The sequence below is a fragment of the Streptomyces sp. NPDC107546 genome (assembly GCF_055639175.1).
The window spans coordinates 138,065-193,725 of sequence record NZ_JBVKBA010000009.1 but is presented as its reverse complement, the minus strand read 5'-3'; the positions used below and the strand labels follow the sequence as shown (position 1 = coordinate 193,725).

Annotated in this window: 55 protein-coding genes, 1 tRNA gene and 6 pseudogenes (1 of these 62 cut by a window edge); 28 read left to right on the top strand and 34 right to left on the bottom strand. The window is 69.2% G+C overall.

The window, feature by feature from the left end:
* From ACZ7L1_RS16055 to ACZ7L1_RS16025, 7 genes are all read left to right on the top strand, one after another.
* Positions 1–623: the end of an epoxide hydrolase family protein gene (locus tag ACZ7L1_RS16055; RefSeq protein WP_471437783.1), read on the top strand. Its footprint begins 628 nt before the window's first position; 623 of the gene's 1,251 nt are visible here — the last part of the coding sequence; its start codon lies beyond the left edge, outside the window; the stop codon is at positions 621–623.
* A 286-nt stretch (positions 624–909) separates the two neighbouring features.
* The gene (locus tag ACZ7L1_RS16050; protein WP_471437670.1) at positions 910–1,212 is read left to right on the top strand and encodes an SDR family NAD(P)-dependent oxidoreductase; all 303 of its coding nucleotides are present in this window, start codon (positions 910–912) and stop codon (positions 1,210–1,212) included.
* 85 nt (positions 1,213–1,297) lie between these two features.
* A complete protein-coding gene (locus ACZ7L1_RS16045) occupies positions 1,298–1,438 on the top strand; it encodes a hypothetical protein (protein ID WP_471437668.1) in 141 nt (46 codons plus the stop codon).
* Positions 1,439–1,635: 197 nt separating this feature from the next.
* Positions 1,636–1,815 (top strand): hypothetical protein, encoded by a 180-nt coding sequence (locus ACZ7L1_RS16040; RefSeq protein ID WP_471437667.1) that lies wholly within the window; start codon positions 1,636–1,638, stop codon positions 1,813–1,815.
* A gap of 143 nt (positions 1,816–1,958) precedes the next feature.
* The gene (locus tag ACZ7L1_RS16035) at positions 1,959–3,461 is read left to right on the top strand and encodes an MFS transporter (protein WP_471437665.1); all 1,503 of its coding nucleotides are present in this window, start codon (positions 1,959–1,961) and stop codon (positions 3,459–3,461) included.
* A 406-nt stretch (positions 3,462–3,867) separates the two neighbouring features.
* Positions 3,868–6,762, top strand: coding sequence for a helix-turn-helix transcriptional regulator (locus tag ACZ7L1_RS16030; protein ID WP_471437663.1), 2,895 nt, complete (start codon positions 3,868–3,870; stop codon positions 6,760–6,762).
* Between the two features lie 121 nt (positions 6,763–6,883).
* A complete protein-coding gene (locus ACZ7L1_RS16025; protein ID WP_471437661.1) occupies positions 6,884–8,515 on the top strand; it encodes a S53 family peptidase in 1,632 nt (543 codons plus the stop codon).
* A gap of 190 nt (positions 8,516–8,705) precedes the next feature.
* Here the strand turns inward: ACZ7L1_RS16025 and ACZ7L1_RS16020 are convergent, their stop codons facing one another.
* The 3 genes from ACZ7L1_RS16020 to ACZ7L1_RS16010 are packed head-to-tail and all read right to left on the bottom strand — an operon-like array spanning position 8,706 to position 9,608.
* Positions 8,706–8,933 (bottom strand): hypothetical protein, encoded by a 228-nt coding sequence (locus ACZ7L1_RS16020; RefSeq protein ID WP_471437659.1) that lies wholly within the window; start codon positions 8,931–8,933, stop codon positions 8,706–8,708.
* Complete coding sequence (locus ACZ7L1_RS16015) at positions 8,933–9,190, bottom strand: MFS transporter (RefSeq protein WP_471437782.1); 258 nt, start codon at positions 9,188–9,190, stop codon at positions 8,933–8,935. Before ACZ7L1_RS16015 ends, ACZ7L1_RS16020 begins: the two co-directional genes overlap by 1 nt.
* A 7-nt stretch (positions 9,191–9,197) precedes the next feature.
* Entirely contained in the window at positions 9,198–9,608 is a 411-nt protein-coding gene (locus ACZ7L1_RS16010) for a winged helix-turn-helix transcriptional regulator (protein WP_471437658.1), read from the bottom strand.
* A gap of 102 nt (positions 9,609–9,710) precedes the next feature.
* Between ACZ7L1_RS16010 and ACZ7L1_RS16005 the strand changes: the two genes are divergently transcribed.
* Positions 9,711–10,562 carry an alpha/beta fold hydrolase gene (locus tag ACZ7L1_RS16005; RefSeq protein ID WP_471437656.1) on the top strand — a complete coding sequence of 284 codons (852 nt, stop codon included), beginning with the start codon at positions 9,711–9,713 and terminating at the stop codon, positions 10,560–10,562.
* Positions 10,563–11,094: 532 nt separating this feature from the next.
* Here the strand turns inward: ACZ7L1_RS16005 and ACZ7L1_RS16000 are convergent.
* Entirely contained in the window at positions 11,095–11,313 is a 219-nt protein-coding gene (locus ACZ7L1_RS16000) for a 2-oxoglutarate and iron-dependent oxygenase domain-containing protein (RefSeq protein ID WP_471437655.1), read from the bottom strand.
* 540 nt (positions 11,314–11,853) lie between these two features.
* Here ACZ7L1_RS16000 and ACZ7L1_RS15995 point away from each other — a divergent pair.
* Both ACZ7L1_RS15995 and metX read left to right on the top strand, forming a co-directional pair.
* Positions 11,854–13,215, top strand: coding sequence for a bifunctional o-acetylhomoserine/o-acetylserine sulfhydrylase (locus ACZ7L1_RS15995; protein ID WP_471437653.1), 1,362 nt, complete (start codon positions 11,854–11,856; stop codon positions 13,213–13,215).
* Entirely contained in the window at positions 13,212–14,357 is a 1,146-nt protein-coding gene (gene metX / locus ACZ7L1_RS15990; RefSeq protein ID WP_471437780.1) for a homoserine O-acetyltransferase MetX, read from the top strand. Before ACZ7L1_RS15995 ends, metX begins: the two co-directional genes overlap by 4 nt.
* 33 nt (positions 14,358–14,390) lie before the next feature.
* Here metX and ACZ7L1_RS15985 read toward each other — a convergent pair whose 3' ends face one another.
* Entirely contained in the window at positions 14,391–14,732 is a 342-nt protein-coding gene (locus ACZ7L1_RS15985) for a sulfurtransferase (protein ID WP_471437651.1), read from the bottom strand.
* A gap of 99 nt (positions 14,733–14,831) precedes the next feature.
* On the opposite strand from ACZ7L1_RS15985, the pseudogene ACZ7L1_RS15980 reads away from it, so the two are divergent.
* Positions 14,832–15,925, top strand: a pseudogene (locus tag ACZ7L1_RS15980) (integrase core domain-containing protein).
* A gap of 5 nt (positions 15,926–15,930) precedes the next feature.
* Positions 15,931–16,308, top strand: coding sequence for a hypothetical protein (locus tag ACZ7L1_RS15975; protein WP_471437650.1), 378 nt, complete (start codon positions 15,931–15,933; stop codon positions 16,306–16,308).
* Between the two features lie 26 nt (positions 16,309–16,334).
* Here the strand turns inward: ACZ7L1_RS15975 and ACZ7L1_RS15970 are convergent.
* The 3 genes and pseudogenes from ACZ7L1_RS15970 to ACZ7L1_RS15960 all read right to left on the bottom strand — a co-directional run.
* Positions 16,335–16,767: pseudogene (locus ACZ7L1_RS15970) on the bottom strand (ADP-ribosylglycohydrolase family protein); the annotation flags it as partial.
* Positions 16,768–16,977: 210 nt separating this feature from the next.
* Complete coding sequence (locus tag ACZ7L1_RS15965) at positions 16,978–17,688, bottom strand: WD40 repeat domain-containing protein (RefSeq protein ID WP_471437649.1); 711 nt, start codon at positions 17,686–17,688, stop codon at positions 16,978–16,980.
* A 245-nt stretch (positions 17,689–17,933) separates the two neighbouring features.
* A pseudogene (locus tag ACZ7L1_RS15960) lies at positions 17,934–19,457 on the bottom strand (DNRLRE domain-containing protein); the annotation flags it as partial.
* Between ACZ7L1_RS15960 and murJ the strand changes: the two are divergent.
* Positions 19,438–20,226: a murein biosynthesis integral membrane protein MurJ gene (gene murJ, locus ACZ7L1_RS15955; RefSeq protein WP_471437648.1), complete on the top strand. Its 789-nt coding sequence runs from the start codon at positions 19,438–19,440 to the stop codon at positions 20,224–20,226. The pseudogene ACZ7L1_RS15960 and the gene murJ overlap by 20 nt on opposite strands.
* A gap of 93 nt (positions 20,227–20,319) precedes the next feature.
* Entirely contained in the window at positions 20,320–20,565 is a 246-nt protein-coding gene (locus ACZ7L1_RS15950; protein WP_471437646.1) for a hypothetical protein, read from the top strand.
* A gap of 115 nt (positions 20,566–20,680) precedes the next feature.
* Here the strand turns inward: ACZ7L1_RS15950 and ACZ7L1_RS15945 are convergent, their stop codons facing one another.
* Entirely contained in the window at positions 20,681–20,899 is a 219-nt protein-coding gene (locus ACZ7L1_RS15945; RefSeq protein ID WP_471437644.1) for a BTAD domain-containing putative transcriptional regulator, read from the bottom strand.
* Between ACZ7L1_RS15945 and ACZ7L1_RS15940 the strand changes: the two genes are divergently transcribed.
* The 3 genes from ACZ7L1_RS15940 to ACZ7L1_RS15930 all read left to right on the top strand — a co-directional run bounded on the left by ACZ7L1_RS15940 (position 20,886) and on the right by ACZ7L1_RS15930 (position 22,056).
* Entirely contained in the window at positions 20,886–21,032 is a 147-nt protein-coding gene (locus ACZ7L1_RS15940; protein WP_471437643.1) for a hypothetical protein, read from the top strand. The two genes, ACZ7L1_RS15945 and ACZ7L1_RS15940, sit on opposite strands and share 14 nt — an antisense overlap.
* Positions 21,033–21,210: 178 nt before the next feature.
* The gene (locus ACZ7L1_RS15935) at positions 21,211–21,786 is read left to right on the top strand and encodes a hypothetical protein (RefSeq protein ID WP_471437641.1); all 576 of its coding nucleotides are present in this window, start codon (positions 21,211–21,213) and stop codon (positions 21,784–21,786) included.
* Positions 21,787–21,912: 126 nt separating this feature from the next.
* Positions 21,913–22,056: a hypothetical protein gene (locus tag ACZ7L1_RS15930; protein ID WP_471437640.1), complete on the top strand. Its 144-nt coding sequence runs from the start codon at positions 21,913–21,915 to the stop codon at positions 22,054–22,056.
* Positions 22,057–22,417: 361 nt separating this feature from the next.
* Here ACZ7L1_RS15930 and ACZ7L1_RS15925 read toward each other — a convergent pair whose 3' ends face one another.
* The 3 genes from ACZ7L1_RS15925 to ACZ7L1_RS15915 all read right to left on the bottom strand — a co-directional run bounded on the left by ACZ7L1_RS15925 (position 22,418) and on the right by ACZ7L1_RS15915 (position 24,611).
* Positions 22,418–23,116: a hypothetical protein gene (locus tag ACZ7L1_RS15925; RefSeq protein ID WP_471437639.1), complete on the bottom strand. Its 699-nt coding sequence runs from the start codon at positions 23,114–23,116 to the stop codon at positions 22,418–22,420.
* Between the two features lie 139 nt (positions 23,117–23,255).
* Positions 23,256–24,002: a hypothetical protein gene (locus tag ACZ7L1_RS15920; protein WP_471437638.1), complete on the bottom strand. Its 747-nt coding sequence runs from the start codon at positions 24,000–24,002 to the stop codon at positions 23,256–23,258.
* A gap of 63 nt (positions 24,003–24,065) precedes the next feature.
* Entirely contained in the window at positions 24,066–24,611 is a 546-nt protein-coding gene (locus tag ACZ7L1_RS15915) for an RNA polymerase sigma factor (protein ID WP_471437636.1), read from the bottom strand.
* Positions 24,612–24,699: 88 nt separating this feature from the next.
* Between ACZ7L1_RS15915 and ACZ7L1_RS15910 the strand changes: the two genes are divergently transcribed.
* The gene (locus tag ACZ7L1_RS15910; RefSeq protein WP_471437635.1) at positions 24,700–25,608 is read left to right on the top strand and encodes a serine/threonine-protein kinase; all 909 of its coding nucleotides are present in this window, start codon (positions 24,700–24,702) and stop codon (positions 25,606–25,608) included.
* 109 nt (positions 25,609–25,717) lie between these two features.
* Here ACZ7L1_RS15910 and ACZ7L1_RS15905 read toward each other — a convergent pair.
* From ACZ7L1_RS15905 to ACZ7L1_RS15890, 4 genes and pseudogenes are all read right to left on the bottom strand, one after another.
* Positions 25,718–26,097: pseudogene (locus ACZ7L1_RS15905) on the bottom strand (IS30 family transposase); the annotation flags it as partial.
* A 362-nt stretch (positions 26,098–26,459) separates the two neighbouring features.
* Positions 26,460–26,900 (bottom strand): AfsR/SARP family transcriptional regulator, encoded by a 441-nt coding sequence (locus tag ACZ7L1_RS15900; RefSeq protein ID WP_471437779.1) that lies wholly within the window; start codon positions 26,898–26,900, stop codon positions 26,460–26,462.
* Positions 26,897–27,880 (bottom strand): hypothetical protein, encoded by a 984-nt coding sequence (locus ACZ7L1_RS15895; RefSeq protein WP_471437633.1) that lies wholly within the window; start codon positions 27,878–27,880, stop codon positions 26,897–26,899. Before ACZ7L1_RS15895 ends, ACZ7L1_RS15900 begins: the two co-directional genes overlap by 4 nt.
* Before the next feature lie 208 nt (positions 27,881–28,088).
* Positions 28,089–28,439, bottom strand: a complete 351-nt coding sequence (locus ACZ7L1_RS15890; protein WP_471437632.1) for a hypothetical protein — start codon at positions 28,437–28,439, stop codon at positions 28,089–28,091.
* 10 nt (positions 28,440–28,449) lie between these two features.
* Between ACZ7L1_RS15890 and ACZ7L1_RS15885 the strand changes: the two genes are divergently transcribed.
* The 3 genes and pseudogenes from ACZ7L1_RS15885 (at position 28,450) to ACZ7L1_RS15875 (ending at position 29,232) form a co-directional block, all read left to right on the top strand.
* Entirely contained in the window at positions 28,450–28,626 is a 177-nt protein-coding gene (locus tag ACZ7L1_RS15885; RefSeq protein ID WP_471437631.1) for a hypothetical protein, read from the top strand.
* A 17-nt stretch (positions 28,627–28,643) separates the two neighbouring features.
* Positions 28,644–28,859: pseudogene (locus ACZ7L1_RS15880) on the top strand (HD domain-containing protein); the annotation flags it as partial.
* 61 nt (positions 28,860–28,920) lie between these two features.
* Positions 28,921–29,232, top strand: a complete 312-nt coding sequence (locus ACZ7L1_RS15875; protein ID WP_471437777.1) for an HD domain-containing protein — start codon at positions 28,921–28,923, stop codon at positions 29,230–29,232.
* On the opposite strand, the gene ACZ7L1_RS15870 is transcribed toward ACZ7L1_RS15875, so the two are convergent.
* From ACZ7L1_RS15870 to ACZ7L1_RS15820, 11 genes are all read right to left on the bottom strand, one after another.
* Positions 29,233–29,382: a hypothetical protein gene (locus tag ACZ7L1_RS15870; protein WP_471437800.1), complete on the bottom strand. Its 150-nt coding sequence runs from the start codon at positions 29,380–29,382 to the stop codon at positions 29,233–29,235.
* 94 nt (positions 29,383–29,476) lie between these two features.
* Positions 29,477–35,125: a DUF4011 domain-containing protein gene (locus tag ACZ7L1_RS15865; RefSeq protein ID WP_471437630.1), complete on the bottom strand. Its 5,649-nt coding sequence runs from the start codon at positions 35,123–35,125 to the stop codon at positions 29,477–29,479.
* A gap of 122 nt (positions 35,126–35,247) precedes the next feature.
* Complete coding sequence (locus tag ACZ7L1_RS15860) at positions 35,248–35,976, bottom strand: hypothetical protein (protein ID WP_471437628.1); 729 nt, start codon at positions 35,974–35,976, stop codon at positions 35,248–35,250.
* Positions 35,967–36,302 (bottom strand): hypothetical protein, encoded by a 336-nt coding sequence (locus tag ACZ7L1_RS15855; protein ID WP_471437626.1) that lies wholly within the window; start codon positions 36,300–36,302, stop codon positions 35,967–35,969. The genes ACZ7L1_RS15860 and ACZ7L1_RS15855 overlap by 10 nt, the downstream gene beginning before the upstream one ends.
* A gap of 222 nt (positions 36,303–36,524) precedes the next feature.
* The gene (locus tag ACZ7L1_RS15850) at positions 36,525–36,983 is read right to left on the bottom strand and encodes a major capsid protein (RefSeq protein ID WP_471437624.1); all 459 of its coding nucleotides are present in this window, start codon (positions 36,981–36,983) and stop codon (positions 36,525–36,527) included.
* Positions 36,875–37,576, bottom strand: a complete 702-nt coding sequence (locus tag ACZ7L1_RS15845) for a major capsid protein (RefSeq protein ID WP_471437623.1) — start codon at positions 37,574–37,576, stop codon at positions 36,875–36,877. The genes ACZ7L1_RS15850 and ACZ7L1_RS15845 overlap by 109 nt, the downstream gene beginning before the upstream one ends.
* 13 nt (positions 37,577–37,589) lie before the next feature.
* The gene (locus tag ACZ7L1_RS15840) at positions 37,590–38,000 is read right to left on the bottom strand and encodes a head decoration protein (RefSeq protein ID WP_471437621.1); all 411 of its coding nucleotides are present in this window, start codon (positions 37,998–38,000) and stop codon (positions 37,590–37,592) included.
* Between the two features lie 126 nt (positions 38,001–38,126).
* Positions 38,127–38,495: a hypothetical protein gene (locus ACZ7L1_RS15835; protein WP_471437620.1), complete on the bottom strand. Its 369-nt coding sequence runs from the start codon at positions 38,493–38,495 to the stop codon at positions 38,127–38,129.
* 347 nt (positions 38,496–38,842) lie between these two features.
* The gene (locus tag ACZ7L1_RS15830; protein ID WP_471437619.1) at positions 38,843–39,697 is read right to left on the bottom strand and encodes a hypothetical protein; all 855 of its coding nucleotides are present in this window, start codon (positions 39,695–39,697) and stop codon (positions 38,843–38,845) included.
* A gap of 73 nt (positions 39,698–39,770) precedes the next feature.
* Positions 39,771–40,004, bottom strand: coding sequence for a hypothetical protein (locus ACZ7L1_RS15825; RefSeq protein WP_471437618.1), 234 nt, complete (start codon positions 40,002–40,004; stop codon positions 39,771–39,773).
* Positions 40,005–40,072: 68 nt separating this feature from the next.
* Positions 40,073–40,525, bottom strand: coding sequence for a hypothetical protein (locus ACZ7L1_RS15820; protein WP_471437617.1), 453 nt, complete (start codon positions 40,523–40,525; stop codon positions 40,073–40,075).
* Between ACZ7L1_RS15820 and ACZ7L1_RS15815 the strand changes: the two genes are divergently transcribed.
* The gene (locus ACZ7L1_RS15815; RefSeq protein ID WP_471437615.1) at positions 40,491–41,924 is read left to right on the top strand and encodes a recombinase family protein; all 1,434 of its coding nucleotides are present in this window, start codon (positions 40,491–40,493) and stop codon (positions 41,922–41,924) included. The two genes, ACZ7L1_RS15820 and ACZ7L1_RS15815, sit on opposite strands and share 35 nt — an antisense overlap.
* Here the strand turns inward: ACZ7L1_RS15815 and ACZ7L1_RS15810 are convergent.
* Together ACZ7L1_RS15810 and ACZ7L1_RS15805 are read right to left on the bottom strand one after the other, a co-directional pair.
* Positions 41,889–41,973 (bottom strand) — tRNA-Leu (locus tag ACZ7L1_RS15810). The genes ACZ7L1_RS15815 and ACZ7L1_RS15810 overlap by 36 nt on opposite strands.
* A gap of 100 nt (positions 41,974–42,073) precedes the next feature.
* The gene (locus ACZ7L1_RS15805; RefSeq protein ID WP_471437613.1) at positions 42,074–42,526 is read right to left on the bottom strand and encodes a MarR family winged helix-turn-helix transcriptional regulator; all 453 of its coding nucleotides are present in this window, start codon (positions 42,524–42,526) and stop codon (positions 42,074–42,076) included.
* 62 nt (positions 42,527–42,588) lie between these two features.
* On the opposite strand from ACZ7L1_RS15805, the gene ACZ7L1_RS15800 reads away from it, so the two are divergent.
* The gene (locus ACZ7L1_RS15800; RefSeq protein ID WP_471437612.1) at positions 42,589–43,527 is read left to right on the top strand and encodes an LLM class flavin-dependent oxidoreductase; all 939 of its coding nucleotides are present in this window, start codon (positions 42,589–42,591) and stop codon (positions 43,525–43,527) included.
* On the opposite strand, the gene ACZ7L1_RS15795 is transcribed toward ACZ7L1_RS15800, so the two are convergent.
* The 3 genes from ACZ7L1_RS15795 to sucC form a co-directional block, all read right to left on the bottom strand.
* Positions 43,517–45,058 (bottom strand): aldehyde dehydrogenase family protein, encoded by a 1,542-nt coding sequence (locus tag ACZ7L1_RS15795; protein WP_471437610.1) that lies wholly within the window; start codon positions 45,056–45,058, stop codon positions 43,517–43,519. The two genes, ACZ7L1_RS15800 and ACZ7L1_RS15795, sit on opposite strands and share 11 nt — an antisense overlap.
* A 166-nt stretch (positions 45,059–45,224) precedes the next feature.
* Positions 45,225–46,109, bottom strand: coding sequence for a succinate--CoA ligase subunit alpha (gene sucD / locus ACZ7L1_RS15790; RefSeq protein WP_471437609.1), 885 nt, complete (start codon positions 46,107–46,109; stop codon positions 45,225–45,227).
* Positions 46,110–46,120: 11 nt separating this feature from the next.
* Positions 46,121–47,251, bottom strand: coding sequence for an ADP-forming succinate--CoA ligase subunit beta (sucC, locus tag ACZ7L1_RS15785; protein WP_471437608.1), 1,131 nt, complete (start codon positions 47,249–47,251; stop codon positions 46,121–46,123).
* 178 nt (positions 47,252–47,429) lie between these two features.
* Here sucC and ACZ7L1_RS15780 point away from each other — a divergent pair, with 178 nt between their 5' ends.
* The 5 genes from ACZ7L1_RS15780 to ACZ7L1_RS15760 all read left to right on the top strand — a co-directional run bounded on the left by ACZ7L1_RS15780 (position 47,430) and on the right by ACZ7L1_RS15760 (position 54,390).
* Positions 47,430–49,112, top strand: coding sequence for a thiamine pyrophosphate-binding protein (locus ACZ7L1_RS15780; RefSeq protein WP_471437607.1), 1,683 nt, complete (start codon positions 47,430–47,432; stop codon positions 49,110–49,112).
* A gap of 12 nt (positions 49,113–49,124) precedes the next feature.
* Positions 49,125–50,366, top strand: coding sequence for a formyl-CoA transferase (gene frc / locus ACZ7L1_RS15775; protein WP_471437605.1), 1,242 nt, complete (start codon positions 49,125–49,127; stop codon positions 50,364–50,366).
* A 4-nt stretch (positions 50,367–50,370) separates the two neighbouring features.
* Positions 50,371–52,572, top strand: a complete 2,202-nt coding sequence (locus tag ACZ7L1_RS15770) for an acetate--CoA ligase family protein (RefSeq protein WP_471437776.1) — start codon at positions 50,371–50,373, stop codon at positions 52,570–52,572.
* 113 nt (positions 52,573–52,685) lie between these two features.
* Positions 52,686–52,982, top strand: coding sequence for a hypothetical protein (locus ACZ7L1_RS15765; protein WP_471437603.1), 297 nt, complete (start codon positions 52,686–52,688; stop codon positions 52,980–52,982).
* A 1-nt stretch (position 52,983) separates the two neighbouring features.
* Entirely contained in the window at positions 52,984–54,390 is a 1,407-nt protein-coding gene (locus tag ACZ7L1_RS15760; protein ID WP_471437602.1) for an OFA family MFS transporter, read from the top strand.
* Positions 54,391–54,489: 99 nt separating this feature from the next.
* On the opposite strand, the pseudogene ACZ7L1_RS15755 reads toward ACZ7L1_RS15760, so the two are convergent.
* Positions 54,490–54,678: pseudogene (locus tag ACZ7L1_RS15755) on the bottom strand (metabolite traffic protein EboE); the annotation flags it as partial.
* Positions 54,679–54,791: 113 nt separating this feature from the next.
* Positions 54,792–55,469, bottom strand: a complete 678-nt coding sequence (locus ACZ7L1_RS15750) for a GntR family transcriptional regulator (RefSeq protein WP_471437601.1) — start codon at positions 55,467–55,469, stop codon at positions 54,792–54,794.
* Between the last annotated feature and the right edge of the window lie 192 nt (positions 55,470–55,661).

Genomic DNA, 55,661 nt, shown 5'->3' with positions numbered 1-55,661 from the left:
AGCGGCCCCCGGGACTGCTTGGCATCCACGTGAACTTCCCGGCCACCGTCCCACCGGACATCGCCGAGAAACTCGCCTGCGGCGACCCGGTACCGGCCGGCCTGAGCCCGGAAGAGAAGGCCGCGTACGAGAAACTGGCCACCTTCTACAAGACCGGGTCCGGCTACTCGGCCATGATGGTCACCCGTCCCCAGACCGAGGGATACGGACTGACGGATTCCCCGGTGGGACTGGCCGCCTGGATGTACGACAAGTTCGCCGCCTGGACCTACAGCGGCGGCCATCCCGAGCGCGTGCTGACCAAGGACGAGATGCTCGACGACATCACGCTCTACTGGGTCACGAACACCGCGGTCTCCTCCTCGCGCCTGTACTGGGAGAACAACGCCAACAACTTCAACGCCGTGTCGGTTTCTCTCCCCGCCGCCATCACGGTGTTTCCCGGCGAGATCTACCAAGCGCCGCGGAGTTGGGCGGCGCGCGCCTACCACAAGCTGTTCTACTACAACCGGGTCGACAGCGGCGGCCACTTCGCGGCCTGGGAGGTCCCAGAGCTCTTCACCGACGAACTCCGTGCGGCGTTCCGCTCGCTGCGCAGCTCACAGGCGAACCCAGGAAAGTGAACGGTTCGGCCCCGGCGCCGGCACTCGGTCCTTCCGATCACAGAACCCCATCCCCACTCCACGTCGGAACCGGCAACCTCGTGGCCGCAAGAACGGCGCAGTTCGACGTGGACATCGCCGACGCAGCAAGAGTGAAGCAGCTCTACCGGCGCGGCCAGCACCGACCGACAGGCGATCAGCGGCGCGAAGCGCAACGACGGGCCATGAGACCGAAACCTGGAGGTAGGGATGAGGGGCAGTAGACAGGACCAGACGGAGATATGACCGCGCTCGAAGGCGTTTCGACGTGACTGCCACACCCGGTGTTCCTGGCACCCACCGCCGGCCCAACCTCGCCGACCAGACTGTGGTAGTGATCGGCGGCAGCGCGGGCATCGGACTCGAAACCGCCCGCCAGGTGCGCGCTGACGGGGGCCAGGTGATTCTGGTCGGCCGCGACCCCGAAAAGCTGGAGCGAGCTGCGCGTGGGATCGAGCCTGTCGGCACCACGACGTTCGATGCCACCGACACCGGTAGCCTCGAGCAATTCTTCCACGATCTGCCCGGCCGCCTCAGGCGAGCAACCCCGCTCGCCCCGCAATATCGATGACTCCCGCCAGGTCAGGTTCGTTCGGCTGACCGCCCCAGGCTCGCCAGGACGGCGCGAGGCGGGAGCTGTGGGTCCGGTCATACTGATGCTGCACTCCGGCCTGCCCCAGCGCACGCTCTCCCCGCGGACGAGCAGGCCGGAGACGGAGAGGGTCCACGGCGAGGACGTCCACCGGAAGGTGCTGGCCCCCAGCTGGGACCAGTCCGGCCCGGTGCAAGCCCAGTAGACCTTGCGGTTGCCCTGGCAGTCCGCGCCGAGACCACCCGCCGTCATCCGATCGCTAAGCCTTCTGCGGCTGGGGGAGGTACCGCCCGACCGGCCACGGCCCCAGCGGCGAAGTCCGCGGAGTGGAGCCTGACCAACGCGCTGCGTCCGCAGCTCGCGCCCCGGGGCATCACCGTCTCCGGACTCCACGTCGGCTACATGGACACCGACATGGCCCGCCATGTCGACGGGCCCAAGACCGACCCGGCGGACGTCGCCCGCGCGGCCGTCGACGGCATTGCCTCCGGGGCTGCCGAGATCGTCGTCGACGACCGCGGCCGCCAGGTCCAGGCCGACCTCTCCGGTGGCGTCGCGGCTCTTTACCCGCAGCTCGGCTGAGACGAGGACACCGTGACTTCGACTCCTTCCCCCGCCCCCGGCCGGCTCCGCCGACCGGCAGGCAAACCGGTCTCCGGCCCTCCCCGAACCAGCCCTCCCGGCTCGCTGCCACCGTCACGCTCATCGCGATGTGCCTGGGCGCCATGACGACCTTCCTGCTGATCACCGCATCGGTGTCGGCGCTCTCCGCCATCCAGGACGACCTGCACGTCTCCCCGACCGGCCTCGTCTGGATCCCCTCCGCGTACACCCTGCTCGTGGCCAGTCTGGTGATGTCCGCGGGCACCATCGCCAACCTCTACGGCCGCAAGCGCACCTTCGTCACTGGCGCCGCGGTCATGATCATCGGGTCACTCATCGTCTACACGGCGGGTTCGGCGGGAGGCGTCACCGTCGGCCAGCTCGTCTCCGGCCTCGGTGGCGCGCTCATCCTGCCCGACAGCCTGGCCATCCTGGGCGCCACGTTCCCCGACCCCCACCGGCGCACCGAAGTTGTCACCATGTGGGCGGCCGCCTCCGGCATCGGACTCGCCGCCGGCCCACTGATCGCGGGCACACTGCTGGACCATTTCCACTGGAACATGGTCTTCCTGTCGACCGCCGTCCTCGCCGTGGTCACCATGGCCGCCGCCATCTTCGTCGCCGAATCATGCGGACCCGAGGGCAAGCTCGACATCCCCGGCCAGGTCCTGGCCGTCCTGGGCATCGCCGCCCTCGTCTACGCCCTCATCGAAGGCGGACACGACGGCTACACCAGCCCCCGCATCCTCACTGCCTGGATCATCGCGGCCGCGGCCCTGGCCGGTTTCGTCCTCGTCGAGCGCGCCGGCCGCACACCCATGCTGGACATCACCCTGTTCCGGTCGGTGTCCTTCAGCGCGGTCATGTTCGTCACGGCCGTCTCCCTGTTCGGCTTCACCGGACTGGCCATCCTGTCGGTGCCCTTCTACGAGCGCGTCCAGCACCTGTCCGCCTTGGACGTGGGATGGAGGCTGCTGGCCTTCTTCGGCGTCTACGTCATCGTCAGCTATGCGACCGGACGCGTGATCCGCCGCACCGGCTTCAAGCTCCCGCTGACCCTGGGCTTCGTCATGGGAACCGCCGCCACGGCCGGACTCACCACGCTGGATCCGACCACCCCCTACGCCCGGGTGTGGTGGCTGTTCGCGCTCTTCGGGGCTGCAAGCGGGATGGTGGCCGCGCCGAGCACCGCCGCCGCCCTGGTCAGCGTCTCCCACGAACGCGCCGGCATGGCCTCCGGAGCCGTCAACGCCTTCCGCCAGATCGGATCCGTCACCGGCTCCTCCCTCCTCGGAGCGCCTCGCCATACGTCGAACCGACCGCCTCGGCGGGCTCCTCCACCAGTACCAACATGCGGCCTGAGCAGGGCGGATGAGGTTTTCGGCAAGGACAGGGCTGCGCTCGCGTTCCGGCTACAGCGTAGAGGGCCTCGCCAGTTCTGCCCTCGACGACGTCGGTGCTCGGCCTGCTCGGGTACCTCGCCGAGGTGGAACGGGCCTCGCGCAATTGGCTCAGCGACGATGAGCCACTGCCGAAGCTGTACAGCGCGAAGGGCGCGGACTTCCATGGAGCCGGCGCTGGGCAGGCCGCGACCGAGGCCGCGCCGGCCGAGCACCCGGACCTGAGCGAGTGTGCGGCGAGGACCAGAGCGCGATCCGGGAGCTGGTGGTGCACAGGATCGCGGACCATGCCCGTCGCGGCGGACACGTCGACCTGTTGCGCGAGTGCATCGACGGAAGGGTGGAGCAGTGACGAGCGCCGGACGCCCATGAGGGTTCCTTCACGGCAGGAGCGGGCCGGGTGTCACATGACACCGACTGCCGAGGGCCGTGGCGAACAGGCCGCGGGAGAGCCGTCATTGACAACGCGAATCCGTGCGGGTTGTCATGAACACATGGTCCTCCGTCCTGCAACCTGCCGCACTCGCCGTACCGATGGCTCCGCACTCGGTGCCGGGTGTAACCCGTCACTGGACGGATCACGCGCTAAGGCCACGGGCGCCACCCCCAGGGCAGAGGATGGGCGGCTGCAGTGGGAGCACGGTCACTGACCGGGCGCCGCGAGCTGCTCCACGCCGCCCGGACCGAACTGGCTGCCCGTCCCGGAGTGCTCTTCCACGGTCCCATGGGGATCGGCAAGTCCATGCTCGTGGCAGCCCTTATGGCGTCCCTGGCGGCGCAGGCCCCGTCGGTCGGCACTGTGCTGCACTGCTCGCCCGCGGAGGAGGACGCCCGGCTCCCGTTCGTCGGGCTCGTCGACCTGTTCGCGCGGGTGCCGGAGAGCTGCCTGGAGAGCCTCGCGCCCGAGCCCCGGACGGCACTGAAGGCGGCCCTGATGCGCGGCACGGAACCGGCAGACGGCCACAGCCGACTCGCGGTGCGCCTCGCCGTCCTCGACGTGCTGCGCGCTCTGGCCGCCACCGGCCCCGTCGTGCTGGTGCTCGACGGCCTGCAGTGGCTCGACGAGTCCACGGCCGAGGTGCTGGCCTTCGCCGTGCACCGCCTCGGGGACCTGGACATACAGGTGGTGGCCGCCGAGCGGGTGGCGGACGGTGAACAGCCCGAGCGACTGCGTTGCTGCCCGCCGGGCACGACCGAACTCCCGGTGCCGCCGCTGACGGACAACGAGGTGGCCCGTCTCGTGCGCGCCGGCACCGGTGCCGACCTGCCACCGGGGGCGCTGCGGGCGATCCAGGACACCGCCGCTGGAAACCCGCTGTACGCACTGGAGTTGGGGCGAGCGATAGCCCTGCGCGGCCCGGCGCCCATGGCCTTCACCCCGACGCTGCCCGTGCCCCGAAGGCTGCGCACCCTACTGCTGGACCGGACGCGCACGCTGCCGGCGACGGCGCGGCGCACTCTCCTGGTCACGAGCGCCGCCGCCCGCCCAGACCTCACCCTGCTGCGCGCCGCCGGGCTCCCCGACCCCGCCGGGGACCTGGCGGAGGCCGAACGACTCGGCGTGGCGACGACCGACGCCGACGGAACCGTACGTTTCCGGCATCCGCTGATCCGGGTCGCCGTGTATGCCGACGCACCGGAGAACGACCGCCGGCTGGCGCACGCGCTGCTGGCCTGCGCCATCACCGAGCCCGTCGAACAGGCCCGCCACCTCGCTTACGCCCGCCCGCACGAGGACGAGGACACCGCCCGCACACTGATGTCCGCGGCGGAGTCCGCGCGCCGCGACGGCGCGCTCGGCACCGCTTGCGAACTGGCCGGGCTCGCCGCCCGCCGCACCCCCGGCGACCGTCCCGCGGACCGGGCCGACCGGCTGCTGGCCGCGGCGGAGTACGCGTGCGACGCCGGGCAGCTTCAGGAGGCGGCCGAGGCCGCCGAGACGGTCCTCGCGCTATCGGGCTCGGCACGCCGTCGGGTGCGGGCCCGGCTGGTCCTGCTGCGCAACGCCGGGCAGGCGCTGGAAGGTGCCCAGGCGCTGATCAAGGAAGGACTCCGGGATGCGGTGGGCGATCCGGAGGCCGAGGCCCCGCTGCACCACTGGGCGGCCGTACGCGGCCTGCTGTGCGGGGAGTTGGAGGAGGCAGCCCGGCATGCCCGGCTCGCTGCCCGGCAGGCGGCCGTGGCGGGCGACACAGAGACCCGGATAGGGGCGCTGGCCACTCTCGCCCGGGTGCGGTCCCTGGCCGGCGATCCGGCCCAGGCGGACGTCGCACTGGAGGAGGCACTCGCCCTGGCCGGAGGCACCGACGGCGGTCCGCAGAGCTGGCGGCTGCTCCGGATGCGGGCGATCCTCGCCCTGGACTCCGACAGGGTGATCGAGGCCCAGGAGCAGGTTGCCGAACTCCTGGCTGCGATTGGGGAGTTCGCCGGCGTAGAGGAGGTCATGGCGACGCTGGTGTCACTGACCCGGATCCAGGTGCGGGCCGGACACTGCCGCGAGGCACTGCACACCGCGGCGCGCTGCTCACGCGCCATGGCTCAGGCGGCTCCCGCGTTGTACGCGGCCGCGCTGGCGGCTGTCGCGGGCGGCACCGCCGAGGAAGCCCGGCAGCTGGCCGAGCAGGCGGTACGCGCCTCGGAAGCCGACGGCGACCGGCTGTTCCTGCTGCGTGCGCTGGCCGTGCTCGGGCAGGCCGAACTGCTCGGCGGAGACCCCCGGGGAGCCGCGTCCGCAGTAGAGGCACTACAGCGCGTAAGAGAACTCGGGACCGCCATGTGTGCCTCCGACCCACCCTTGCTGCACTGGTACGGCGACCTGGCCGAAGCCCTGGTCCTCCTGGGCGAGGCGGACGAGGCGGAGGCTGTCGTCCGTGAGGCCTACGCTCGCGTGGGCGACGACACGCCCGGCAGCGTGCTGGCGGCTCTGGAGCGGGCGGAAGGGCTGCGTGAGGCGGGGATCGGCCGGGCGAAGCAGGGGGCGGCGCGGCTGCGTGCCGCCGTGGACCGTCTGCGTCACCTTCCCTTGCCCATCGAGCTGGTGCGCACCCTGATCGCGCTCGGCGCCGTCGAGCGCCGCTCGCGCCGCAGGAGCGCGGCCCGCGCGGCTCTCGGTGAGGCGCTGGAGACCGCCTCGCGGATCGGCGCCGCTCCGCTCGCGGCGCGGGCGCGGGACGAGCTGTCGCGGCTGGACGGAGACAGGAGCGGCGAGGCGGGCGAGAACGGACCCGAACTCACTCCCGCAGAGGCCAGGATCGCCGAGCTGGTCGGGGGCGGGGCCACCAACCGGGAAGTCGCCGCGAAGCTGTTCATCAGCGTCAAGACGGTGGAAGGGACCCTGTCGCGGGTCTACCGCAAGGTCGGGGTCCGCTCACGCACCGCGCTCGCCCACGCGATGGCGGTCGCCGTCATCGCCTCCGGGGCGTCCGTCGACTCCGAGGACGGCCAAGTGAAGTCTCCGGAGCAGGCCGTGATGGTGAGCCGGTCCAGCGATACCCAGGCCCGCCGTGCTCTCGACACCCGCCGTTGACGTGACATCGGCTGTTAACTCGTAACGCAAGGGTTCCCCCGCTTATGGGGGTGGGCTCCGTGTTTCTACGGTGAAGCCGTTCTGCTTCCGGAACAACTCCCCCACTCCCCGGAGGACTTCAGTGAAGTCACGTCTGAAACTGCTCGGTCTGGTCGCCGCGCCGGCCCTGGTCACCGCGGTCGTCCCCGCAGCCCATGCCGCGAACGCCCCGCAGCCGCACGCGACCCGTGCCGCCATCGCCGGAGACGTCCTGCCGGGCCTGCAGCACAGCGCGGCCCGCACCGGAAACGTCGCGGCCGGCAAGCGGATATCGGTGGCGATCAGCCTGACTCCCAGAGGCGGCACCGCACTGGACACCTTCGTCGCCGAGGTCAGCGACCCGCGGTCGAGTTCCTACGGCCACTACCTGACGAAGCACCAGTTCGCCGCCCGCTTCGGCCGGACCGACGCCGAGATCAAGCAGCTCAAGGACTACCTTCACGCCCAGGGCCTGACCGTCGGCACCGTCCACTCGGGCAACCTGCTGGTCGACGCCGGCGGCACCGCCGCCCAGCTGGAGAAGGCCTTCGGCACCAAGCTGTCGACCTGGAAGGACGCGAAGACGGGGCGTTCCTTCTACGCCAACGACAGCGCGCCGACGCTGCCGACCGCCATCGCCTCGATCGTCAGCGACGTGGCTGGCCTCAACAACCGCGTCCAGCTGCACCGTCAGGCGACCCCGCGCACCGTATCCCCCCACAACGGCCCGGGCGGCGGGTACACGCCGGCCCAGCTCAAGGGCGGCTACAACGTCTCCGGCACGTACACCGGAAGCGGCCAGAAGATCGCGCTGCTTGAGTTCGACGGCTTCCAGCAGTCCAACATCACCACGTACGACAACAACTACAGCCTGGGTTCACCCACCCCGACCGTGCAGAAGGTGGACGGCGGGTCCGGCGCGCTCGGCGACGGCCAGGTCGAGGTCGAGCTGGACATCGAGGTGCTGCACGCGATCGCCCCCAAGGCGAACGTCACCGTGTTCGAGGGCCCCAACTCCGACGCGGGCGAGGTCGACACCTACCAGGCCATCGTCGACAGCGGCATCCCGACCACCTCGATCAGCTGGGGTGCCGCCGAGAGCGCCCGCACCACCTCGGGCATCAACGCGGTCGACGCCGTCTTCAAGAGCGGCGCCGCCCAGGGCCTCGGCTTCTACGCGGCCTCCGGCGACAGCGGCTCCGACGACGCGGGCGACGGCGGCACCTCCGTCGACTACCCGGCCAGCGACCCGTACGTCACCGGGGTCGGCGGCACCAAGCTGACCGTCACCTCGTCCAACGCCTGGAGCAAGGAGGTGGCCTGGTCCGGCGGCGGTGGCGGCAAGTCCTCCGTCTTCAAGATCCCGAGCTGGCAGACGGCGGTGCAGAAGAGCGCCGGCGGCGGCTACCGCCAGGTGCCGGACGTCTCGGCCCACGCCAACCCCAGCCCCGGCGTCTCGATCTACTCGCAGGGCTCCTGGAGCTCGGTCGGCGGCACCAGCGCCGCGGCCCCCGAGTGGGCGGCGTTCGCGGCCCTCTACAACCAGCAGGCCGCGGCGGCCGGCAAGGCCAAGCTCGGCTTCGCCAACCCCGCCCTCTACGCGGCGAGCGGCACCGGCTTCCACGACATCACCAGCGGCAGCAACGGCGCCTACTCCGCGGCCACCGGGTGGGACTTCACCACCGGCTGGGGCTCGTACAACGCCGCCACACTGGCGACCAAGCTGCTCGGTTGACGACCGACCGACAGAGCGCGGGCCGGCAGTGATCCCCGGCCCGCGCTGCCGCGTGACGTCGGAACCTCCGATTGCGCGTCCCGGAGGAACAGCGGTGGAGCGAGCGGCACGTGGTCCCCGCCCCTGATGGCCGCCTCGGAAGACCGCCGACGAGGAGAGAGCAGCAACAACGCCCGCTCCAACGCGCACCTCAGAGCAGCCTTGAGATGCATTCATCCCCGGCGTGAACGCCGGGGCCTTCTGCAGGAGTCCCGGTAGAGCTGAGTGTCAGCCACAACGCCACCGCGGCAGCGGACACGACGGCCGTCACGGCGCCGACGGCCAGCCCCCACCGCACGCCCGCGTGCTGGGAGATCCAGCCGATGGCGGGGCCGCCGATTGGGCTGCCGCCCATGGAGATCACCGTGTAGACCGACATCACCCTGCCCCGCATGGCGTCGCCGACCTCCGACTGCTGACTATGAGCACACCGGCGATCGCCGGACCGATCAGGCGGGCAGCGTTGAGGGACGGGATGTTCAGTCCGGCCGCCTTCGGGATCAGCGCCCGGCCGACCAGTTCCGTGACGAAGGACAGTCGCGCGGGGTTCTCGACCGTGAACACGCAGCCGAGGGCGAACGACAGCACATACAGCATCCACAACGGGGCATGGCCCAAGAGCACCATGGTGGTCAGGAGCAGCTCACGTCGAGGACTGGTCGGCAGCCCGGTTGTTGCGGTCGATCTCCGGCATATGTGTCTCGGCCCAGAGCCGCAGGACGGAAAGCGGACCTTCCAGGGACAGGCCCAGCTCGGTGAGACGGTAGTGCACCGCAGGCGGCACGGTGGGCTCCACGCGGCGCGCCACCAGGCCGTCGCGGGCCAGGCTCTGCAGCGTGGCGGACAGCATCTTCTGCGAGATGCCCGGGACACGGCGCCGCAGCTCCGCGAAGCGGACCTCGTGCGGGGACTCCTCGGCCAGCACTTTGACCGTCATCGACGTCCACTTGGTGCCGATGCGGTCGAGCAGCTGACGTGTCGGGCAGCGCGGGTCCAGCAGGTCGCCACGCTCACCTGGCCGCCTGTCATGTCCGTCGGGACCCGACGTGGTCACCTGGAGCTCACCACCTGAAGGGAAAGTGCCGTCTTGGGCGGGACAGCCTAGTTCCCTACGGTGACCACGTCACCCTTCCTCACCAGGCTTCGGAGTCCCGCCATGCCCGAACTGCGCCGCGTTGCCGTCAACGGCGTCGAACTGAACGTCGCCCTCGCCGGAGCCGGCCCGGCCGTCCTGCTGTTGCACGGCTTCCCGCACACCTGGCAGGTGTGGACCGACACCATGGCCGGCCTGTCGGGCAGCCACCGCGTCATCGCGCCGGACCTGCGCGGCTTCGGCGCGAGCGGCCCCGCTGCCTCCGGGTACGACGCGGGCACCCTGGCCGACGACGCCGCGGCGCTCCTCGGCGCGCTCGGGGTGTCCTCGGCCGCTGTGGTGGCCGTCGACGCCGGCGCGCCGCCGGCCTTCCTCCTCGCCATGCGCCGCCCCGGCCTCGTCGGGCGCCTGGTCGTCATGGAGTCCCTGCTGGGAAGGCTGCCCGGCGCCGAGGACTTCCTCGCCGACGGGCCGCCCTGGTGGTTCGGCTTTCACGCCGCCGCGCCCGGCCTCGCCGAGACCGTGCTGGCGGGGAACGAGGCGGCCTACGTCGACTGGTTCCTGCGGGCCGGCACGCTAGGTGACGGGGTACGCCCCGACATCCGGGACGCCTTCGTCCGCGCCTACACCGGCCGGGAGGCGTTGAGCCGTGCGTTCTCGTACTACCGGGCCCTGCCCGAGAGCGCGGCACAGATCGAGCGGGCGGCCTGCACGGCCCGCCTGACCGTGCCGACGATGGCGCTGGGCGCCCGCCCCGTCGGCTCGGCGCTGGAACGCCAACTCCGGTCCGTCACCGACGATCTCACCGGACACGTCATCGACGACTGCGGCCACATCATCCCGCTGCACCGGCCGGAGGCCCTGCTCGCCCTGGTGCGCCCCTTCCTGGCCGGCTACGACCCGAGCGCAGCGTGACCGGACGCGCCGGGCGGCCGCCGCGCTCGTGAGCCACTTCTGCCAGCCGACGGTCTCCGGCAGCGGCGTGCCGAAGATCGTGGCGCCGACATTGGCCGGCCCCTTCCTGACGCCGTAGACGGACGGACCGCTGAAGAGGGGCAGGAAGGCGTACTGCGCCAGTTCCTCACGTTCGCTGGCGTTTGCGCGGGCGGTCTGCTTGGCGGGGTCGGAGATCTCGGAGGCGGCGTGGATCTGCTTGTCCAGCTCCGGACCTGCTCGCCGCGTGGTTCCTCGACCCGACGTCCAACTACCGCGGGCTGCGCCCGGTCCGCACGGAGGACCAGATCGACCGCGCCCTGGCGCCGTACAACCTGGGCCCACGGGTCCCGCTGGCCGACCGGTGGTGGCACTGGTTCACCGGTGTGGTCCTGCACTTCGACTGGGGGGAGTCCCCGGTCGGGGCACCGGTCAACTCCGAGATCGGCTTCCGGGTCGTGGTCAGTGGCCAGCTGGTCACCGCGGACGTTCATGCGCGGTATCCGGACGCCGGTCAGCACGACGTCGATCCCCGCGTCCTTAGCGCGAAGAAGGCGCGGGCCGCGCTCAGCACCTCGTCGCGCAGTGGTGCGGGGACGCCGTGCCCGGTGACGTAGAAGAAGCCGACTTCGTGGGCGGCGGAACGGAGTTCGGCGAGGAAGGCGTCACGGTCGGCGCCCGGAGCGCGGAAGCGGGAGATGTCGACGACGGGCAGGGCTGTGGGCTGGGCCATGGGGATTCCTTCGCGGCACGGAAGGCCGACTGCGCATCACAACCGCCCTGGGACGTGGGCCGGTTGAGTGGCAGAAGCGGGATCAGGCGGAAAGAGAAGGAGAGAGGGTACGGGTCGCGAGCCGTGGAACGGCGATCAGCGACAGACCTGGTCGAACTGGTCGGCGCGGCGGCTCACCCAGAACGGGTCGAGCAGCACCGTGTGTGCCGTGCCAGAGGTCTCCATGACCGGATCAAAGCACACCTGGGAAGGTGCGTCCACCACGCATCCCGCAACGTGAGACATCCTCGTTGTGCTGGTGAATACCGCCGCCGCTGTGGTTATCTGGCTGCATGACCGTGCTCGTGACCCGCCGCCACGTGGACTACGTGCGTGTCACCACCACGGGTTGTTCCGCCGCGAGCTGACGCCGCGCTCCGGCTTCTGACCAGCACCTTTCCCACCGCTTCACGCTGACCGCCGCCCTCCGTCGAGGGCGCTTCCAGCGCTGCGGTTCCCTCACGCCTTTCCACTCTCACCCTCCGCACAGGGAGCAGCACCATGAGCCAGCCCATCGACTCCGTCACCGCCGGCCACACCCCCGAGGAAACCTCCGCCGGGCCCGACACCTCCGCGTGGTCCTTCGAGACCAAGCAGATCCATGCGGGTGCCGCACCCGACCCGACGACCGGGGCGCGGGCGACGCCGATCTACCAGACGACGTCGTTCGTGTTCCGGGACACCCAGCACGCCGCCGACCTGTTCTCGCTGGCCGAGCCCGGCAACATCTACACTCGTATCCACAACCCCACCCAGGACGTCTTCGAACAGCGGATCGCCGCGCTGGAGGGCGGGGTCGCGGCGGTGGCGTTGTCCTCCGGACAGGCCGCGGAGACCCTCGCGATCCTGACGCTGGCGAGCGCGGGGGACCACATCGTCTCCAGCACCTCCCTGTACGGCGGCACCTACAACCTGTTCCGGCACACGCTGCCCAAGTTCGGCATCGAGGTGTCCTTCGTCGACGACCCGGACGACGCCGAGGCCTGGCGGACGGCGGTCCGGCCGAACACCAAGGCGCTGTTCGCGGAGACGCTGGGCAACCCGCGCGGCAACGTGCTGGACGTGCGGGCGGTCGCGGACGTGGCGCACGCGGCGGGTGTGCCGCTGATCGTGGACAACACGGTTCCGACTCCCTACCTGTTGCGGCCCATCGAGCACGGCGCGGACATCGTCGTGCACTCGGCGACCAAGTTCCTTGGCGGGCACGGCACCGCGATCGCGGGTGTCGTCGTGGACGGCGGCACCTTCGACTTCGGCGCCCACGCCGACCGTTTCCCCGACTTCACCGAGCCTGACCCCAGCTACCACGGTCTGCAGTACTGGCCCGCCCTCGGCCCCGGCGCCTTCGCCATCAAGCTCCGGGTGCAGCTGCTGCGTGACCTTGGTCCGGCGCTCTCCCCGCACTCCGCGTTCCTGCTGCTCCAGGGCGTGGAGACGCTGAGCCTGCGCATCGAGCGGCACTCCGCGAACGCCCAGGCCCTGGCCGAGTGGCTGGAGCAGCGCGACGAGGCCGCCGCCGTCCACTATCCGGGACTTGAGTCCAGCCGCTGGTACGAGGCCGGGCAGAGGTACCTGCCGCGCGGTGCCGGTGCCATCGTCTCGTTCGAGTTGCGAGACGGCATCGAGGCGGGCAAGCGGTTCGTGGACGCCGTCGAGCTCTTCAGTCACCTCGCCAACATCGGCGACGTCCGCAGCCTCATCATCCACCCGGCGTCCACCACCCACAGCCAGCTCGACGAGGAGCAGTTGGCGGCCACCGGCACCTCCCCCGGCCTGGTGCGGCTGTCGGTCGGCATCGAGAACCTCGCCGACCTCAAGGCCGATCTGGAGGCAGGGTTCCGCGCGGCCAAGGGCGCGTCCTGAACACCGTACTGACGCCCTCCGAGGTCCCCCTCCCGCCGGCCACCGGGGCCTGGCGGGAGGGGGACCCGCCCGGGCGTCGCCAGTGGTACGCCCGCGAGAAGGCGCTTCCGTTGGAGGCGGGCGGTGAACTGCCGGGCGTCCGGCTGGCGTTCGAGACGTGGGGGCGGCTCGCGTCGGACGCGTCCAACGCGGTCCTCGTCCTGCATGCCCTCACCGGAGACAGCCACGTGGTCGGCCCCGCCGGACCCGGGCACCCCACCCCCGGCTGGTGGGACGGCCTCATCGGACCGGGACGGGCCCTGGACACGGACCGCTGGTTCGTCGTGGCGCCGAACGTCCTCGGCGGCTGCCAAGGCAGTACCGGGCCGTCGTCGCTCACACCGGACGGCCGCCGCTGGGGCGGCGATTTTCCCTTCCTGACCCAACGTGACCAAGTCGCTGTCGAGGCCGACTTGGCCGACGCGCTGGGTATCGCCCGTTGGGCGCTGTTGGTCGGCGGCTCGATGGGCGGGATGCGGGCACTGGAATGGGCCGTGTCGTATCCCGAGCGCACCGGCGCCCTGCTGCTGCTCGCCTCGACGGCCGCGGCGAGCGCCGAGCAGATCGCCTGGGCGAACATCCAACTGCACGCCATCCGCGCCGACCCGCACTGGCGCGGCGGCCACTACCACGACACCGGTCAAGGACCACACGCCGGACTCGGCCTGGCCCGACGGCTCGCCCACGTCACCTACCGCAGCGAGCCGGAACTCGCCGTTCGCTTCGGCCGTACGCCCCAGGGCACGGAGGACCCCTGGAGCGGCGGCCGGTACCAGGTCGAGTCCTATCTCGACCATCACGCCGCCAAGTTGGTGCGCCGCTTCGACGCGGGCAGCTACGTCGTCCTGTCCGAGGCCATGAACAGCCACGACATCGGCCGGGGCCGCGGCGGCATACGCGCCGCCCTGCGCCAGGTGACCGCCAGAACACTCGTGGCCGGGGTCGACTCCGACCGCCTCTATCCACCGTCCCAGCAGGCGGAACTGGCGTCGGGCATCCCCACCGCCGATGACCTCCGGCTGATCGAATCCCCCTACGGCCACGACGGCTTCCTCATCGAGGTGGAGCAGGTCGCCGCTCTCGTGGGAGAGCTCGTCCGCTGAGCGGGTCCGGGGAGTCCCGGCTCGCCGAGCGGCTCAGCCGCCGAGTTCCAGCGGCAGCGCCGGATCCTTGGACCACTCCTCCAGCGAGCCGTCGTAGACGGCAATGTCGTCCCGGCCGAGCCGGGTGAGGGCGGGCGCCGTGCCCGCGGCCGAGATGCCGCCGCCGCAGTACAGGACGACCGGTGAGTCGGCGCCGTGGAGGACCGCGTCGGCGCGGGCGGCGAGTTCGGGGCCGGGCAGCACACGGCCCGCGAAGTCCAGCAGGTCACGGCCCGGAAGGCTGCGGCTGCCGGGGATGTGGCCGCGGCGGCTGTAGCGGGTGGGAGCGGAGCCGTCGAAACCGCCGGCCGTGCCCCTGCCTAATAACTCATCCATGCAGGTGGGAGCAGCTACCGCGGGTGTCTGAGCGTCGTGACGCGGTGGACGTCTGCATGCGCCCACGTGAGCACGATCACCGCGACATGATGGGTGGTCGTGCTGCTGCGACCGGCATACCTGGGCGTGACGAACGCGTTCGCGTTGCTGCGACTGCTGCCGATGGGTGACCGGGAGAAGGATTAGAGATCCTGGCCTTGCGCCACCAGGTCGCCGTGCTCGAGAGGCAACTGAGCGGGCAGCGGGTGCGATCCGACGCGGGTGACCGGGCGCTCCTCGCCGCACTGCTCCACGGTCTGCCGCGAGAGGCGCTTCGCCGGATCCGGTTGCTGGTCCGGCCGGACACGGTGCTGTGCTGGCACCGCGACCTGATCGCCCGACGTCACGCCGCCGCCTCCCAGCCCAAGCGAGGCGGCCGACCGCGTACCGTGCATTCCATCCGAGCACTTGTACTGCGTCTGGCCAGGGAGAACCCGAACTGGGGTTCTCGGCGCCTGCACGGCGAACTGCTCGTCCTCGGGGTGACGGTGGCGGCGTCCACCGTCTGGGAGATCCTCAAGGACGCGGGCATCGACCCAGCGCCCGAGCGAGCCTCGAGCACCTGGGCGGGCTTCCTGCGTTCCCAAGCCGACGCACTGCTGGCATGCGACTTCTTCGAAACGGTCACCCTGACCGGAGCACGGCTGTACGTGCTCCGGTCAGGGCACACGAACCGGCGCATACGGATCCTGGGCGCGACTGCTCACCCGACCGCCTCCTGGGTGACCCAGGCCGCAAAAAATCTCGTCATGGACCTCGAGGACACCGGCTGTCGAGCCCGCTACCTGATCAGGGACCGGGACGGGAAGTTCCCCAAGCTGTTCGATGCGGTCCTCCAGGACGCTGGCATCGAGATCGTCCTCAGCGGCATCCGGATACCCCGCAGGAATTCGATCACGGAGCGGTGGGTGCAAACCTGCCGCCGAGAACTGCTGGACCGGACACTGATCTGGAACCAGCGCCATCTCCTTCACGCCCTGCGAGAGTTCGAGATTTTCTACAACGAGCACAGGCCGCACCAGGGCCTCGCGGATGCCCGCCCTCTGCGTCCGTTGCCCGAACCAATCGACGATCCGGAGCGGATCGCACGCCTCGACATACGACGACGCGCGAGGCTCGGCGGCACCCTGCACGAGTACGCGCATGCGGCTTGACCAGCATGGATGAGGTATTCGGCAAGAGCAGGATCAACGACGCGCAACGTGAGAGGGAAGCGGCACAGAAGAAGCTCGACGCACTGCCCACCCTCACCCGGAAGAAGGAACCGCCCCTCACGGCCCACCACATCCGGGAGATTACCGAGAGGCTTGGAGACATCGCACAACGTATCCAAGACGCCGACGCCGACAAGAAGGAGCCCCTCTACGACGCCCTGGGCATCACGATCACGTACGACAACGCGAGGAGGACCGCGACCGTTAGGTCGAGGCCCTCGCCTCCGTATCGTTATAGCGAGTGTCCGAGGGGGGAGTTGACCACTGACGATACGGTCGTGATCGCCCAAGGACGGCTCCCACCACAAGATCCTCCGGGGTGAGCCCACCATCTCCTCGAGAAAACCGGTCACCTCCGCCCTGCACGACGGCCGCGACTCCCACACCACCAGTTCACCCTGTGCGGGCTACTGCACCTGTCGCATCGCAACCTTTCTGCGAGGCGGTGTGCAAGGTGGAGCAGGTCTGCCAAAATGCAGCACCCGCCCATGGAATCCTGGGAGGGGGAACTGGACGGCTGGGTCCAATGGGCGGGGATTGCGTCCAGCCGTAGTACGCCCCCACGAGGCCTCCGATCACCGCGGCGACAGTGTCCGTGTCACCGTCAGGTCGATCGCCGCGCGTATCGCCTCGTCGAAGCTGGTGGTGGTGCGCAGGGCCCAGACAGCGGAAGCCAGGCAAGGCCAGACGGCACCGTTGAACTCGGTCGCCTGGTCAGGGTGCCAGTCGGGCGCAAGGATTGTGGCGTAGCGGCCACGGTGGTCGGGGTCGACAAGAGTCAGGAGTTCATGCCGGCCTCCGGACTCGGACGTACGGATATGCACCAACGGGACCTCGATCTCGGCGTGTTGAGGAGGTAGAGAGCCTCACGCCAGAACCAGGTCCCGTTGCCATGCCGCGACCTCTCGCAGCCCGGACCACCTCGCACAACAGTCCAGATCACACCTTCGCTCCACGGATTCGCGAAGGGTTCTGAAGGCGAACAGCGGTCGTCATACCGCGCGCAGGCTGATGTCCCCGTCGTCAGTGCCCGTCGCAAGCAGCACACGGCCGTCAGCGTCAGCCATGGCTGCGACGGACATTCCGACAGAAGATTCGTCAACGAGGAGGCCGGTCACGGCGTGCCATTGGCGAACGAGCCCGCTTTCGGACGAGGCGATGATCCTGGGTTCGCCTGCGATGTCGACGGAGACAAGGGAGCCCACCATTTCCCCGGTCTCGATGGGCGTTCCGAGAGGCTGTCCGGTGGCTGCGTCCCACCTGTGGAGTACACCGTCGCTGTCCCCGCAGGTGAGGATGGAGATGCCTGCCTGGGATGCCAGGAGGTCGATGTCGAGGATGTCGGCGTTCACCATTTCACTGACACCGATGAGTTCCCCGGTGGCCGCGTCCCACCTACGAATGGTCCCGTCGTCGCTCCCCGATGCGATCAGAGCGCCGCGTCCGGGAACAGATCCGGAAGCCACACATTTGACGCTGCTTCGGTGTCCGGCGAGCGGAACTCCTGCCTTTGCGCCTGTCACAGCGTCCCAGCGATACACCAGATGATCGTTGCCCGCGCCAACGAGCAGGGTCCTACCGACACCCGCCGTGAAGGCGTCGAGCCCCCAGATGGTCCCCGGGCTGAGCTCCTCAGTTTCTTGCAGCGGGGTTCCGGAAGACGAATCCCATCGCTGCACGCCGACCTCTGTCGCGGCTGCCAAGACATCCTTTCCATCGCACTTGACAGCAGACAAATCAAAGCAGCCGTGCCTGAGTTCCCCCTCTTGAGTGGCCCACAAGAGATCCCCCGACGTCGCGTCCCAGCAGCACAGTCGGCTCTCATGGCCGGCTGCCCCGGAGATCAGGACGATTCGCTCCGACGAGAGTCGCCCGAATAGTAGTGGCCACACAATTCCGTGGTGTGCTGAAATGATACGAAGCTCGCCATTACTGTGTGTAACCTGCGTCATTGCCTCTCCAGTGCGACTAACAAGGTCGGGGATCCGGCGCTGCCCTGGTAAGGGGCCTGGACCTGGGAGACCTTGCCCCGTTCGTCGTACGAGGTCGTGGTGGTGTTGTTGTCCGGGTCCGTGGACGTCGTCTTCAGGCCGTCCTTGTCGTACCCGGTCTTGGTGACCTTCCCCGCCGCGTCCGTGACCTGGTAGGGGCGGTGGTCGAAGTCGAAGTCGGTCTTGGTGGTGTAGTCGGTGGTGTCGGTGGTGGCGTTCTTGACCGGGTCGATGACCTTGGTGGCGTTGCCGACGTCGTCGTACTGGTACGACATCTTGTCGCCGTTGGCGTTGACGACGTCGGTGAGCTCACCGATGGAGTCGTAGGTGTTGGTGGTGACGTAGTCCGTCGGATCGGACGTGGTCAGGGTGCCCTTGGGCTCGGTGGTGGTCTTCAGCTCGCCGATCTTGTCGTAGGTGTACGACGTTGTGCGGGTCGGGTCGGTGGTGTGGTCCTTCGGCGCGGTCGCCGAGGTGACCTCGTCGGCGTTGTCGTACACGGCAGTGGACACGGCCCCGTTGGGCGCGGTCGACTGGGTGATGTTGTCGTTGGCGTCGTACACCGGCGCCGGCGAGGTGATGTAGACGCCGCCCGCCTGGTCCTTGGGCACCTTCTTCACCAGCGGCCGGCCGTACACGTCATACGTCTGCGTCGTCGTGTGGCCGAGCTGGTCGGTCACTGAGGCGACCTGCCCAAGCGGGTCGTACGCGGTCTTGACCGCCTTGTTGTACGGGGCCGGGCCGGTGCTGGTCTGCGGGTAGCCGTTCGGGTCGAACGAACTGTAGGTGCTGGTGTGCTGGTTGGCGTCGGTGACCGAGGTCAGCTCGCCGTAGGAGTCGTAGACGTAGGCGGTGGTGTAGTCCCCGGCGGTCGAGGTGGAGACGCCCTTGGGGTCGGTGACGGAGGTGAGGTTGCCGAAGGTGTCGTAGCCGAACAGCCACTGCCGGCCCTCTGGCGAGGTCTTGGTGTACAGGTCGGCGCTGTAGCCGTTCGCGTGGGTCTGGTACGTGTAGACGGTGGCCGGCCAGCCGTTCTTGACCGCTTCCGCGTCCTGCATCGTCAGCGGATAGCCGGTCTTCGGGTCATACGTCCACTTGGTGGTGGCGCCGTTGTCCTCGATCAGCTGCGTGACGTTGTTGTCCGCGTCCCAGGCCAGTTTGGTGACCTGGTTCTTGGCGTTGGTGGTCTGCACCGGCCGCGCGAAGTCGTCCGTCACATACGTGGTGACGTGCGACTCGGCGTCGGTGACCGTGGTGTCGGTGAACGCCGGCGTGCCCGTGTCGGCCGCATACGCGAACCCGGTGGTGTTGGTTAGGCGGTCGGTGATGGTCTTGGCCCACCAGTGGTACTTCGGGTCGTCACCGGTCTGCGGGGCGTAGTACGCCAGCTGCGTGGCGTGCCCGCGCGGGTCGGTGATCTTGACGAGCTTGACGTTCTTCGTCCCCTGCGTGGCGTCGTAGGTGAAACCGAACACCTTCGGCAACAACGCCTACTTCTTCGCGCAGAACATTTGGATGCTCCCGCAGGGCATCATCACGGTCTCGGTGGTCACCGCGATGCTGCCGCGGACGAGCCGAGCGGTGGCCGAGCAGCGCCTGGGCGACGTCCGCGAAGACCTGTCGCGGGGCCTGCGGGTGACCGGCGTGGCGATCGTCCCGGCCGCCTTCTTCTTCCTGGCCTTCGGACCGCAGATCGCCACGGTGATGTTCTCCTACAGCAGCAGCGGAGCGGCCTCGGCACAGCCACTCGGCCAGATGCTGCAGGCCTTCGCACTCGGCCTGGTCCCCTTCTCCGCCCAGTACCTGCTGCTGCGCGGCTTCTACGCGTTCGAGGACACCCGCACCCCCTTCTGGATGGCGGTCTGGATCTCCGGCCTCGACATCATCCTGGCCACTGGCTGCCGCCTCTTCCTGCCCCCGCGCTGGGCCGTCATCGGCATGGCAGCCGCCTATGCAGCGTCCTACGCCGGCGGCCTGCTCGTCACCGGGCTCAAGCTGCGCCGCCGTTTGGAAGGCCGCCTGGACGGCAAGCGGCTCGTGGGTACGTACGGGAAACTCACGGCTGCGGCGGGCGTCGCCAGCGCCGTCGGCTGGGCGGTGGCGCGCATCTGCTCCGGTGCCGTCGCCGCTCCGGTCGTCGGCTCTGTGCTGGCGCTGGCTGGCGGCGGTGTCACGATGATGGTGCTGTTCGTGCTGCTGGCCCGCCTGCTCCGCGTCTCGGAACTGCGGAGTCTGCCCGGCCTGGGCTGACCAGTAGCCGCGGGGCGCGGAGCGTATCGGCAGCTGGGACCAGGTCGCCGCGGAGGCGCAGGCGGCGCAGGCGGCGCCAAACACCGCCCGGTCATGGCCCACCGCAGCATCATCGGCAGTGTGGAACGAGCCGTCGCCCATCTCATCGAACTACACGACGGCGCTTTCCCCGCCTGGCTCCCGCGTTTCGACCAGCGCCTCGGGTCCGGGGAGCAACTGACCGCCTGGCCGGATACCATCGGGATCCAGTGGGATCGCCTGCCCGCCCACCCTGAGTTCGCCGCCGCGAAGCCGACGGAGTACGGGCCGCTCGCGGTGTTCCATCGGCCTGAGCGGTGACCGCCGCTCCGCGGCGGACAGCGAAGCCGATCATGTGACGTGCCTGTCCGACCGACCTACTCGAGGCCTCGTCGCCCAGACCAGCGCATTCAGGTTGGACAACGCTCTATGCGGGTCAGAACCGGGAGACGGGTTGGTTCCACCGCACGTTTCGACCCTGGGTCCTGGTTGCGATCAGGGCTTGGGTGGCCGGCTCGGGCTCTAGGCCGAGGTCGGCGAGGTGCCGCTCGAGGCGTGTGTAGGTATGCCGGGCGGCATCGTGGCGGCCTGCAGTCTGGTAGAGGCGGATGGCGTGCTGGGCGAGCCGTTCGGTGGTCAGGGTGCAGGGCGGCAAGGTGTTCCAGGAGCTCGAGGGCTTCTTCTCGTTCCATCTCTGTGGCGTCGGCTCGTTCGGCGTGGCGGGCCAGACGCAGGGCGGCGTCGTTGGCCTGGGTGGCGAGGTGCTCGCGGACGGTATCGGCCCATAGGTGCCCGATTCCCCTACCGAGGAGAACCCGTGAATCCCGTGCTCGTACTCACCGCCCTTCAGCCTGCGTTCGAGAACCCTCCGGCTCAGGCAGCCTCCCCGACCGCACTCCGACGCCTGGTCGATGCCCGACGTGCCCTGTTCGCATCCGCATCACGACCGTCTACGAGGTGGGGTGCATGACCGACTCGACCATGCCCTCCCCGGCCCTGCTCGCCTGGGCCGCCAAGGAACTCGACTGCTGCGGGACCGTCGTTCCCGACCACCGGGCCGACCAGATCCCGGTGAAGTTGATCAGGCGGAAAGCCTCGAAATGCGAGAACGTCAAGCCGTCATCAGCGTCGACTTCGCTGACCAGCTCCTCGCCATCCTCGACCTGCGCGGCCGCCACGATCAACCCGGCCATCGCCGCCCTGATCCGCGATGCCGGCGATCCCGCGCTCGACGACCGCATTCACACCCTGCACACCGAGCTCGACGTCGCCGGCCTCACCTCCATGGCACGCACCCTCGAACTCGCCGCGGCGTTCCGCCAAGCCGTCCTCGAGGACCACGACGCACTTGCCGCCACCTCTCCCGGCTGCGCGAGCGGATCCAGAACGGGGACTACGCCTACTACATCAACATCGGCTCCTTCATGGCCGACCTCCCCCTCCCCGCCAGCCACACCGCGCCGCACTGGCTGGATGGCGAACAGGCAACCCGCACCCTATGGCGCCCTCGTCACCACCCGCCAGCACCACCTCCACCGGTAACAGCAAAGGGGACGCGCCGCCGCCCCGCGCGCCAACGTCCGACCAGCACACACGGCTGCGGTCCGCGAACAGGCCAGGTGTTCGCGGGCCGCAGCTTCAGGAGCACCAGAGGCAAGGAGAGAAGCCGTGCCCCGCAGTCCCGACGACGACGTGCCTCGCCGTATGAGCAATTCCGATACGCAGCTCAGTGCCGATCAGCAGCAGGCCGCCATCAATGACCGGACGACCGCGCGGCGGCGTGTGCACCGGCAATCCGAAACGTCGGCGTGAGCTCACAGCCACAACCGTCGGCACCCACGCTCGTGTCGCGGAGGGTGGCACCCGAGCGGACGGGAGCGTGTGTCCGGCCTGACGAAGGCGACCGGCGACCGCGCGAGCACGACGCCCGTTCCGCCCGGAGGAGATGCGCCGGAAGGTTGCACCCTTCTCGCCCGCGACGGGGTACACGAGAGCGTCCGAGCGTGGACAGGGACGCACGTCGCCACTGTTCGTCACCTACGACGGGTCTCGCCTCCACGGATTACGGCCACTCCGCCGTGCCCCCGGACGGCGCAGCGCCCGCCATTCCTCCCTGGTGCACGCCGCGAGGAATGGTGGGACGCCGCAGGAAGTGCGCCGTGGCGGAGCGGGATCAGTCGGCCAGCCGGTTGATGGCGGCGGCAGCGATGCCTTCCATGTAGCCGGGGTCGTCGCTGGGCTGACCGGAGAGTTCGACGATGCCGAACCTGTGACCGCTGCGGATGACCGCGACACCGCCGGCGGCCCCGCCGTCACCGCTGAAGGCCGGGTACCACCTGCCCTCGCCGGCCTTGACGGTGATCGTGTGCCCCTTGCCGTAGTACCAGTGACCAGCCGGCTCGACCTGGCAGCTGCGCACCAACTCGTTGAGCTGCTTCTCGTACGAGGCCGCCGACGTATCGGTGGAACCGTCTGCGACGGATTCGGTCAGCAAGGTGTCCTTGGTGTCGAAGGTCCAGGTCACGTCGGCATAGGCGCCGGCCTTCCCCTTGGTCAGCATTCGCATCGTCTCCTCGCCGGAACACGCCGAGAGAGCCTGCTTCCCGGTCATGTCCACCGTCGCGCCGACCGGGGAGAGGCCCTGCTGGAAGAAGTCGTCGCGCTGGATCAGGTTGTCGGTGCCGAGGCGGGGCTCAGCAGGAGTGGCTGTGGGCGCGGTTGCCGGCCGGTTCGGCAAGCCCGTGTCCGCGCCGGCGGCAGCGGGATGTGCGCCGATACCGACCGCGACCAGGGCCGCACCGATGGAGGCTGCTACTCCTGCGGTACGACCGCGGCGCGAGAACTTCTTGCTGGCAGCTTGGTTGTCGAACATCTCATCCCCCTGTGTGGTCACAATGCGGCTTGGGTTCTCGTACACCCAGGGAGATGCACGGGGTACTGGAGATGTTGGACAGCGATCTGCTGCGATCGGTGTGATCCGCCTCACCTCTGTGAGCGAGATCGGGGTGGTCTCAGAGCTGTGTGACGGCCGCACGGACGATCCGCGTCATCGCGGCCGTGTCCAGGCAGGCGTCGACCTCCAGGACCCCGTAGTGGGAACCGTTGCGGAGTACGGCGATGCCTCCGCACGGCTCCTTGCCGCGTGGTGCGGTCCCTGCGGTGTTCAGGTCACCGTCGTAATAACCCATCCAGCTCGCGGCGATACCCCGAGCCACATCGATCGTGTGCGTCGGCCCGTAGACCCAGTGGGTGGCCGGTTCGTTCTGGCACGGCACTTCCTCCAGCAGGAGGCGCTGGAAGAAGTTCTGGGCCAGTGCCGGGCTTCCGGCGTCGGCGGCGACTTCGCGCGCGACCTGTTCGTCGATGTTCACCGCCAGAGTGGGGTCGCTGTGGTCCGCGTGCGTGGTCGTCATCAACCCGCGGAAGTGTGCGTCCGACTCTCCCAAGGTCTGGTCGAGGGTCTTCTCCCCGGCGCAGGCCGCGTTGGCGTAGTGACCGTCTCCCACACGATCCCGTACGTAGATGTGCTTGGAGAACCCGACCTTCCTGAACTCGGCCGCTGCCAGCAAGTGCCGGTCCGTCATGGGTCCGCCGGCGGGCTTCGGCGCGTCGGAGCCGTTACCCGGCGAGGACGGCACAGCGTCCGGCGTCACTGCCCGAGTGGTCGGAGCAGAGCGAGTGGGCAGGACGAACCGGCCGGTCAGCAGGCCGAGCCCGACGGCCACCGAAAGAATGACGACGATCGTCCGAGCTCGCACGGCAGCACCTCCCGGCTCCTACTCAAGCTGAAATGCCGGTTGACACCGGAGCGTTGGAATTTCTCAGAAGCCGCCGCCGAGGCGGTCCCGCATGAAGCGGCGAGCCTGGTGGATGCGGTCCTTGACCGTGCCCAGGGGAGCGCCGGTGATCTCAGCGACCTGAAGATAGGTCAGGTCTCCGAGATCGCGCAGCACGAAGGATTCCACCAGGGCCGGATGCCGCTCCTCGAGCGCGGCCAGCGACTCCATGAGATCCAGGCGGGTGCCCGCGATGACGCTTGTCGTTCGAGGGTCGACGCCCTCGGGAAGGACCGCGTGACTGTCCTCCGCGCGCCGGCGCATCGAGCGGTACGTGGCCCTGGCGGCGTTCGAGGCGATCACTGTCACCCACCCGAGGAACGAGCCCCGTCCGCTGTACTCCTGCAGATGTGTGCTGATGGACAGCAGAGCGTCCTGCGCGGCCTCTTCGGCGTCGGCGTGGTGCGGCAGGAACCTGGAGCAGCGGCGCATGACCGTGGGGCGAAGCTTGACGAGGAGGCGGTCCAAGGACGCCCGGTCACCTGCCCGGGCGGAGGCCACGAGCTGTGCCATTTCGTCCTCGTCGATCACCTTGCTGTCCCCCGTTCTCGTCCGACCTGAAGTCCGCCTGGCCACACCGCGGTTCCCGGCTCCGGCGCCTCCGGCAGAATATAGCCACATGCAGAAGCTGGGCCGTTATCTCCTCGAGAACAGGCTGGGAGCCGGTTCGTTCGCCACCGTCTGGAAGGCATACGATCCGGAGCTCGACACGGACGTCGCGGTCAAGGTGCTGGCCGACAACTGGGCGTCGAACGCCGATGTACGGGAACGATTCCTGGCGGAGGCGAGGCTGCTCCGCAAGATATCCAGCCCACGTGTCGTACGCGTTCACGACGTCGGTGTCCAGGACGACCGGCCCTACTTCGTCATGGACTACGTCCGGGGCGGCACGCTGGCCGAGAAGATCGGGCACTGCCTGCCCGCGGAGGCACTCCATCTGGCAGCCGAGGCCGGATACGCGGTTCAGGTGCTTCATGACACAGGCGTCGTCCACCGCGACATCAAGCCGTCGAACCTCCTGCTCGACACCGGCCGCACGCCCACTGCCGTAGTTGTCGCAGACCTCGGCAGCGCGAAGCGACTCGCTGACGCGTCGGGGTTGACCGTGACCACCGGCACTCCGGCGTACATGGCGCCCGAGCAGGCTTTCCAGACCGGCGGGTTCGATGGTCGAGCCGACGTGTACGCCCTCGGTATCGTGACGTTCGAGCTGTTGACCGGCAGGAAGCCGTTCGGTTTGGGCGGTCGTCTCACCCTCACACCAGAGCAGGCATCGACGTCTTCGCCCCCAAGGATTCCCAGGGAGCTGGGGGTTCCGAACGGCGTCGACACACTTCTTCGTACCGCGCTGTCCGTCGATCCCGAGGACCGACCGCAGACCGCTCAGGCGTTCGCGGACGCGCTGCTGTCACGGGGAGGAGGGGAGTGGGCGCCGGCCACGTCTTCGCGGCCGACACGCCTTGCGGTTTCGCTTGCGGCGGTCGTCGTGTACTTGGTGACAGCGGTGCTGACCTGGTTGGTTCGCTGAACGCGGATTCCCCGTCGGCGTGCAGATCCGAAGAGCAGGCGAACATGCCGTTTCCGAACACTGTCGCGAGCGCCTCGGGAGGCTGGCGGTTTCTATCGGTGATTGCGAATCACCTGGTCAATGGGCTTGTGAGGCACTCTCGCATGGCTTCGGCGGGGGGTCTTTTGTCACCAAGGACGACGCGGGGGCGACGGTTGAGCTGGCGGGCGACTTCGCGAAGATCGCACGCTGTGTGGACGGACAGGTCAGTTCCCTTGGGGAAGTATTGCCGCAGCAGGCCGTTCGTGTTCTCGTCCTTGCCGCGCTGCCAGAGCGAGTGCGGGTCGCAGAAGTAGATGCGGAACCCGGTCAGTGCTCGACGTCCTCGTGCAGGGTCAGTTCGCGTCCCTGGTCCCAGGTGAGCGTCCGCCGTAGCTGGGGCGGGATGTGCGCGGTCTGCGTGATCAGCGCGTTGCGCACCTGCGGAGCCTTCCAGCCGTGCGGCAGATGGTGGCCGTTGCGCAGGCCCAGTCCCCCGATGTCCTCGCGCCAAGAGCACACCAGGGCCCACGGGCGCGCCATTCCTGCCAGTCGGAGGCAGGGCGGACGATTTCGGCATCTACCCCTCTGGGGATCAACTCTGTCTCGATGCGGACCGGAGTCTTGATGCCGAGGAGGTCGGCGCAGTGCTTGGAGATGGCGAGGAGCGGTCGTTGGCCCGCAGGGTGGGGTCGTCGTCGATCAGCGGCTCGCCGGTAACCGGGTGCAGACAACACACCCCTAGGACGGGTGGCCGGGATACGCTCGGCGGCGCGCTGCACACGGTCGAGCCACTGAAGTTCCCTGGGCCGCGATGAGTTGTACGTCCGAGGCTACCGCATCTTCTGAGCCTGGTTCCTGGATCTGACCAGGGCTTGGGTGGCGGGTTCGGGTGCCAGGCCGAGGTCGGCGAGGTGATTTTCAAGGCGGCTGTAAGTGTGCCGGGCGGCGTCGTGGCGGCCTGCGGCCTGGTAGAGGCGGATAGCGTGCTGAGCGAGCCGTTCGTGGTCGGGGTGAAAGGTGGCCAGGTGTTCCAGAAGCCTCAGGGCCTCGTCTCTCTCCCGTGGTGTGGCGTCGGCTCGTTCGGCTTGGCGGGCCAGGTGGAGGGTGGCGTCGGTGGCCTGGGTGGCGAGGTGTTCGCGGATGGTGTCGGCCCATAGGTAGTCGCTTCCTTGGGCGAAGGGCCCGCGGTAGTGGGTCAGGGCATCGCGTACGGCGGACAGAGAAGCGTTGTGCGTCTCAGGGTTGCTGGGAGCGGAGAAGGCTTCTTTCAGGCAGCGGGTGAAGTCGGCGAGGTCGGTTTCGACGAGGTCGTGGTGGAGTTTGTGGAGTTCTCCTTGGAGGAGGATGAATTCTTGTGCGGTGATTCCGGTGGCTGCGCGCAGGCGCGGCGTACGGCGCGGCGCAGGTTTTTCAGTGCGTTTTGGTCACTTCCGGGAGCGAGGTGGAGTTTGTCGGCGATGTCGGAGGCGAGGAGGCCGGCGGGGTGGGCGGCGAGCAGGGCGAGGAATTCGTGGACTTCGCTGCGCAGGTTGGTGCCGATGGGGTCGGGGTTGCCGCGGGCGTAGAGGGTGATGGGTCCCAGCACGTGGAGCCGTACGGGCTTGTTCTGCGTCGGGCGTGAGGTCTCCGCCGGGTGCGGCCTAGCGTGCGGGTCATCGGGTACGGGCTCGGCTGGCGGATCGGGGTGCTTGCTGTTGGCCGGCTGACTGGGGATGGGGAGGATTCGCAGGCGGGGGCGCTGGCCGTGGGCGGTGAGCAGGACGTCGGTCATTTCCCGTCCGGCCTCGGGCGTGAGGTGGAACAGCCGGAGGAGACTGGCGCCTTGGCCGGGGGTGGTGGTGCCGTCGGCGGCGATTTGCCAGCGTGCGGCGCCGGGCAGGCCAGCGCCCAAGGTGAGGACGATCAGCGTTTCTGGGCGGCTGCGGGTGGCCAGTGCCTGCAGTTGTCCGGTGTGGGCGGCGTCCGGCACGGCCAGCAGCAGGAGAGTGCCTGGGCCACTCTGCCCAGCGGGGTCGGTGTCCGTCGGCCCGGTGGCCGGGTGCGCGGCGTCGTGTTCGTCCTGGGTGCGGGCGTGGGCGATGAGGTGCTGATCGGCGGCTTGGATGGCGTGGGCGAGATCGGCGCTCTGGGCCAGGGCGGTGAACTGGGCGGGGAGGCCGAGGAGCAGCGTGTCGGCCAGGTCTTCGGGGACGATCGCCGTGATGTGCGGGGGCTTGGAGCGCTGGCGTTCGGCGGCGGTGAGGATACCCACTAGCAGGGCCCGGGCTGCGCCTTCTGCGCCAGGCCCGGTCCAGGTGCAGCCTGCGGGCGTGGCGAGCTCGTCGAGCAGGACTTCGATGTCGTCTCGGACGCCGATGGTGACCGTGTGCGAGGGCTGGGGTGGTCGGGGCGGGGTGCGGCGGGTGATCAGAGCGTCGGGATCCTGTGGTCGGCGGGGTTGGGTGGCCGCGTGGGCTGCTTCACGCCTCCTTGATGTCCTTCCGCAGCCGGTCGGTGACGGGCACCGGCTGGGCCTCCGGGAGGACGGCTGTCGGTGTCGAACCGCCGGGTGCAGGGGCCTGGGCGCGGGGCGCGAAAGGGTGACGGAACACGCCCGTCGGGTCGGGCGCGCCGGCCGGCCCGACATCGGCCGGGCCAGGCTCCCGGCCTGGCGGCGGGAGGAATGGCAGCAGCCGCGCGTACACCTCCTGCGTGTCGGCGGGCCGCGCCTCGGGCGCCTTGCGCAACAGGTGCAGGACCAGCTCCTCCAGCGCCTCGGGGACGTCGCTGCGGGCCCTTTCCACCCGCCTGGCCCCCGACTTGGGCTGCATCGACCTCAACGTGCACTCTGTGTGGGCGCTGCTCGCCGCCCGCCGGGGCCTCCTCGTCGTCGACCCGCGCCTCAACGACGACCTCGCCACAGCGGTCGCGGCCCTGCTGGACAGCAACACTGTGTCCCAGCAATCCCGTGCCGAGCTCGAATCGGTCCACTACGGTCTGAGACTGCACCGAAGTTGATCTCCTGGAGGAACCACATGACCGACGAGCGCAGCCCCCAGGACGCCGACAAGGCCACCACCGGCTTCCTGATGGAAATGGGCATGCTCAAGCGGGCCAAGCGGACAGGCTGGTGGATCGCCGGGATAAAGGACCCCGAGACCATCGCCGAGCACTCCTGGCGCACTGCCGTCATCGGCGCCGTGCTCGCCATGATGGAAGGCGCCGACCCGGCGAAGGTGGCGCTGCTGGCCACGTTCCACGACACGCAGGAGACCCGCATCGGGGACATCCCGTGGGTCGGCCGCCCGCTACATCACCGCCGCCTCCAACGAGACCGTCACCGCCGACCAGCTGGCAGGCTCCCACCCGGCGGTCGCCGAGGGCATCAAGGCCCTCATCCACGAGTACGAGAACAGCAACAGCCTGGAAGTCCTCGTCGCCCACGACGCCGACAAGCTCGACTGCATGCTGCAGGGCCTGGAGTACATCCAGCAGGGCTACCCGGCAGCCCGCGAGTGGGTCGACTCCACCAAGGCGAAGCTGAAGACCGCATCCGCGCTCCAACTCGCCGAGGCCGCCGAGGGGATGCCGATCGCGGAGTGGCAGCGCACCTACCTGCCCTGATCACACGGCCTGCACGTCCGGGCGCGGCCCAAACGCCCGCCTGCAGCGCGGATGGGAGATCGGCCACGCCGCGGCGTTCAGGGTGCCCGCGTTGTAGGGCACGGCCGACTTGGCGAGGGTCGCCGCCTCCGCCCACACCTGCACCGGCATCCGGGCACCGCAGACAGACCCTGACGTCTCCATTCGGCCAGGGGCCAGATCGCTTCTCTGCGTCTGGCTCTGGCCGGTGACCGGACGGTCCCGCTCAGTCTCGAACGTGTCGTATGTGGACGGAACGGCGCTTCCCTGAGCTGTCCTCGTACTCCACCGCGACGCCGGCCTTGAGCCACAGCAGGGCAGCTGCGAGTGGCGTGAACGGGCTAAGTGCCTGACCATCCTCCGCGCCCGGGCTCTGGGAGGTGATCTCGTATTCCTCAACATCTGTAGAGCCGTCGAAGGTCAGACCGACCAAGCGGCCGGGGGCGACCGTCGTTTCCCCGGATGTGCGAGGGGTGGCAGGGGTTGCCCTGAGAAAGTCCTCCAGGAAGGTGGCACGCTCACGGAGCTGTTCACGCCGCTTTTCCCATTTGCGGCGGTTGTCGGCACGTACCCGGTAATCGGCGGCGGTATCCAGGGGTTCTGGCTGCCGCAGGTACTCGCGTATCTGGGACAACTCGTTCTCGACACGTTGCCAGGATGTGCTGGCCAACGCTGTCACCGGGTAGGTGGCGGCAGAAGGGGATCCACTGCGCCGCGGAGTCGGCACGGTTCTGCGCTGCTGCGCGGCGGGAGCGGAAGCTGGGGCAGTCCGGTTTCTGGCGCGCTGATCTGCGGAGGATCGCCGCGCAGGCCCGCTTTGTGGCTCGGCTCGTGACGACGACGCTTCCGATCTCGCTGCGTCACCCTCGTCGGCTCCCAGGATGCTGGGACTCGTTCCGACGAGGGCTACCGCACGTTCGACGGCGTCGCGCAGCCGGGCTTCGGCACCGAACCGGTCGCGATACCAGTCGGTACCCCAGATCCGGTGCAGCTCCCAGCCAAGTCCCCGCAGCACGCCTTCACGCAACCGGTCACGGTCACGGGCTGCCTTCGAGGAGTGGTACATGGCGCCATCGCACTCCACCCCCAGCGCGTACAACCCCGGACGGCGCGGATGTCGGACGCCCAGGTCAATGCGGTAGCCCGCGACGCCAACCTGAGGCTGTACGTCATAGCCCCAGCCCCGTAGCACCGCCAGTACGGATTCCTCGAACGGGCTCTCCGGCTGGGCTTGCGGGTCCGTCGTCTCCTCGGAAAGCACCGACGGACCACTCTGCGCGTACCGCAGGTAGCGGGAGAAGTACCGGAAACTCTTGCTGCCGGTGGTCCCCAACTCGTCCGGTTCGAACGAGGCCACGACCTCTACGCGGTAGCGTGCTCGCGTCACGGCGACGTTCAGACGACGCCAACCATCCGCCTTGTTCATGGGGCCGAAGTTCTTCGAGAATTTGCCTTGGGCGTCAGGGCCGTACCCGACGGAAAGGATCATGACGTCCCGTTCGTCGCCCTGCACGCTCTCCAGGTTCTTGACGAAGAAGCCGTTCAGTCGGTCCTCGGAAAAGCACTCATCGAGGTCGGGCCGACTTTGGCGTGCCACGTCCACGGCGTCCTGGATCGCGACGGCCTGCGACTGGGATAGCGCGACCACACCCAGCGACCTTCCCTTGCGCGTGCTGAAGTGGTGGATAACCCGGCGGGCCACCTCCTCGGCTTCCCCAGGATTGTTCCGAGCGGCTGCCCCGGAACGATAGAGGCCTTCCCCGGCGCGATAGAAGGCGACGCCAACGTCCGGACCCTCGGCATGAGCCCCTGGGAACGTGGTCATCGACTCGTCGTAGAACTCTCGGTTGCTGAACGCGATCAGGTCCTCGTGTCGGCTGCGGTAGTGCCAGCGCAGCGACAAACTGGCCAACAGCCCGCTCGCCTTGCACAGATCCAGCACGGAGCGGAACTGATCGGGGGACTCATCGTCATCGCTGTCCTCCTCGTCATCACCTGTGGAGGAGAAGAACTCGGTAGGCGGGAGCTGCTTCTGGTCACCAGCCATGATCAGCGCCCGACCACGGTAGACGCAGTTGATGGCGTCCTGCGGCAGCACCTGCGACGCCTCGTCGAAGATCACCACATCGAAGACGAGGTCAGGCGGCAAAAACCGGCTGACCGTAAGCGGGCTCATCATGAAGCACGGCTTGATCAGCGACACGGTCTCCCTGGCCGCCTCCAGAAGCTCCCGCACCGGCTTGTGCCGACTCTTCTTCTCGCCCTCTCGTCTGAGCAACGCCGCACCCGGCGTGTCCATGTTTCGCGGGCGGCGGGCATCACAAGCCTGGATGACGCGCGCACGGGCGTGGCTGGCCAGCCTTGCGTCCAGTTCCCGGAAGCCGACCACCAAGTCATCGCGGTCCGCTGATCGGGGGGTTCCCAGCCGTGGATCACCTGACAGCTGGAGATCAGCCCAGGCGCGCAGAGCCGCACGTTCGACGAGCGCCGGGAAGTCGGCCGGAGCAACCCCGCGACGCACCGCCCGGTCCACCAAATCGCCCAGGCCCAGATCGTCGAGGGCACGGCGGCCTTTGTCGTAGGCACGCCACTCGTCAGGGCCGCCCCGATCGCCGTCCAGGACCGCGAGCACGCTCAAGGCCGCATCCTGGCCGCGGGAGAACGACCTACGGAGTTGGTCCGCACGCTCCGGACGAAACAGATCCGCCAATCCCTTACTGGCCCGCGCCCATGCGCCTGCGGCGGCTTCCAGTTCGGTGTCGGCTTCCGCGTGATAGAGGATCTTGGCGGCCGACGCGCTCAGTGGCGTCTTGCTCTGAAGCCCGCACGCCTTACGCAGAGTGGTGATCCAGTCGAGGGCAGCAGTCAGGTCGGATGCGCTGGTGCTCCGGCCTGTGTAGAGGGCCCCGAGCAGTGCCCGGTCATCTTCCGCTCTGGACTCGAACTCCACCGCAGCGGCACGCGCTGCCCGTACGGCGTGCACACCGGCGCGTGCTGCGGAGAGAGTCCAAGTGCCGGCCGTCGCGACCGCTCCCCGGCTCGCGACGGCGGTTTCCTCCACCATCCGGATCAGTCGCTCGGCCGCTCGCAGAGGTGCAACATGCGCACGGCTCCACTTCGCAGCGGCCCTGAGGCTTCCGGCTTCCAATTCGTACGATGGTCCGGGCGCGGGTGGAAGCACCAGGGAGTCCCGCCACTCGGTCAGCCGGGCGGCTGCCCGTTCTGCGGTGTTCCTCGCGGCAGGGCGCGGTTGCCCTCCGGAAGCCACCTCGCGCGCCAGCGCGTCCTGGTTCATCGCTCGGGGAGCGAGCCTGAGGATGTCGTCGGCTCGTGCGATGAGGGAGTCCAGGTGATCAAAGTCGGTGTCCTCGCCCCGCCAGTGCCGACCAAGGACAGATGCGTGGCGACCGGCCTCAGCATTGAGTGTCCGTGCTGCCTGCTGCCAAGCCACTGCGGCCGGAAGCGCGGTCACAACCGCCTTGCTGCATTTACCGCCTTCAGGCAGAAGCGACCTGACGAACCGCCGGTCGGCGCGGCATGCTGCGGACAGCCTGCCGGTGATGGACCGGTGCACGGTGGTAAACCGGTGCGTGACCTCTTCGAGGGACTCCTCCTGCAGCACCCGGTCCGTGAAGACCGCTTCGGCCTTCCCCCGAGCCTCGCGCAGCCGCCTCACCGCTTCACGCAGGACCTGTGCTGCGGTCCTGGCGTCGGCTACTCCCTCACGGGTGAGCCATGCGGGCAGCGGTTTGGCATCGTCCGGTTGTCCGGCAAGAGTGGCGAGGCGGCCCAAACGGAGGGCGTCGTCGTAGGACTCGGGGGCAGGCAGGCCGAACATCGTGGCAACGGCCCCCAGTGACTGGACCGCCTCGTCGAGTGCCCCGGCGTCTGCCTCGAGGCGGTCACCGAGCTCACGGGCCGCGTCAGCAGTGAGCACGCTGATATCGATGGCCGCGGGCAGCAGAGCCGACAAAGCGGTCTCCTCCGCGCTCGGCGTGGGATCCGCCTCGGCCGGCAACTGCTCCCATGCCGCGCCGAGTGTCAGTTCCGCCGACCGTTCGGCTTGGATCACCTCGTCGAGACGGCGTCGGAAGCCCGTCACCGATGCAGTCAGGCCTTGGTGATCGGCAGTCAGCCAGGGGTACGGCAGTGTGGGCCGAGCGCCCGCGACGTGCAGCAGCGCGGTCAGCCTGGCGGTGTCACGCACTCCCTCCCAGGCAAGCTCAGCGAGGAGATCCGTGTGTGGCAACAGCCTGGTATCGAGTTCGCTGAGGGCTTCGGTGGCGAGGTCGAGCGTCTGCAGCGGATTACCAGCGTCTGTCAGCCCGTACCAGGAGTATGCCGTGCCTTCCAAAGCCGGCCGCCACGACCTGCTGACCTGGCGGGCTGCCACAGTCGCCTGGTCCAGCGCCTCGGCCGTGAGCGCCGCCGCGTCGAAGGCCGGGTTCGCAGGCAGTGGATGAGAAGGGTCCAGCAGTGAAATCCGTCCCAGGACGTCGTGCAGGCTCATACCGAGCCCCGACCGGGTCTCGTTCATCGCCGCCGCGTACCCCGAGAGTTCCTGGCGCAGTTGGCGAGCGCGCTGAAGGTCCGCCCGGGCACCGCCTGACAGGGTGCGGCGAGGCGCTTGCAACGCACGGCCGAGTTCCTGTGCCACCTGCTTCCGGCCCGTGCTGTTGCTGTGCAAGGCCAGTACGTAGTCATCGAGACCGACATCGCTCAGCCGGTTGCGGACCACGTCCAGGGCCGCCGCCTTCTCACTGACGAACAGCACGGTACGGCCCTTCTCCAACAAGCCCGCGATCATATTGGTGATCGTCTGGCTCTTGCCGGTGCCGGGCGGCCCGTCCATCACGAAGCTGCGGCCCTCGATCGCAGCAGCAACGCACTGCCGCTGGGAAGAGTCCGCGTCGAGGACCAACGGGGCCTGTTCGGGCGGCTGGATCTCGTCGATACGATCGACGTCCGCCGGTTCGAAGGCAAAGGTCCCAGGCGCGATGCCAGAGTCAGCTCCAAGTCCAATGGCGCGCACGAGGGCGCTGGCCTGCACCCGGCCTGCATTGTCGAGGAGGTCCCGATACATGACCTCCTTGCTCGAGTTGAATGTGTCCAGCACGACCCGATTGGTGACCTTCCAGCCGCGCATGCCCGCCACCGCACGCCGAACCTGCGCGATCAGGGCTGGAATCTCACGTTGCTCCACCTGCTCAACACGTGGCCAGTCAACGCCCAAGTCGCCCATTTTGATGGCGAGGGCAGGGTTGAGTGTCGGCTCCTCATCTGCGTTGGCCTTCACGACGTACGAGTCTCCGCGTCGCCGTTCCAGCACGACCGGCACCATCACCAATGGCGAACTGAAGCTCTTCTCGGCAGACGGGGCTGGCGTCCAGTCCAGAAAGCCGACACCGAGATGAAGCACCCACAGGCCGTAGTCGTTGTATTTCTCCCGCGCGACCAAGGAGAGGCGACGCAGATGCCGGTCTTGTTCAGCCTGGGTGGCCTTGGACGTCGTGAGCTTCACAGCGGGGCGGTTGCTGCCGACTCCTGCCCGGGACGCGGGGGTGTCGATCGGCCGGGCGCCAGCAGTGGAACTAGCCGGGAGCACTCTGGTGTGCGGGACCAACCTGCCCGAGGAAGCACTCCCGTCCTCCGCCCCCGCGCCGCGTACATCAGCGAAGGCACAGCCGCGGGAAAGCCCTTCCAGCACGGTGGACAACCCGGGCTCGACCACATCCATACCTGCCGACGAAGGGCGTCGCTGGTAGTTGAGCAGCCGGTTACGGAAGCTCAGGTCGATGAGCGAGTCCCGCCATGAGGCGAGCAGCCTCTCCAGCCGAGCGCGATCCGGGGAAGGCAGCCTGCCTTGGAGGGTCATACAGCGCAGCTCCCTCACTGATGCAGAGGTTGTGAAGGCAGTAGACGAAATGCGTGAAGCGTAGCGGTGCAGTACAACGGTGTCTGGAGGGGCGGCTAGGACCATCTTGCCTAGCAGGCACCTCAGTTGACAACTGCAAGGTCTGGCCGCGCCCCGAACGCCCGCCTGCAGCCAGGGTGGGAGATCGGCCACTGCCCGGCTTCTTCCACCGTTCGTAGCGTGCCGCCAGCCTTGTCGGTGTCCTTGTGGCTGGTCCAGCCGCAGTCGGCGCCGTCGAAGACCTCCATGAACCGCACCCCGGCTTCGCGGGCCCGGTTGAGGGTGCGCGCGTTGTAGGCGACGGCGCTCTTGAGGAGGGTCGCAGCCTCTGCCCACGCCCGCACCGGCATCCGCACACCGTTGCGGTAGATGACGTACGTGAGCTGGTGCTCGGCGGCCAGCCGGTCGGCCATGCGCTGCTCCTCCTCGGAGCGGCGCAGGAAGTCGGCGTAGGAGTCGGACGCCAGGGACTGCAGGGCCTCCGTGTGAATCAGCGTCCACGAGAAGTGCCCGCCAACCGCCTGCGCTGCCGCCCGCGCCCCCTCCTCGTACAGGTGGGGCAGCTGGCGGGCCACGAACGCGCGGGCCTCGGTGTCGACGCGCTGCTTGAAGTCGATGATGGCGGCCTGGAACTGGGCGAGCCGGTCGGCGACCATCGGGGAGCGGGCGTTGTCGCCGATCGAGGCCAGCACGCCGGCCTGCTGGTCCGCGAGGCGCTTCCAGGCATCGTCCAGCACCGCGGCGACCCGCGCGGCCACCGTCTCCGCGTCGCCGGGCGTCAGCGGCGGGAACTCGTACGCCACTACCGCCACCAGCGGTGACGGTAGCGGCGGTGTGCGGACTGCAGCGGGGCGATGACGAGGGTGTCCCCGCTGCCCCCCTCATCAGGTGCGGTCGCCGCCTCCACGGAGGCTATCTGCCGTTCCAGGCCGGTGAGGTTGTTGGACTGGTCGAGGGTGGCCACACCGTTGACGGTCAGCTGCAGGGGCTCGGCGAGCAGCTTGGCCCGCCGCTCGTTCAGCACTTCCAGGGCCACAGCTCTGGCCGAGCCGAGCCGCGTGTAGCGGGTCTGCAGGTCGGCCTGGTCGGTGTCGGGGCCGAGCTGCGCGAGGAGCCAGGCGAGGACAGCGGGGTCCACAGGCGGTGTCCTTCCGGATAGCGGCGCGGCTCGGCACCCCCGCCGCATAGGGGTGCCGGGCCGGGCCAGGATCGGTTACTGCGCTCGTCCGGCTCCCATGCGTCCGGGTTCGTGATGACCTCGGCCAGGTCCTCGTCCGGCTCGTCGCCGGGCTGCAGGATCAGCTGCTCGTTCGTCTTCGGGTGCCGCACGTGCACCGCTGCCGCCAGTCGCCGCCCCATGTCACAGCACCTTCGCAGTGATGTGGCAGTCCGGCGAGTACAGGACGGGCATGGCCACGGCCGCGCCCTTGGTCCAGATCTGCACCGGGTCGTCCTGGCCGCCACGGGTGATGATCAGGCCCGGGGCGTCCTCGCGGGTGATCTGCGGGTTACCGCCCCGCGACCGCACCAGCGACTCCGCCGTGGTGCCGTACAGCGTCTGCCCCCACTTCGACCGGTCCGGCGGCAGCATCACCCACCTGTCGTCCGGCAGGCACTTGGTAGAGGTGCCGTCCACGCGAACCTGCGCCCGGTACAGGTTGATCGGCGGCAGGCCGTAGTTGTCGCGGACAACATTGATCTGCTGCGGCGTCAGCGACGCGGTCGGCGTGGTCGACGAGTTCGCCGACCCGTAGTAGGCCGCCCGGTAGGCGTTGTTGCCCGCAAGGTAGGAGTAGACGCGCCGCGAGGTGACGACCATCTCGGGTATGGGCGCGCTGATCGAGTATCGAGGTAGGAGATCCAGCCCAGCTCGTCCGCGATGGCGTCCGCGGTCGGGTCGGACCACAGCTTCGGCGCGGTCGGCATGTTCGCCGCCGGGACACCGAAGTCGACGTCGAGGGTGAGCCCGTTCTCCCCCGACAGGCTGAACTTGCCGTCGGTGAGGACGTCGCCGGCGGCCAGCTCCAGACGGGAGTTGATCGCCTCGACGTGCCGCTCCACGTCGTCGTACAGCAGCTGCTCCAGGCGGGAGGCATCCGCGCCACGGCTGGCCTCCTGCAGCAGCAGCTCGACCTCGCCGACCATGAGTTTCTGGCCCGGGGACGGCAGCATGCCCTGCGTGGACGTCTGCCACGCCTGCCGGTCCGAGAACGGCACGGAGGCGTCGAAGGCGCGGTACTTCGCGGCGTTGACGTAGCGGCCCGTGTTCTTGATGCGCCACATGACGCCCTGCACGGAGACCTTGGCGAACACGGTCTGGGTGAGCAGGAAGTCGGCGGGGGTGGGCATGTAGCGGGCGAACGTGGTCAGGTCCGCCGTGGTGACGTCCTTGATCAGGTCCTGAACAGTCATCGACAGGCCTCCCTTACACGAACCGGATCTGGCAGATGGAGGACGGGGCGACCGGCGTGACTGCGATCGGCAGCTTCGCCGTCTTCACCGAGCCGTGCCACAGCAGCGCGGCCGGGACCTTCGTCTGCGCGGGCGCAAACAGCACCTCCGGGAAGACGAACCCGGCCAGGGTCTGCCGGCCGTCGGCGGCGCCCATGGAGTACAGCCCGTACAGGCCAGAAGCGGTGATCTTGCCGACGGGGATGCCGGACAGGAACCGCGAGTAGGGGATGCCCGTGTCGGTGGACGGCACGTAGTGGGTGCCGCACGTGAAGGTGGACATGTCGAGGGTGATGGTGTCGACCGAGTTGGTGCCGTGCAGGCTCGCAAGCCAGGACCGGTCGGCCGTCAGGTTCTGGGTGGTGGTGACCGGCTGAACGGTCATGAGTCCTCCCGTGGACGCGACGAAGCGGGTGATCGTCCGCAAACCGGGCGGTGGCGTCGTCCACGAGAGGGGGCGTGGTCCCCACGACTCCGGCCTTAACCCGCCGGTGGGAGGTTCAGGAGCCCGTCAAGAAGCCGCGCTGGCGGGCCATGTCGACGCCGTGCGAGCCGGGCTTGGGCACGTTCGAGCCGCGCGGCGGAGGCCCGCCCGCAGGGGAGCCACCAGACGCAGCCGGGGGCACGGCAGCAGTCCGCGCGCGAACAGCTCGGGTCTGCGCGCCTTCAGGGCCTCGGCAGCCTCGGTGATGGCGTCCTCGTGGGCATCGTCGTCGACGGCCAGAAGCCGTTCTGCGTCCTGCAAGTCGGCGCCGGTCGCACCCAGCGCCACCAGGGCGGCGCGGCGTACCGCCTCGCGTGCGGCAGCCGCGGCGGCGGCCTGCTCGCGGCGCTCGATCTCGGACAGCTGCGCGGCCTGCGCGTCGCGCTGCTGCTGCACGAACGCCGTCAGTTCCTCGGTCTTGGTGAAGCCAAGCTGCTCGACGAGCCTGCGCCCTGCTGCTTCTCGCGGGCCAGGAGCCGGTTCAGCGCCTCTTGGTCGGGCACTGGCGCCGGCGGTGCGGCCGGGTCCGTGCCCGGGGCGGGCGGCAGCTGCTGGTTGGACGGGTCGGTGGGGTCCGCGCCCAAGATGGGAAGATGGGGCGGTCGTCGCGCCGGTAACCGACGGGCGTACGGGGGTCGGGCAGCAGCCTGTCCACGGGGATCGAGTCCTCCAGCAGCAGCGCACCCGCGCCGTTGGCCAGCGTATCCCCACTGCAGCCACCCACCCCGCGTGCTAGTCGGCCATCACTGGGTAGGCTGCGTCGGGACGGTGGCCTCCCTAGCCGCGCGTTGACGTCGGCTGGGTTTGGGGGCGCTGGTCGGCGTCGAGTTAGTAGCGGTAACGATGCGGTGCATCTCCTTGCCGCTCTCTAGGACCTCGGCCACAACCTGCTCCAAGATCGCCACTTTGCGCTCGGCTGGCAGCGAATCAGCAACACGCTCTGCGGTAAGGAAGTAGCCGTTGAGCACAGGCTGATTGAAGTACTGGTTGAGCTGCTGTAGAGCCCGCTCGTATGTCTGCATGTAGGTGCGGCTGAGGTACGTGGAGCAGACGGTGCCGACAGCCGCAAACGACCCGACGAACAGCCGATCGCCCTGAGCGTTGAGGCGCCAACTGGCAACGAACGCGGCGAGCAGAATAAAGAGGCCAACTCCCATGGCTGTGCGACTGCTCTTGTACGCCTTCGTGGCCTGCTCGGTCGCAATCCCGTGGTACCTCTCCAAGAGGACTCGGTTGAAGTCGACCAGACTCGGTAGTTCCATCTTCTCCCGAAGACGATCCGCGGCTGACTCAAGGACTGCACGCTCCCGGGCGGACTCCTTCAGCCTCTCCCTCACCACGAGCCAGTACGCCCAGGCTCCAATAGTGGCCAAGAGGGCAATAACACCCAACGTCACGGGCCAGACCCATGACGGCAGCGGCTCGGAGGCCGTGGTCGTGGCTGAATGAGTGCCGTCCAGCCGTGACAGCGCCTCCGCTTCGCTAGCCGTCATCCGATCCGATACATAGATCCCCAAGAAAGCTACCACCGCTACCGGCACCGCCATGATCGCCGTCAGCCACCCAAAGCCCAAGGGGCTTCTGGCGAGTTCGGGCACGGACGGGTTCGTCATTCGTCCCCCTGAATAACTGTCGGATTGCCAGATCCTAACGATCAGCGCCATCCAGCACTCACCCAACTGGTGCATCAGGCATCGGACGGACGAGCGGCACCGATGGCACGCCCAGGTCAGCCGGGGACAACCGCAGGTACTCGCGTACCGCAGCGTTGTCGCCGGTCGCATCCGCTAGGCGGGCGGCTTGGTCGAAGGCCCGCTTCTGGATCCGTTCGGTCTCTTCGGCGACGTCCTCGATAGGGTATCCGGCTTCCTGCAGCATGCGGACTGCGGTCTCCAGAGAGAACACGCTGGCCTCGTAGCCCTGGAGGGGACGTCGTTGAGGACGGTGGTGCGGTCGGTGGGGGTGTGCGCACCTCACAGGACGCGGGCGGGCAGCGACTCGCCGGCGGGCCACTCCTGTCCGGCCTGGTGCAGGCCCTGCACCATGCGCAGCAGCTGCTGGTACTTGTGGCCGCGGGCCAGTCGCATCGAGCCGACGAGGGAATCGAGCGGGCCGAGGGCGATCTGCAGGGAGTACCCGTTCGGCAGCTTGGCCGGGTCGAGGCTGCCGAGCCCGGCTGCGGTCAGGTGCGTGTTGGCGGCGAGCCGGTCGAGTAGGTGGTCGACGCGCTGACGCAGTTCGGCGAGCTGCGCGGAGGTGTCGAGGGTGTCCATGCGGCCGTTGTCGTTCAGCTGCCACACGCTGCCGGCCTCCACCCGTACGGGCAGCGGCTGGCCGGTGGAGCGGTCGATGGGCAGCCGCGCCCCGGCGAGGGCCACGATCGGCGTGCCGGTGGTCGACGAGGCGGACGCGCTCCACTTCCGCATCCCGCTCTGGGTACCGGAGGTCGGCGGACCCATCGACCCGGACAACGAGGCCCACGACCTGGTCATGTCCGTCTTCGGCGGCATGAGCAAGGGAGAACGCAACCGCATCAAGATCCGAGTGCGCACCGCCATGAGCTCCCAGGCCCAGCTCCAGGGCCGCTACCTCGGCGGGCGACCACCCTACGGCTACCGGATCGCCGACGCTGGACCCCACCCCAACCCCTCGAAGGTCGCCGCCGACCAGCGCGTCCACAAGCTCGAGCTGGACCCCGGCGCCGCCCCCGTCGTGCAGCGGATCTTCACTATGTATGTGGAGGGCGTGAGCTACAGCGCCATCGCTGCCCTGCTCACCCGGGAAGGCATCCCCTGTCCCTCCGCCCACGACGCCATCCGCAATCCGCACCGCAAGAAGACCGCATGGCAGCAGGGCGCCGTGCGCGCCATCCTCCTCAACCCCCGCTACACCGGCCACGAGGTCTGGAACAAGCAGCGCAAGGAAGAACGCCTCCTCGACGTCGACGACGTCACCCTCGGCCACCGCACCCACATGACCCACAACCCGCCCGACGAGTGGATCCACTCCAACGAACCCGCCCACGAAGCAATCATCAGCCCCGATCTCTTCGATGCCGCCCGCACCGTGCGCACACAACGCGCCCGCAACCAGGGACAGCAGGAGCGCGCCGGCAAACGGGGCGGGCGCCCCTACGCCCTGCGCGGCCGGGTCCGGTGCAGCCTGTGCGGGCGCAAGATGCAGCCCGCCACCATCCGCAGCCGCGTCTACTACCGCTGCAAGTTCAAAGAGGAAGAAGCCACCCTCTACCCCGACCTGACCCACCCGCGCGCCGTCTACCTGCGCGAAGACATCGTGTGCCAGGCCCTGGACCGGTGGATCGCCCGCGCCTTCGCCCCGGACCGGCTCTCCGCCACCATCGAAGCGCTCACCCACGCCAGCGCCGCAGCAAGCACCGCAGAGCCCCAGACCCCCGAGCAGGCCCAAGCACGCCAGGCGATCAAGGAATGCGAGCGGCGGCTCGCCCGCTACCAAGCAGCCCTCGACGCCGGAGCCGAGCCCACCGTCGTCACCCAGTGGATCAACGAGGCCCAGCGGGACAAGGACGCGGCGCAGAAGAAGCTCGACGCACACCCCTTCGTCACCCGGAAGAGGCAGGTCCCGCTCGACGCACGACAGATCCGGCGGATCACTGAGAGTCTTGGAGACATTGCACAGCGCATCCAGAATGCTGCCGCCGAGAAGAGAGGCCCGCTTTACGACGCCCTGGGCATCACGATCACCTATGAACACGCCACGAGGACCGCGACCGTCAGGTCGAGGCCCTCGTCACCGTATCGTCAATCGTTGTGTCCGAGGGGGGACTTGAACCCCCACGCCCGATAAAGGGCACTAGCACCTCAAGCTAGCGCGTCTGCCATTCCGCCACCCGGACTAGGTGTCCGCCGCCTTGCCGGGGATGTCCCCCGCGGCGACAGGGACAACAATACCAAGGTTTCGGAGTGCCCTTCACCTGCGTTTCCGCGCGGCAACCGTCACCCCCCACCGTCTTCACCCTCCGCCACGAGGCGCCGCAGAGTCCGGACGAGCACCGTCGCCTCGTTCTCGGTCAGGGGGGCGAGGAAGCGGCGCTCCGCCTCGCGGCGCGCCTGCTCGCCGCGGCGCAGGCAGTCCTCGCCCGCGGCCGTCAGCTCGACGACGTTCTTGCGCCGGTCCCGCGGGCTTCGCCTCCGCTCGACCAGGCCGCGGTCCTCCAGGCCGTCGATCAGCGACACCATCGTGGTCCGGTCGACCCCGAGCCGCCCGGCCACCTCGACCTGTGACAACGGTTCCTCGCCGGCCAGGACCACGAGGACGGCCAACTGGTGACCGTCGACACCGAAGGGGGCGAGCGCCTGGGCCGACGCATCGGCCAAGCGTCGCTGGGCGTGCTTAAGGAGATAGCCGAGCCGGGATTCCAGAGGCGTCAGGCGCTCATCGGTGACCATGCGAGCGACTGTATCCGTTACTGATCGTCAGTGATGCTGATGATTTGCTAAGCTGATGGCTCATGACTGAGGCGTGCTTCGGCATCAAGACCGCTCCCATGCACGTGTCCTACGAGGACATCCGCCGCGTCTGGAGGGAGGCCGACGCGGTGCCCGAGATCCAGGACGCCTGGCTCTGGGACCATCTGCTGCCCCTGGCCGGACCGCGGGACGGGCAGGCGCACGAGAGCTGGACCCTGCTCGCCGCCCTGGCCGCACAGACCGAGCGGCTGCGTCTCGGTGTGCTCGTCACCAGCAACCGGATCCGGCCACCCGCGGTGCTGGGGAAGATGGCCTCGACCGTGGATGTCGTCTCCGGAGGTCGGCTCGTCCTCGGGCTGGGCGTCGGCGGGACGCAGCAGCCGCCCGGCGCGGGCGGGATCACCGGGGAGAACCCGGCGATCGCCGAGTACGAGGCGTACGGGCTCACGCTGGTGCCCCCTGCGGAGGGGATCGCGCGGCTGGGCGAGACCGTCGAGATCCTGAAGCGGATGTGGACGCGGGACGTCTTCGACTTCGCGGGGCGCCACTACCGGCTGAACGGGACCCGCTGCGAGCCCAAGCCTGTGCAGCGTCCCGGTCCCCCGCTGCTGATCGGCGGCTGGGGGACCCGGCTGCTGCGGCTTGTCGCCGAGCACGCCGACATGTGGAACATCCCCGGGCCACCGCACCACACCGTGGAGTTCGTCGCCGAACGCTCACGTGTGCTCGATGCGCACTGCGCGGACCTCGGGCGCGATCCGCGGGAGATCACGCGTTCGGTCCAGCTCCTCGTGTCGTACGACGACCCGGCGGCGACGCGTGCCGCCGTGGGGGAACTCGTCGCCGCCGGGATGAACCACATCGTGCTCAATCTGCCGCGGCCCTACCCACGGGGTGTCGCCCGATGGCTGGCCGACGAGGTCATCGCCGGGTGGCATCCGCCGTGCGCGGGCGCCACCCGGACGTCCGTCACGGCATGAGCTGGTACTCGGGGAAGTTGCCCGGCAGCCGCTCCCCCGCCGGGCCCTGGGTCACCGCGCGGACCAGGAGTTCGCCGCCCACGAACGCACCGCGCCAGGACGCGCCGAAGCCGCCGAACAGCTCGTCGCGGTCGCCGCGGGAGCGGGGCTTGCCGCGGCCGGTCTTGAAGGCGCGGATCTGCGGGGCCAGCCGGTCGAAGGTCGCCCGGTCGTCGGTGGAGAGCGTGGCGACCAGGGCGCCGTTGGACGCGTTCATGGCGGCGAGCAGTTCCGCCTCCGTGTCGACCAGGACGATCGTGTCGACCGGGCCGAAGGGCTCCGCGTGGTGCAGCGGTGAGGAACGGGGTGGGTTGAGCAGCGTCACCGGCTGGACGTAGGCCGAGGTGTCCTGGCCGGGCAGGAAGCGCGCGTCGGTCGCCGTGCCGCGGTGCAGCGGGATCGCTCCGCGGTCGATCGCCTCGGCGACCTGGTCGGTCAGCTCCTTGGCCTTGGCGGCATTGATCAAGGGGCCGAAGTCCAGCTCGGGGTGGGGGTCGTCGGGGTGCTCGACCGCGAGCGGGTGACCGACCCGGAGTGTCCGGACGGCCGGCAAGTAGGCCGTGAGGAAGGAGTCGAACAGGTCACGCTGGACGACGAAGCGCGGATACGCCGTGCAGCGCTGCTTGCCGTAGTCGAAGAGCTTGGGGATGACGGCCGTGAGCGCGTCCCAGTCCGAGTAGTTCCAGATGCCCCAGGTGTTGAGTCCCTCCTGTTCCAGGATGTGCCGCTTGCCGAGGTCGGCGACGGCCGTGGCCACCGCGGCACCCGTGTCGCGGCCCCCGACGAAGGAGACGCAGCCGATCTCGGGCGCCCGCACCAGCGCCTCGGACAGCTCGCCCCCGCTGCCACTGACGAGGGTGACCGGGAGCCCTTCGCGTGCGGCGAGCGCGCAGGCCAGGGTGAGGCAGGCGACGCCGCCGTCGGTGGGGGTCTTGGCGATGACCGCGTTGCCCGCAAGGGCCTGTACCAGCATCGCGTGGACGAGCACGCTCATCGGATAGTTCCAGCTCGCGATGTTGGAGACCGGGCCGTCCAGCGGAGCCCGGTCGCCGATCATCCCTTCGATTCCGTCGACGTACCAGCGCACGCCGTCGATCGCCCGGTCCACATCGGCCTGCGCGAGCCGCCAGGGCTTGCCGATCTCCCAGACGAGGAGGAGGGCGAGCAGTTCCCGGTGTTCGGTCAGGGCGTCGAGGGTGGCGGCGATCCGGGCCCGGCGTTCGGGCAGGGGCGTGTGCCGCCAGGCGCGGTGCTGGTCCAGCGCCGCGCGCACGGCGCGCCGGGCGGTGTCCCGGCCGACGCGTGGCGGGCCCGCGATGGGACTGCCGTCGACGGGGCTGGTGGCGGGCAGGGCCCGGCCGTCCGGCTGCCAGGTGGAGTTCCAGAGGTTGAGGACACGGTCGTCCCGAAACGCCTCGGGGGCGACGGCGAGAGCACGCCGCCAGGCGTCGGACCAGGACGTGCCGGATTTGATGGTGAGGGTGGGTGCCATGAATGAGCTCCGCTCTCGGTGCACGGGCGAGAGGAACAGGGCTCGTCCCGCGCACGGCTCGCACTGCCGTGCGGGGACGTCGTACGTCGTGCGTCCTGCGTCGTTCTTGGGAGCCGGTGATGCCGCGTGTCGCGCGACGGTCACCTTCCGTCCACTATGGGTGAGGTCACGCCTGGTCTGCCAGTGCGCGGAGTGCCAGTCGTGCCGTTTCGGCCGGTGTGCCGCCCACGTTCACACCGACCGCCTCCAGCGCCTCCCGCTTCGCGTGCGCGGTGCCGGACGAGCCGGAGACGATGGCGCCGGCGTGTCCCATGGTCCGGCCCTCGGGCGCGGTGAAGCCGGCGACGTAGCCGACCACGGGCTTGGTGACGTGGTCGTGGATGTAGGCGGCGGCCCGCTCCTCCGCGTCGCCGCCGATCTCACCGATCATCACGATCAGCTCGGTGTCCGGGTCGGCCTCGAAGGCGGCCAGGCAGTCGATGTGGCTCGTGCCGACGACGGGGTCGCCGCCGATGCCGACGCATGTGGAGAAGCCGATGTCCCGCAGCTCGTACATGAGCTGGTAGGTGAGCGTGCCGGACTTGGAGACCAGGCCGATCCGGCCGGGCTTGGTGATGTCGGCGGGGATGATGCCCGCGTTGGACTGTCCGGGGGTGATCAGACCGGGGCAGTTGGGACCGATGATCCGGGTGCCCCTGGACTTCGCGTACGAGGTGAAGGCGACGGAGTCGTGGACCGGGACGCCCTCGGTGATGACCACCGCGAGGCCGATGCCGGCGTCCGCGGCCTCCAGAACGGCCGCCTTGGCGAACGCGGGCGGGACGAAGACGACGGTGACGTCGGCCCCGGTGGCGTCCCTGCCCTCGCGGACGGAGCCGAAGACGGGGACGGCACGGTTGTCGAAGTCGACGCTGTGGCCCGCCTTGCGCGGGTTGACGCCGCCGACGACGTTCGTGCCGGCCGCGAGCATGCGGCGGGTGTGCTTCATGCCCTCGCCGCCCGTCATGCCCTGGACGAGGACCTTGCTGTCCTTGGTCAGGAAGATCGCCATGTCCGTTCTCCTCAGGCTGTCCCGGCGAGTTGGGCGGCACGGCGGGCGGCGCCGTCCATGGTGGTGGCCTGCTGCACCAGGGGATGCGCGCGCTCGTCGAGGATCGCGCGGCCCCGAGCCGCGTTGTTGCCGTCCAGGCGCACGACCAACGGCCTGGTGAGCTCCACGGTGTCCAGGGCCCGCACGATGCCCTCGGCGACCGTGTCGCATGCGGTGATCCCGCCGAAGACATTGACGAGCACCGATTTCACGGCCGGGTCGGACAGGATGACGGACAGTCCGTCGGCCATGATCCGGGCGGAGGCTCCGCCGCCGATGTCGAGGAAGTCGGCGGGGCGGGCGCCGCAGCCGGCGACCACGTCGAGCGTCGACATGACGAGGCCCGCGCCGTTGCCGATGACTCCGACCTCGCCGTCCAGCTTGACGTAGTTCAGGCCCAGCGCCGCGGCGGCCGCCTCCAGGGGGTCGTGGTGCTCGGCCTCCTCGGAGCCCCAACGCTCCTGGCGGAAGCGGGCGTTGTCATCGAGGGTGACCTTGCCGTCGAGGGCGACGATCCGGCCCTGCCGGGTGCGCACGAGGGGGTTGACCTCGACGAGGAGGGCATCCTCGCGGACGAGGACCTGCCAGAGCCGTACGAGGACGTCGACGCTCTGCTGCGGCAGCCCGGCCGCACGGACGATCTCGGCCGCCTTCGCGGAGGTGACACCCTCGGCCGGGTCGACGGGCACACGCGCCACCGCCTCGGGCCTGGTCGCGGCGACCTCCTCGATCTCCATGCCGCCTTCCGCGGAGGCGATGGCGAGGAATCGGCCGGCCGCGCGGTCGAGGACGTAGGAGACGTAGAACTCCGCCTCGACGTCCACGGGTTCGGCCAGCATCACGGTGCCCACCGTGTGTCCCTTGATGTCCATGCCGAGGATCCGACGTGCCGTCAGTTCCGCCTCAGCCGGATCCGCAGCGAGCCTCACCCCGCCCGCCTTTCCCCGCCCGCCCGTCTTCACCTGCGCCTTGACGACGGCCCGTCCGCCCAGCCCGCGGGCGATCTCACGCGCCTCCCTGGGCGAGTCCGTGACCTCGGCCCTCGGCACCACGATGCCGTGATCCTCGAAGAGTTGCCTTGCCTGGTGTTCGTACAGGTCCATCCCGGCTCCTGTCTGCCAAGTCGTCTGGAGGCATCCCCCAGACCCCTGAAAAGTGCCGCACGCCCCCTGGACACCACCCACCGGATGCGGGATAACAAGCTTCATACAGTATTCGTCGACTGTATGCAATGTACCGCGTGAGCCGTTCCAACCCCCTACGAAGGGACAGGACTTCGCCATGCCCGACGACACCCAGGACGTCATCTCCGGTGGTCATCTCGTAGCCAAGGCGCTGAAGGCCGAGGGCGTCGACCGCATCTACACCCTGTGCGGCGGCCACATCATCGACATCTACGACGGCTGCGTCGACGAGGGCATAGAAGTCGTCGACGTACGCCACGAGCAGGTCGCCGCCCACGCGGCCGACGGCTACGCACGCATCACCGGAAAGCCCGGCTGCGCGGTCGTCACGGCGGGTCCCGGTACGACCGACGCCGTCACCGGCGTCGCCAACGCCTTCCGGGCGGAGTCACCGATGCTGCTGATCGGTGGTCAGGGAGCGCTGACACAGCACAGGATGGGATCCCTGCAGGACCTGCCGCACGTCGACATGATGGCGCCCATCACCAAGTTCGCGGCCACCGTCCCGGACACGGCGCGCGCGGCGGACATGGTGTCGATGGCCTTCCGAGAGTGCTACCACGGTGCGCCCGGCCCCTCTTTCCTCGAGATACCGCGCGACGTCCTCGACGCCAAGGTCCCGCTCGACAAGGCCCGCGTTCCGAAGGCAGGCCGCTACCGCGCCTCGACTCGCTCCGCCGGCGATCCGGAGGCGATCGAGAAGCTCGCCGACCTGCTCGCGCACGCCGAGAAGCCGGCGATCCTGCTGGGCAGCCAGGTGTGGACGACCCGCGGCACCGAGGCCGCCGTCGAACTGGTGCGCACCCTGAACATCCCCGCGTACATGAACGGCGCCGGCCGCGGCACCCTGCCGCCCGGTGACCCGCACCACTTCCAACTCTCCCGCCGTTACGCCTTCTCGGGCGCCGACCTCATCGTGATCGTGGGCACCCCCTTCGACTTCCGCATGGGTTACGGCAAGCGGCTCTCCCCCGAGGCGACCGTCGTCCAGATCGACCTCGACTACCGCACCGTCGGCAAGAACCGCGACATCGACCTCGGCATCGTCGGCGACGCGGGACTGGTCCTGAAGTCGGTCACCGAGGCGGCGTCGGGACGCGTCAACGGCGGCGCGGCCCAGCGCAAGGCGTGGCTCGACGAGCTTCGTGCCGCCGAGCAGACCGCGATCGAGAAGCGGCTGCCGCAGCTGAAGTCGGACGCCTCACCGATCCATCCGTACCGTCTGGTCAGCGAGATCAACGACTTCCTCACCGAGGACTCCATCTACATCGGCGACGGCGGCGACATCGTCACCTTCTCCGGTCAGGTCGTCCAGCCCAAGTCGCCCGGGCACTGGATGGACCCGGGCCCGCTCGGCACGCTCGGCGTCGGCATCCCCTTCGTGCTCGCGGCCAAGCAGGCGCGGCCCGACAAGGAGGTCGTCGCCCTCTTCGGCGACGGCGCCTTCTCGCTGACCGGCTGGGACTTCGAGACCCTCGTCCGCTACGACCTCCCCTTCGTCGGCATCGTCGGCAACAACTCCTCCATGAACCAGATCCGTTACGGCCAGGCCGCCAAGTACGGCAAGGAACGCGAACGGGTCGGCAACACGCTCGGCGACGTCCACTACGACGAGTTCGCCCAGATGCTGGGCGGTTACGGCGAGGAGGTCCGCGACCCCGCCGACATCGGTCCCGCGCTGCGGCGCGCCCGCGAGTCCGGCAAGCCCTCGCTCATCAACGTCTGGGTCGACCCGGACGCGTACGCCCCCGGAACCATGAACCAGACCATGTACAAGTGAGGAGCGCTTGGCATGACACACACCCCGACCAAGGCTCTCGACGGCATCCGCGTCCTGGACATGACGCACGTCCAGTCCGGGCCCTCCGCGACCCAGTTGCTCGCCTGGCTCGGAGCCGACGTCATCAAACTGGAGGCGCCGACCGGTGACATCACGCGGGGGCAGCTTCGCGACATCCCGGACGTCGACTCCCTCTACTTCACGATGCTCAACTGCAACAAGCGGAGCATCACCCTCAACACCAAGACCGAACGCGGCAAGGAGATCCTCACCGAGCTGATCCGGCGCTCGGACGTGATGGTCGAGAACTTCGGGCCGGGCGCGGTCGACCGGATGGGCTTCACCTGGGACCGCATCCAGGAGATCAATCCGCGGATCGTCTATGCCTCCATCAAGGGGTTCGGCGAGGGCCCGTACACCAACTTCAAGGCGTACGAGGTCGTCGCTCAGGCCATGGGCGGGTCGATGTCGACCACCGGTTTCGAAGACGGTCCACCACTCGCGACGGGGGCCCAGATCGGGGACTCGGGGACGGGTGTGCACGCCGTCGCGGGGATTCTCGCGGCGCTGTTCCAGCGGGAGAAAACCGGGCGTGGGCAGCGGGTCAACGTGGCCATGCAGCACGCTGTACTCAACCTGTGCCGGGTGAAGCTGCGCGATCAGCAACGCCTGGCACACGGGCCGCTCGCTGAATATCCCAACGACGACTTCGGCACGGAGGTTCCCCGCTCGGGAAACGCGTCCGGCGGCGGCCAGCCCGGCTGGGCGGTCAAGTGCGCGCCGGGCGGCCCGAACGACTACGTGTACGTCATCGTGCAGCCGGTCGGCTGGAAGCCGATCAGCGAACTGATCGGCCGGCCGGAACTCGCGGACGACCCCGAGTGGGCGACGCCTCAGGCCCGGCTGCCGAAGCTGAACAAGATGTTCCAGCTGATCGAGGAGTGGTCCTCGACGCTGCCCAAGTGGGAGGTCCTGGAGCGGCTGAACGCCCACAACATCCCGTGCGGGCCGATCCTGTCGACCAGGGAGATCATCGAGGACGAGTCGCTGGCCGCCAACGAGATGGTGGTGCGCGTCCCGCATCCGGAGCGCGGCGAGTTCGTGACCGTGGGCAGCCCGCTGAAGCTGTCCGACTCCCCCGTCGAGGTGAGCAGTTCACCGCTGCTCGGCGAGCACAACGAAGAGGTCTACATCGGCGAGCTGGGCCTCGGGGACGAGGAGCTGCGCCTGCTCAAGTCGAACGGAGTGATCTGACGTGATGGCCGAAGACCGGGCACTGAGGGTGCGGTCGCTCCTGGACTCCGTGCGGGCGGAAGGACGGACCGCGCTCACCGCACCCGAGGGCAAGTTGATCGCCGACGCCTACGGGATCGCCGTACCGGGCGAGGAACTGGCGAGGGACGTCGACGAGGCGGTGGCGTACGCGGCGCGCTTCGGCGGGCCCGTGGTGATGAAGATCGTCTCGCCGGACATCCTGCACAAGACCGACGCCGGCGGTGTGGTCGTCGGTGTGGAGGGCGCGGCGGACGTACGCGCCGCGTTCCACCGGATCGTCGAGAACGCCCGCGCGTACGCGCCGGACGCCCGCATCGAGGGCGTGCAGGTGCAGGAACTGCTCCCCGAGGGGCAGGAGGTGATCGTCGGGGCGGTCACCGATCCGACGTTCGGGAAGGTCGTGGCCTTCGGGCTCGGCGGGGTGCTCGTCGAGGTCCTCAAGGACGTCACGTTCCGGCTGGCGCCCGTTGACGCCGACGAGGCACTGTCCATGCTGGACTCGATCCGCTCGGCGGAGGTCCTGCGCGGGGTGCGCGGCCGGGCGGGCGTGGACCGGTGGGCGATCGCCGAGCAGATCCGCAGGGTCTCGCGGCTCGTCGCGGACTTCCCCGAGATCGCCGAGGTGGACCTCAATCCGGTGATCGCCACCGCGGACGGCGCGGTCGCGGCGGACATCCGCGTGATCCTGTCCGACGCACCAGCGAGGGAGCGCAGGCGTTACACCCGCGAGGAAATCCTCGCCTCCATGCGCCGTTTGATGCAGCCGTCCGCCGTCGCCGTGATCGGCGCCTCGAACGAGCAGGGCAAGATCGGCAACTCCGTGATGCGCAACCTCATCGACGGCGGCTTCTCCGGAGAGATCCACCCGGTGAACCCCAAGGCCGATGACATCCTGGGCCGCAAGACGTACAAGAGTGTCACCGACGTTCCCGGTGAGGTGGATGTGGCGGTGTTCGCGATCCCCGCCAAGTTCGTGGCCTCGGCCCTGGAGGAAGTGGGACGCAAGAGGATCCCCAACGCCGTACTGATTCCCTCCGGGTTCGCGGAGACCGGTGAGCACGCGCTTCAGGCCGAGATCGTGGCGATCGCCGAGCGGTACGGCATCCGGCTGCTCGGGCCGAACATCTACGGCTACTACTCGACGTGGCAGGACCTGTGCGCCACGTTCTGCACGCCGTACGACGTCAAGGGCGGGGTCGCGCTGACCTCGCAGTCCGGTGGCATCGGGATGGCCATCCTGGGCTTCGCGCGCACCACCAAGACCGGTGTGTCCGCGATCGTGGGCCTCGGCAACAAGTCGGACCTCGACGAGGACGACCTGCTGACCTGGTTCGGTGAGGACCCGCACACCGAGTGCATCGCGATGCACCTGGAGGACCTCAAGGACGGGCGCGCCTTCGTGGAGGCGGCGCGGGCCACCGTCCCGAAGAAGCCGGTCGTGGTCCTGAAGGCAGGGCGCACGGCGGCGGGTGCGAGGGCCGCCGGCTCGCACACCGGGGCGCTGGCGGGCGACGACGCCGTGTACGACGACATCCTGCGGCAGGCCGGTGTCATCCGGGCACCCGGGCTGAACGACATGCTGGAGTACGCGCGCGCGTTGCCGGTGCTGCCCACCCCCAAGGGCGACAACGTCGTGATCATCACGGGCGCCGGCGGCAGCGGCGTCCTGCTGTCCGACGCGGTCACCGACAACGGTCTGTCCCTGATGGAGATCCCGTCGGACCTGGACGCGGCCTTCAGGAAGTTCATCCCGCCCTTCGGTGCCGCGGGCAATCCGGTGGACATCACCGGCGGTGAGCCGCCGTCGACGTACGAGGCGACGATCCGGCTTGGCCTTCAGGACCCCCGCATCCACGCGCTCGTGCTGGGCTACTGGCACACCATCGTGACCCCTCCGATGGTGTTCGCCGAGCTCACCGCGCGCGTGGTGGCCGAATTCAGGGAGCGCGGCATCGAGAAGCCGGTGGTGGCGTCGCTCGCCGGTGATGTCGAGGTCGAGGAGGCCTGCCAGTACCTGTTCGAGCGCGGGGTCGTGGCGTACCCGTACACGACCGAGAAGCCGGTGGCCGTGCTGGGCGCGAAGTACCGGTGGGCGCGGGCGGCATCAAAACTGGGGGCCGAAGGCCCCTCCGCCAGGGCGGTGGCGGGAGACGGGCGGGATGTCGGGGGGCGGTTCATGAGGTGAGTGAACGGCGGGGCGGCCGACGGTGCGCGTCGGCCGCCCCGGGACCCGTGCGCGCACGAAAGGCATTGGACAGGGGGCGCTGGCCAGAACTTTCGACGCAAGGGGTGCACCAGATGACATCCACCCAACATCCGACGCCCGTCACCTGCAGGAGGGCGACGGACAGCAACGGCCGCGTATACCGGATCGGCGCGTCGGACGCCGACCTTCCGGAGCGGCAGGACTCTCCGGCGGCCCTGCGGTCCTTCGGGATCGCTCTCAGGGCGCTGCTGCGCACACACCGCTGCGGGCGCCGCGGCAGGCGGGGCACCGCCACCGCGGTACCGGCCCGCTTCCTGAAGACACCGGGCAGGCCCAGCGTCCGGCGCATCGTCCCCAACCCGCACCCGCTCGGCGAGGAGATGGCGTGACATGACGGCAGACCCCATGGCAACGAACAGTTCGTCGGCCGGATCCGGCACCTCGCACCACCCCTACCGGGAGGTGACCGATGCGCATGGCCGGGTCTACCGTGTCGGCGAGACGGACCGGGACATACTAGGTCACTCACGCAAGCTCATGGTGTACCTCCCGTGGATCTCCATGATGGCCATCAGCGTCTCCGAGTACGCGTACGGCTCCGCGGAGGACACCCTTTCCACAGCCCACGGCTGGACGCAGAGCAACACCTTCTGGATCCTCAGCGTCTGGGTCTTCTTCCAGGCGGGCATCGCGTTTCCGGCCGGCTGGCTGCGCGAACGGGGCATCCTCACCGCCCGCAGAGCCATGTACACCGGCTCGGCGATGTGCCTCCTCGGCTTCCTGGCACTGTCGCACCTGGACAACGTGCTGCCGGCCGTCGTCGGCTTCGGCGTCGTGGGCGGAATCGGCTCCGGTCTGATCTACGCGACGTGCATCAACATGGTCGGCAAGTGGTTCCCGGAACGGCGTGGCGCGAGGACGGGCTTCGTCAACGGTGGCTTCGCCTACGGCTCGCTGCCGTTCATCTTCATCTTCAACTACGCCTTCGACACCGGCAACTACAACGAGGTGTTGGACCTCATCGGCGTCTACGTGCTGATCGTGGTCGCCTGCTGTGCCTGGTTCTTCCAAGACCCGCCGAAGAACTGGTGGCCGGCCGACGTCGACCCGCTGTCGCACTCCGGAAGCACCAGGAGCGCCGCGAGCCTCGCCAAGAACCCCCCGGCGGTGCGTCAGTACGCACCCAAGGAGGCCATCAGGACAGGCATGCTGCCGCTGATGTGGGTGACCGTCGTGATGACCGCCGGAGTCTCGATCTTCGGGATCTCCTTCCAGGTCGACTTCGCCAAGGAGATCGGCTTCGGACCGCTGGTCGCGGCCTCGTCGATGGGCGTCATGGCCGTCATCAACGGCGTCGGCCGCGCGGTGGTGGGCTGGCTGTCCGACGTGTGGGGCCGCAAGACGTCCCTGGTCTTCGTGATCGTGGTGCTCGGGCTCGCCCAGTTCGGCGTCATCTGGGCCGGCGACGTGAAGAACGAGTGGCTGTTCCTGTTCTTCGCCTTCCTCTCCGGCTTCGGTGGCGGCGCGTTCTACCCCATGTTCGCCGCCCTGACGCCGGACTACTTCGGCGAGAACTACAACGCCACCAACTACGGGCTCGTCTACAGTGGCAAGCTGGTCAGTGGCCTGTTCGGCGGCGGTCTCGGCTCCATGGTGGTGGGTGCCTGGGGCTACAACGGCGCCTACGCGCTGGCCGGCGGCGTCTCCATGGTCGCGGCGGCACTGGCCCTGTTGCTGCGGCAGCCCGGGCGCGGCGGCAAGGGTGCGCCGACGACCGCGCCGCAGAAGGCGGGCTGACGGCACCGCTCTCGTGAGGAGGCCCTTCCCGGCGCGCGGGAAGGGCCTCCTCACGTGTGGAGCGGTCAGTCGTCGTACGGGGCTGTCAGCACCTTTCCCTGGAAGCTCCTTCAGGCCGAGGTCCGTCAACAGGTCACGGGCCAGGGACAGTTCGGCGGCGACGCCGTCGGCGAGCTGGGCGCGGGCACGGGGCCGCAGCTCGGGCGGGAGGGCCTGCCAGGTGTAGGTCTCGACCTCGAGGTGGCGGGTGAGCGGGTGCGGTCCGCCGACGAGCCGGGTCAGAGCACTTCCGGTTCGGCGTTGGTGACCGCGACGTCGACCGAGGTCGCGCCGATGTCGACGCCGAGGAAGCGGAGGTTCGGAGCGAGACGGATGTTGTGCGAGCGGCGGCCGCCTCGACGTCAGGACTCCGACCGGGCGTGGTACGACCGCCGCGTGTGCTCGGTGTGTTCGCGCATGAGGTGGGTGGCGCGCTGTTCGTCGCGAGCCGCGATCGCCGCGATCAGCTCACGGTGTTCGATCCACGACTGCCGGCCGCGCTGCCGGGCGACCGGCGTGTAGTACCAGCGCACCCGGCGGTCGACCTGCCTCGCCAGTTCCGCCAGGACCGCGTTGCCCGCAAGCTCCATCACCTTGGCGTGGAAGCGGGCGTTGAGCGCGACCGCCCCGTCCACGTCGTCCTGCGCCACGGCCCGCTCGCCCTCGGCGCACAGCTCCTGAAGAACCGCGACACCGGCGCTGTCCGCGTTCGCGGCGGCGAGCCGGGCGGCCTCCGCCTCCAGCAGCGTACGGACGGTGAGGAGCTGGTCGGCCTCCTCCTCCGTGGGCTCGTGCACGAACGCCCCCTGGGCGGGCCGCAGATCGACCCACCCCTCCGTGTTCAGCCGCTGCAGCGCCTCGCGCACCGGCTGCCGGGAGACCCCGAGGTGCCCGGCGAGCTCGCTCTCGACGAGGTGCTGGCCCGGCTGGAGGGCACGTGTGGTGATGAGTTCGAGCAGCGCCTCGTAGACACGGTCGCGCAACGGGCCCGGCCGCTCCAGCCTGGGCACCGCTCCCTGCGGCAGTCCTGTCGACAACATCGCGGTCCCCCTCCAGGGCAACGGCGGCGCGGTAGCCGGAAAGCCAGTATGAATTGTCTTTCGTCTACAGTCTACGGCCCACAAGGGCCAGCACCGCGGGGAGTTGGCCTCGTCACACGGCCGTCCGACGACGGCTGACGGACGACGACCCGGCGCACGGCCTTTGGGAACGGCCCACGGACGACGACTCAC

Bases quoted from the DNA above. Each gene is read 5' to 3' on its own strand.
- ACZ7L1_RS15800 (WP_471437612.1), top strand. From the start codon at position 42,589: ATGACTGAGGCGTGCTTCGGCATCAAGACCGCTCCCATGCACGTGTCC.
- ACZ7L1_RS16020 (WP_471437659.1), bottom strand. From the start codon at position 8,933: ATGTCGGTCTACACGGTGATCTCCATGGGCGGCAGCCCAATCGGCGGC.
- ACZ7L1_RS15820 (WP_471437617.1), bottom strand. From the start codon at position 40,525: ATGCGGAAGTGGAGCGCGTCCGCCTCGTCGACCACCGGCACGCCGATC.
- ACZ7L1_RS15770 (WP_471437776.1), top strand. From the start codon at position 50,371: ATGGCCGAAGACCGGGCACTGAGGGTGCGGTCGCTCCTGGACTCCGTG.
- ACZ7L1_RS15925 (WP_471437639.1), bottom strand. From the start codon at position 23,116: ATGTTCGACAACCAAGCTGCCAGCAAGAAGTTCTCGCGCCGCGGTCGT.
- ACZ7L1_RS15765 (WP_471437603.1), top strand. From the start codon at position 52,686: ATGACATCCACCCAACATCCGACGCCCGTCACCTGCAGGAGGGCGACG.
- ACZ7L1_RS15985 (WP_471437651.1), bottom strand. From the start codon at position 14,732: ATGGATGAGTTATTAGGCAGGGGCACGGCCGGCGGTTTCGACGGCTCC.
- ACZ7L1_RS16005 (WP_471437656.1), top strand. From the start codon at position 9,711: ATGCCCGAACTGCGCCGCGTTGCCGTCAACGGCGTCGAACTGAACGTC.
- ACZ7L1_RS15795 (WP_471437610.1), bottom strand. From the start codon at position 45,058: ATGGCACCCACCCTCACCATCAAATCCGGCACGTCCTGGTCCGACGCC.
- ACZ7L1_RS15850 (WP_471437624.1), bottom strand. From the start codon at position 36,983: ATGGTCGTCACCTCGCGGCGCGTCTACTCCTACCTTGCGGGCAACAAC.
- frc (WP_471437605.1), top strand. From the start codon at position 49,125: ATGACACACACCCCGACCAAGGCTCTCGACGGCATCCGCGTCCTGGAC.
- ACZ7L1_RS15840 (WP_471437621.1), bottom strand. From the start codon at position 38,000: ATGACCGTTCAGCCGGTCACCACCACCCAGAACCTGACGGCCGACCGG.
- ACZ7L1_RS15865 (WP_471437630.1), bottom strand. From the start codon at position 35,125: ATGACCCTCCAAGGCAGGCTGCCTTCCCCGGATCGCGCTCGGCTGGAG.
- sucD (WP_471437609.1), bottom strand. From the start codon at position 46,109: ATGGCGATCTTCCTGACCAAGGACAGCAAGGTCCTCGTCCAGGGCATG.
- ACZ7L1_RS15780 (WP_471437607.1), top strand. From the start codon at position 47,430: ATGCCCGACGACACCCAGGACGTCATCTCCGGTGGTCATCTCGTAGCC.
- ACZ7L1_RS15935 (WP_471437641.1), top strand. From the start codon at position 21,211: ATGACCGACTCGACCATGCCCTCCCCGGCCCTGCTCGCCTGGGCCGCC.
- ACZ7L1_RS16040 (WP_471437667.1), top strand. From the start codon at position 1,636: ATGGACACCGACATGGCCCGCCATGTCGACGGGCCCAAGACCGACCCG.
- ACZ7L1_RS15975 (WP_471437650.1), top strand. From the start codon at position 15,931: ATGGATGAGGTATTCGGCAAGAGCAGGATCAACGACGCGCAACGTGAG.
- ACZ7L1_RS15750 (WP_471437601.1), bottom strand. From the start codon at position 55,469: ATGTTGTCGACAGGACTGCCGCAGGGAGCGGTGCCCAGGCTGGAGCGG.
- ACZ7L1_RS15890 (WP_471437632.1), bottom strand. From the start codon at position 28,439: ATGCAGCCCAAGTCGGGGGCCAGGCGGGTGGAAAGGGCCCGCAGCGAC.
- ACZ7L1_RS15995 (WP_471437653.1), top strand. From the start codon at position 11,854: ATGAGCCAGCCCATCGACTCCGTCACCGCCGGCCACACCCCCGAGGAA.
- sucC (WP_471437608.1), bottom strand. From the start codon at position 47,251: ATGGACCTGTACGAACACCAGGCAAGGCAACTCTTCGAGGATCACGGC.
- ACZ7L1_RS16000 (WP_471437655.1), bottom strand. From the start codon at position 11,313: ATGGCCCAGCCCACAGCCCTGCCCGTCGTCGACATCTCCCGCTTCCGC.
- ACZ7L1_RS15845 (WP_471437623.1), bottom strand. From the start codon at position 37,576: ATGACTGTTCAGGACCTGATCAAGGACGTCACCACGGCGGACCTGACC.
- ACZ7L1_RS15910 (WP_471437635.1), top strand. From the start codon at position 24,700: ATGCAGAAGCTGGGCCGTTATCTCCTCGAGAACAGGCTGGGAGCCGGT.
- ACZ7L1_RS15950 (WP_471437646.1), top strand. From the start codon at position 20,320: ATGGCCCACCGCAGCATCATCGGCAGTGTGGAACGAGCCGTCGCCCAT.
- ACZ7L1_RS15805 (WP_471437613.1), bottom strand. From the start codon at position 42,526: ATGGTCACCGATGAGCGCCTGACGCCTCTGGAATCCCGGCTCGGCTAT.
- ACZ7L1_RS15760 (WP_471437602.1), top strand. From the start codon at position 52,984: ATGACGGCAGACCCCATGGCAACGAACAGTTCGTCGGCCGGATCCGGC.
- ACZ7L1_RS16045 (WP_471437668.1), top strand. From the start codon at position 1,298: ATGCTGCACTCCGGCCTGCCCCAGCGCACGCTCTCCCCGCGGACGAGC.
- ACZ7L1_RS16035 (WP_471437665.1), top strand. From the start codon at position 1,959: ATGACGACCTTCCTGCTGATCACCGCATCGGTGTCGGCGCTCTCCGCC.
- ACZ7L1_RS15870 (WP_471437800.1), bottom strand. From the start codon at position 29,382: ATGCCGGTGCAGGTGTGGGCGGAGGCGGCGACCCTCGCCAAGTCGGCC.